We start from the raw sequence: 57,420 nt of genomic DNA, 5'->3' as shown, positions 1-57,420 counted from the left end.
ATACCGGCTGCACATGAACGCCACCGGTGGCGGGGCCCTCGAGGAGTGCCTCCCGGAGAACCTGTACGAGCTGTACATGCAGACCTCGCGGATCAAACCGCGCCGCGAGGTGTTCGTCATGCTGGACAGCCGGTGCGAGGAGCTGGGCGCGCGCCCGCACATCGGACCGCCGAACGACCCCGACCGCCCGCACACCGCGGTCAACCGGCGCACGCTGCGCCAGATCATGCACACGGGCCTGGAGGACATCGTCCACTTCGGCCACACGGTCACCGGCTACGAGGAGGACGGCGACAAGGTCCGCCTGCTCTTCGCCGACGACACCTCCGCCACCGGTGACGTGCTGATCGCCGCGGACGGACTCCACTCCCCGGTACGCCGTCAACGGCTGCCGCAGATCCCCACGTTCGACACCGGCATGCGCTCCATCGCGGCCTGCGTCCCGCTCACCGACGACCTGGTCGCCACCCTGCCCGAGGCCCTGTTCGACGGCTTCGTGCTGGCCAGTTCCGCGGACGGGGTGAACTTCTCCTTCGGTGCCTGGCAGCCCCGCCGGCCCGTCGCCGAAGCCGTCGCGGAACTCGCCCCGGACGCGGACATCGACCACGTCGAGCCGTACATGATGGTCCACTGCGGCTTCCAGGAGGGCAGCCCCTACCTCGCCGGCATCCCCGACCTGTGGAGCGCAGGCCCCGAGGAACTGCACCCCGTGATGCGCGAGGCCGTCCGCGACTGGCACCCCGCCGTGGCCGAACTGGTCGAGCGCGCCGACCCCTCCACCCTCGCGCCCATGTCGGTACGCCGCCTGGAGCCCGTCGACACCTGGGAGACCGGCCGCGTCACCTTCCTCGGCGACGCCATCCACGCGATGCCGCCCTCCTTCGGCTCCGGCGCCAACACCGCCCTGCGCGACGCGGCCTCCCTGGCCGGAGCCCTGGACCGCGCGGCCAACGGCGGCGGTGACCTGCTGAGGGAGATCGCCGCCTACGAGGAGGGCATGCGCGCCGAGGTCTGGCCGGTCTTCCGCGCCTCGGCCGACCCGCGCTCCTTCGACCAGGCCGACTTCCTGCCGGACGACGTTCCCGTCGCAGGCCGCTGACCCTTCCGCAACCCCCGCACACACGTACTCTTGGAGAGCACCATGCCCGTGGTCGAGGACATCGAGTTCACCGTTGACGGCATCACCCTGCGCGGCTGGCTGACCCGCCCCGACGACGCCGAGGGCCCGCTGCCCGTCGTCATCCTCCAGGGTGGCCTCGGCGGACCGGCCGAGTCGATGAAGTTCCAGGCTCGGGGCTTCGCCGAGCAGGGCCTGGCCTGTCTGGCGTACGACCACCGCTGCACCGGATACAGCGGCGGCGAGCCCCGCCAGATGTTCGACCCCTGGCAGCAGTGCCGCGACCTGCGGCACGTGATCACCCACCTGACCCTGCGCGAGGACATCGACGGCGACCGCATCGGTCTGTGGGGCGTGAGCATCGGCGGCGCCAACTCGATGTTCGTCGCCGCCACCGACACCCGCGTCAAGGCCGTCTCCGCGATCATCCCGCCGGTCAGCGGCTGGAGCGCCCGGGGGCTCCAGCCCGCCGACACCCTCGCGGAGCTGGAGGCGCTGATCCCCGTCGACCGTCGGGCCCGGGCGAAGGGCGAGCCGGCCAGGACCATCCGGCTGCACGGGGAGCCCGCGCCCGGCGACCCGGTCATGTTCAGCGACGAGGAGGGCCTGGAGTTCGTCGAGAACATGATCCACAACCTGCCGAGCTTCAAGAACGCCATCACCGTCTCGACCCTGGACCACCTCTTCGAGATGGAGGTCCGCGCCTACGCCGAGCGCATCACCCAGCCCACGCTGATGATCCTCGCCAGCGAGGACACCGTGGCTCCGGTGGAGGAGGCGAGGGAGATGTTCGAGCGCATCCCCGAGCCGAAGGAGCTCATCGAGTACCCCGGCCAGCACTACGAGATCCTCTCGAACCACTTCGGCGAGATCATCACCCGCTGCGCGAAGTGGATGGCCGAGACTCTCGCCGAGTAGGACCGCACCGGAATCCCCACCGCCGCACGCCCGGTCCGTACCCGGCCGGGCGTGCGGTCCCGCCCGTGTGTCCATCGGCCGCCGGGCGATCGACCCGCCGAGAGGACCCCCAGGACGTGTCCCACCCCGCCCAGCCGGCTCCCACGCCGGCGGAGCTGAGGAAGGTGCTGCTGCCGCTGGTCGGCGGTGCGTTCCTCGTCGTGCTCAACGAGACGATCCTCAACGTCGCCGTCCCGTCGATCATGCGCGACCTGGACGTCAGCGCCAACACCGCCCAGTGGGCCACCAGCGCTTACATGCTGACCATGGCGACCGCCATCCCCGCCAGCGGTTTCCTGCTGCGCCGCATGGGCGCCCGGCGGCTGTTCGTCATCGCCATGGTCCTGTTCAGTGTCGGTGCCCTGATGGCCGCGCTGTCGCACACCTTCGCCCTGCTGGTCACCGCCCGCGTCGTCCAGGCGTGCGGCGCCGCGGTCATGATGCCGGTACTGATGGCCACCGTCGCCTCCATGGTGCCGCCCGAGCGACGGGGCACCGTCATGGGCACCGCCACCGTCGTCGTCGGCGCCGCCCCGGCCCTCGGTCCCGCCACCTCCGGCTTCGGCCTCAGCCTGGTCGGCTGGCACGGCGTGTTCTGGATCGCGCTCGGCGTCGCCCTGCTCATCCTCCTGCTCGGCCTGCGCTCCCTGCCCCCGCAAGCGGAACACGAGCCCGTCCCGATCGACTGGTGGTCCGTCGCCCTGTCAGTGCCCGCCTTCGGCGGCATCGTCCTCGGCCTCAGCCTCATCGAGACCGACGTGACGGCCGCGATCCCCTGCCTGGCCGCCGGCCTCCTCGTCCTGGCCGCCTTCGTACTGCGGCAACTGCGAACCGCCCGCACCGGCCGCGCCTACCTCGACCTGCGCACCTTCCGCTCCACCGGCTTCACCACGGCCATCGCCGCGATCGCGGCCACCAGCGTCATCCTGTTCGCCACCGTCAGCATCGTCCCCCTGCTCATGCAGAACGTCCTCGGCGTCAGCACAGCTGCCACCGGACTCGCCATGCTCCCCGGCGGTGCCATGATCGCGATCCTGTCGCCGGTGACCGGCCGACTCCACGACCGCTACGGCGCACCGAGGGTCATCCTGCCCGCTTCCTGCGTCGTGCTCGCCGCCACCGTCGCCTTCACCCGGATCCCCGAATCCGCGGGCCTGGTCGCCTTCTCCGCCGCGTTCATCGCCCTGCACATCGGATTCGCGGGCCTGTTCACCCCGCTGATGGCCCTCGCCCTCGGCTCCGTCTCCCGGGAGCACCAGCCCGACGCCGGCGCGACCTTCAGCACCACCCAGCAGCTCTTCGGCGCCGCCGGCGCGGCCGGGCTCATCGCGGTCATGCAGAGTATGTCGACCCACGGCGACGAGGTGACCGTCCGCGGCGTCCACGGTGCCTTCGCCGTCGCCGCGTGCAGTGCGGCGGCACTGCTGGCGATCACCGTCTGGATCACCCTCCACGCCCGCCGGAACCCCGCCTCCGACGAGCCCGACTCCCGTGCCGAGCCCGTCGAGTCGGCAGCCGGCGCCTGACGGGCCGTCTCCTTCCGGACACGTGCCGGCCCGCCCGTTCGAACGGTCGTATCCGTGTAGGTGAAGACCACCGGGAGGACGGGCGAGTCCGGCATCGTTCGCTGCCTCCACCGGGCCCACGACGAGTGGCCCGGCGACGGCGCCCACCTGCTCGACCTCGGTGACGGACGCGCCCTGGCCGTGGAGGCCGGCCGAGACCCGAGTGCCCTGCGCGTGGCGGCCGAGCGGAGGGGCCTGCCCGTCGCGTTCGCCGCGGACGCGTATCCGCACGCCGACTTCCTCCCCGGCGCCGTCCAGCTCAGCCGCGACACCGGGGCCCCGCTCCTGGTCTCGGCGGCCGGGCGTCGTTCCTTCGCCCACCGCGGGCCGGCACCGACCTGGGCGGACCGTTCCCGCGGGGGCCGGCCACCCCGGGACACGCCGGCGAGCGCCTGTCCTTCCTGCTGCCGGACGGCTCGCGGCGGCCCGTCGGCGGAGGTCAGTCCAGCCCGCGGCCGTCCGTCGTCAGGGACCGGGCGAGCCGGTCGAGGTAGGCGCGGTAGTCGGCGACGAAGTCGAGGCGGCCCTGGGAGAGGGCCCACTGCACCTGGAGGCCGTCGGAGACGGCGAGGACCTCACGGGCCACCTGGTCGGGATCGGTCCCGGGCCTGAGCCGGCCGGCGGCGAGCGCCCCGCGCAGGCCCGTGGCCAGGGCGCGGGCGGCCCCCTCGTAGCGGGTGGTGAAGAAGGCGTGGGCCGGGTGGGCGGGGTCCGTCGCCTCGACGGAGAGCTTCGCGAAGAGTTCGATGAGGCCCGGTTCGGTGAGGTTGTGCGTGGCCAGCGCCAGGACGGCACGGAACTGCTCGCGGACGTCGTCGTGCGGCACGGACCCGTGCACCTTGAGGTAGTTGCGTTCCTCGCGGGCTTCGAGCACCGCCATCAACAGCTTCTCCTTGCTGCCGAAGTGGTGCAGGACCACGGTCGCCGACGTCCCGGCGTCGGCGGCGATCCTGGCGAGGGACGAGTTGAGGTAGCCCCCTCGGGCGAAGCCGGCGGTGGCCGCGTCGAGGATCGCCGTCCGTCGGGCGTCGGCCGCCGCATACGTTCCCGTGGACCGCCGCCGCCGTTTCGGCCGGTCGGTCGGTTCCTGCGCCACGGCCGCTTCCGATCTGGTCTTCATCCGCACCAGCGTAACGATCCGTCGAGTGTGACCTGGGACGCTCCATAAAAGTATTGGACGCATTCAGTTTTTATTCTACTGTTCACGCACCCGCCCGCCGTCGTGCTGGGCCAGAGCCGCTGGAGCGTGCCATGAACGACCAGGACACCGTCGGCAGACCGGCTGCCACCGCAGCCGGGACCGACGCCTTCCGCCCCCCTGTTCCGTCCCGAGGGTTCATCGCCGGACTGATCACCGCCCAGTGCCTGTCCTTCGCGGCGGTCTTCACTCCGATCCTCGTCTCGCTGTCCCTGCGGGTGAGCGAGCTGGACCCGCAGCACAAGACGGCCTCCCTGAGCCGCGTCCTGGCCGTCGGCGCGGTCCTCGCGCTGATCGCCAACCCGCTGTTCGGCGCGCTGTCGGACCGCACCACCTCCCGCTTCGGGCGCCGCCGCCCGTGGCTGCTGGCCGGCGCCCTGGTCACCGCCCTCGGCACCCTCCTGTGCGGCACGGCCACGGGCCTGGGCACGCTGACGGTGGGCTGGGCCGTCACCCAGCTCGGCGCCAACGCCGTCTACGCCGCCCTGCTCGCCACCATCCCCGACCGCGTCCCCGACCACCTCCAGGGCCGCGTCTCGGGCGCGGTGGGGATGACGCTGTACGTCGCCATGGTCCTCGGCACAGTCCTCGCCCAGCCGCTGCTGCACCACACCGTGCTGCTGTTCCTGGTGCCCGGCCTGCTCGGCCTGGCAGGTGTGTCGGCGCTGGTGTGGCTCATGCGGGACGACGCCCCGGCCGACCGGGCTGCCCTGCCGCCCTTCCGCCCGGGCGAGTTCCTGCGGTCCTTCTGGGTCTCGCCCCGCCGGCACCCCGACTTCGCGTGGAACTTCTGCGGACGCTTCCTGATGTTCTGCGGCATCTCGACGATGACGGGCTACCAGTTCTACTTCGCCCTGGACCGGCTGGGCCAGAGCGTCTCCGAGGCCTCGTCGACCGTCGCCGTCGCCGCGGTGGTCACCATGGCGGGCACCGTCGTCGGCTCGCTGGCCGGCGGCTGGCTGTCCGACCGCACCGGCCGCCGCAAGGTCTTCGTCTTCGCCGCGGCGCTGATCTCGGTCGTCGGGCTGGCGCTCACCGCGTACGCGGACACCACCGCCTCCTTCTGCGTCGCGGTCGCCGTCTTCAGCCTCGGCCTCGGCTCCTACATGGCCGTGGACACGGCCCTCGCCATCGGTGTGCTGCCCGACCGCGCCCAGGCGGCCAAGGACCTCGGGGTGCTCAACATCGGCAACACCCTGCCGCAGTCGCTGATCCCCGCCGTCGCCCCCGTCTTCCTCGGCATCGGCAGCGCCGCCGGGACCAACTACGGCGCGCTGTACCTGTTCGGCTCCGCCTGCGCCCTGGCGGGCGCCTTCGCCATCCACTTCGTCCGCGCGGTCCGCTGAGACGCCCGCCCCCCACACACGGAGGAACGAACCCCACATGCGCTACCGCGACAGTCAACTGCCCGTACGGGAGCGGGTCGAGGACCTGCTGGCCCGGATGACCCTTCAGGAGAAGGCCGGCCTGCTCTTCCAGACCATGGTCACCCTGCACCCCGACGGCTCGCTCGTCGACGACCCGGCCGAGGCCCCGGCGGCCCCGGCCCGGGCGATGATCGGCGAACTCGCCATGAACCACTTCAACGTGCTCGGCGCGGCCGGGCCCCGCGAGATGGCCCAGTGGCACAACCGCCTCCAGGAACTCGCCGAGGACACCCGGCTCGGCATCCCGGTGACGCTCTCCACCGACCCGCGTCACTCCTTCACCGACAACCCGGGCACCGCGATGCGCTCCGGCCCCTTCTCCCAGTGGCCCGAGACCCTGGGCCTGGCGGCCGTCGGCGACCCCGACCTCGTCCGCCGCCACGCGGACACCGTGCGCCGCGAGTACCTCGCCGTCGGCCTGCGCGTAGCCCTCCACCCCCAGCTCGACCTGGCCACCGAGCCGCGCTGGTCCCGGATCTCCGGCACGTTCGGCGAGGACGCCGACCTCACCGCACGCCTGGGCGCCGCCTACATCGAGGGCCTGCGCGGGCCGGGCGACACCCTGGGCCCCGACAGCGTCGCGGCCATGGTCAAGCACTTCCCCGGCGGCGGACCGCAGAAGGACGGCGAGGACCCGCACTTCCCCTACGGGCAGGAGCAGGTCTATCCGGGCGGACGCTTCGACTACCACCTGCGGCCGTTCGAGGCGGCCGTCGCCGCGGGCGCCACCCAGATGATGCCGTACTACGGCAAGCCGGTCGGCACCCCGTACGAGGAGGTCGCCTTCGGCTTCAACCGCGACGTCGTCACCGGCCTGCTGCGGGAACGGCTCGGCTTCGACGGTATCGTCTGCACCGACTGGGCGATCGTCAACGACCATCCGATCATGGGCGAACCGCACCCCGCGCGGGCCTGGGGCGTGGAGCACCTCAGCCCGTCGGAACGCGTCCTGAAGGCACTGCACGCCGGCGTCGACCAGTTCGGCGGCGAACACTGCCCCGGACTGGTCGTCGACCTCGTACGTTCCGGGCGGCTCGCGGAGTCCCGCGTCGACGCCTCCGTCCGCCGGCTGCTCACCGAGAAGTTCCGCCTCGGCCTGTTCGACGAACGCCGGTACGTCGATCCCGATCTCGCGGAGGAGACCGTCGGCCGCGCCGACTTCCGCGCCGCCGGCGCCGCCGCCCAGCGCCGCTCGGTCACCGTCCTCAAGCCGGGCCCGACGCCGTTGGCCGGCCGTCCCCGTCTGTACGTCGAGGGAGTGGACCCGGCGGCCTGCGCACCGTACGGCGAGGTCGTCACGGATCCGGCCGACGCCGACCTGGCCCTGCTGCGCCTGGGCACCCCCTACGAGCCCCGGCCGGGCCTCTTCGAGTCCTTCTTCCACGCCGGCCGGCTGGACTTCCCCGACGAACGGCTCAAGGAGATCCTCACCCTGCTCGACACCGTCCCCACCGTCGTCGCCATCCACCTGGAACGGCCCGCCGTCATCCCGGAGATCGCCGACCGCAGCGCCGCGCTGCTCGCCGTCTACGGCGCGGCGGACACCGCCCTCCTCGACGTGGTCTTCGGCCGGGCCCGCCCCGAGGGACGGCTCCCCTTCCAGCTCCCGCGCTCGATGCGGGAGGTGGAGTCCGGCCGGCCCGACGTCCCACAGGAGAGCGCCGATCCCCTGTTCCCCTTCGGACACGGGGAATTCGGGCCGGAGCACCGGCAACACTGAGTTCCCCGCTCCCACCCACCCACCGACCGGCGGACCGCGTCCGCCGGCAGTACAGGAAGAAGCACACATGTCACCGGTCAACCCCCCGACCAGCCCCGCCGAACAGCTCCAGTGGCTGGTCGACCGCGCCGCGATCAGCGATCTGCTGATCGACTTCGCCCGCGCCCTGGACGACAAGGACTGGGAGGGATACGCCGCCAACTACGCCGAGGACGGCGTCCTCGCCATCGCCCCGGGGATCTCCCACACCGGACGGGCGGGCATGGCCGAGTTCGTCGCCGGCAGCCTCGGCCGGTACGCGGGCACCCACCACCTCAGCACCAACCACGCCGTCACCGTCGACGGGGACACCGCCACCACCCGCTCCTACCTGGTGGCCGCACACGTCCTGGACGCCGACGACCCCTACCGCCACGCCGACGGAGCCGGCTGGTACCGCTGCCGGCTCCGCCGCACCCCGGAGGGCTGGCGGTTCGCCCACGTCACCCTGGAGATCCGCTACCTGTCGGGCGAGCCCCTCATCCACTGACCGCGGCGTCCGTGACGGCGGTCCACGCGGCGGCGGTCCCCGTCGTTCAGAGTCGCTGGGTGGACCAGCCGATCAGGGCGCCGCGCAGGGCCGCCAGAAGACGGGTGGCCGCCTCCTCCTCGCCGCGCCCGCTGTTGATGAGGTCGAGGATGTCGCGCGGGTCGAACAGCGCGTTCCACAGGTACAGGGCCTCGTCGCCGAGGTCGCCCAGGCCGAGTTCCTCGGTGGTCTGCCGCAGCGGTTCGGCGAGCGCCTCGGCCTGCGGGACGAGATAGCCGGTGTTCTCCCTCAGCCGTTCGAGGTAGCCGCGGTGCGACCGCATCTGGGCCATCGCGCCACCGTGCTCCAGCACCAGGGACACCCAGTACCGGGACACGGCTTCGAGCCTGGCCATGCCCCGTACGGTCTGCCGGGCACTGAACTCCCTCAGTTCCTCGCCCACTTGGGCGCGGAACGCGTGCAGCACCTCCTCGACGGAGGAGAAGTGGCGGTAGGCGGTCGCGGTGGACACCTCGGCGTGCTTGGCGATCTCCGCCAGGCTGACCGGCTCCGGGGAGTTCTCGAACAGGAGCGCGGCGGCCTTGATGAGGTGCCTGCGGTTGCGCTCGGTGTCACTGCGCATGGGGCGACTTCTCCTCGCGTCGGGGGCGGCGGTCATCGCAAGGCGGCGAAGCCCAGGGCGAGTCGGCGGACGCCCTCGGTGATGGACTGCGGGCTGGCAGCGTACGACAGGCGCAGGTGCCCCTCGCCACAGGCGCCGAACTCGCTGCCGGGCCGGACGGCCACGCCGTGTTCGCGCAGGGCGGCGACGACCTCCACGGACGGCAGGTCCAGGTCGTAGCGCGGGAACTGGTAGAACGCACCCTCCGGCGAACTGAGCGTCAGACCGGGGATCTCCGCCAGCGCGTCGCGCATGATGTCGCGCCGCTGGAGGTACGCCGCGCGCATCCGCTCCACGTCCGCCTCACAGCGCTCCACCGCGACCAGCGCCGCGTCCTGGATGAAGGTGTTGACGGAGCCGTTGAACGTGTTGTGGACGCGTGCCGAGGCCCGGATGAGCTCCGTCGGACCCCAGAGGTACCCCACGCGCCAGCCGGTCATCGCGTAGCTCTTGGAGAAGGTCTGGCAGTACACGGTGCGCTCGCGCAGACCGTTGAGCGAGACCGCGGAGGTGAAGGGGCGGCCGGTGAAGTCCAGGGCGGAGTAGGCCTCGTCGGAGATGACGATCGTCGAGGTGCCGTCGAGCAACTCGGCGAGCGCCTCGAGTTCCTCCCGGCTGTGCACGATGCCGGTGGGGTTGCTGGGGTTGCAGAAGACGAAGAGCCGGGCGTCCACGAGGGCGTCGGCCAGCCGGTCCAGGTCCCAGTGCAGGTCCGGCGCGAGCGGTACGGGCACGACGACGCCGCCGGCCATGCTGACCAGGTCGGCGTAGAGGGAGTAGGTGGGGTCCGGGACGACGACCCGGTCACCGGGGTTGACGACGGCGAGGATCGAGGCTGCGAGACCGGCGGTGCCGCCCTGGGTGATCAGGATGTCCCCGGCGCTCGCCGGCGTCCCGGCCAGCGCGGTCAGCCGCTCGGCGAGCGCCTCGCGCAGGGCGGCCTCGCCGAGCAGCGGCGAGTAGTGCGTGCGGCCGGCGTGCAGCGCGCGCAGGGCGGCCTCGGTCACCGCCTCGGGGGTGTCGAAGTCGGGCTCGCCCATGGCGAGGGAGACGAGGTCGCCGCGGGACTGCGGCTGCTGGGTGCGGCGGGAGGCGGCGGCGATCCGGGCGACCGCGTCGGCCGGGGTGAACACGGGGGACGGGGCGGCGAGGGCGGGGGACATCGGGAGTCTCCTGGTGGTGGTCGCGGTGACGGGACTTCAGAGCTGGGACCGGGCGTCGGCGGGAGCGCCGGCCCAGCGGCTGACCTCCAGGTCGCCGGAGGTGTCGCGCTGCCGGGTGGGGGCGACGACCATCTCCTGGAGCACGACCCGCTGAGGGAGGGTGACGGCGAGGCGGATCGCCTCGGCCACGTCCACCGGCTGCACCATGTTCAGGCGCTCCTCGGGGGCCGGCGGGCGGGCCCGGTTGTCGAGGATCGGGGTGTCCGCCTCGCCGGGCAGCACGGTGATCGCGCGCAGCCCCTGGTTGCGGAAGGTGTTGTGCAGGAACGTCATGAAGTTGCGGGCGCCGGCCTTGGCCGCGCCGTAGGCCGCTCCGCCGAGCAGGTTGGGGTTGACGGCGGCGAGCGAGGAGACGGTCACGATGGTTCCGGCGCCGCGTCCGAGCATGTCCGGCAGGACGGCCTGGGTGAGCTGGAAGACGGCCGTGAGGTTGACGTCGAGCACCTGGCGCCACTCCTCGTGCGGCAGCCACTGCGGGTTGAGTACCGAGGAGGAGCTGCCCGCGTTGTTCACCAGGATGTCGACGGGGCCGAACTCGGCGCGGATCCGCTCCAGTACGCGCGTGACGTCCTCGGCACGGGTGATGTCGGCGGCGAGGGCCAGAGCCGTGCCGCCCTCGGCGCGGATGGTTTCCGCGACCTCGTCGAGGGCCTGCTGCCGGCGGCCGAGCAGGACGACGCGGATGCCGTCCCGGGCCAGCAGTCGTGCGGTCTCCAGGCCCATTCCGCTGCCTGCGCCCGTGATGAGCGCGGTCTTGGCCGTCGTCGTCACCGGGCCACCTCCTTGATCGGTCTGAGCATGATGAAGTGAGACGATATTTTCAATTGAGAATATCTTCTCGATTTGTGCGCGACAAGGGCGCTGAGAAGCCGAGAGCGGCGAACGCCCCGGCGGCCGCGTGCGCCAGTGTCCGCACCTCGGCCGCACGCTGCGCGGACCGGTGCACCGAGGTCTCCCGGTCGGTCCACCGGAAACGCAGTCGGCGTCCCGGTCCCGCCTGTCCGAGCAGGGGCAGGCAGGCTCGCGAGGCGACACCGACGATCGGGTAGCCCGCCGTCAGGCTCCGGTAGCGGCCGAGGACGATGAGTTCGTCCGCGTGCGGGATCTGCAGCGCCCCCACGGGCACCCCGTGCGACACGATCTCGGCGTCGCCGTCCGGGTGCAGCACCGGTCCGTCGAGCCGGAGCCCCACGTGGTCGGAGCGGGGGGTGACGGTGTACACCGAGTCCTCGATCAGCTCCCGGACGCCGGGGATGTCGTGGATGCCGTGGCTCGCGACGACGTCGACGGTCCAGATGTCCTCGTCGAAGCGCGGCACGGGCACGGGGAGCCGGAACAGCGACGGCTCGAACGGCCGGCGGGAAAAGCCCCGGAACTCCGTCTCCAGCAGCAACCGGTCACCCCGTGACACGGTCTGCTTGAAGCCCATCCGGGCGTCCGGCGCGGCGCTGCCCAGCAGCCGTTTCGCGGCGAGCGTGCCGTTGACCGCCAGGTAGGTGCGCATCCCGCGGCCGGTGTCCGGGCGGACGCGGATCTCCTGCCCGGCCGGCACCACCAGGGGCGTCCAGGTGTCCGCGGGCATCCCGGTCACCGTCACCTCGGCCGGGGCACCGGTCACCGCCAGGAGCACGTCGGCGTCCGGCACCAGGGCCAGTTCGCCGCCGAGGCTCTCCAGGAGCGTCGCGTGCGCGGGGTTGCCCGCGAGCAGGTTGGCGACGACCGCCGCGTGCTGGTCGGCCGCGCCGCCCGTGGGCACGCCGAGCTGCTCGGAACCGAGCCGCCCGAGGTCCTGGAACGTCGTGACCCAGCCGGTGTGCGTGATGTCGAGTCCCACGGTCGTCATGCGCGGTCCTCCACCGGCAGCAGGAAACCGGCGTCCAGCCCGTCCGCCTCGGCCCGGGACACCGGGAGGAAGCGCACGACGTCACCGGGGGCGAACGAGACGGGTTCCGGGCGGGTGATGTCGACGATGGTGTGCGGGGTGCGGCCGACGACCCGCCACCCGGTGGGTCCGGGGAACGGCTGGATGATGGCGTTGGTGCCCGCGATCATCACCGATCCGGGGACGACGTCGGTACGCGGTTCGGCGCGCCGGCGGACCGGCCGGGGCACTTTCAGCCCATCCATCATGGGCGCCATCGCCGCGCCCAGCAGCGAGATGGTGAACGTGGAGTCCGCGATGGCCTCGACGACCCCGGCGGGGGAGCGGTCCAGTTCCCGTGCCACCGACGCCAGGTCGGGACCGGCCTCGTCGTCGAAGACGACCGGGATCTCGAAGGTGCGCGCCTCCCGCGCGCCGCCCGCGCCCGTGGTGGGCGCGGGCGCCCACTCCGCGACCAGACGGGCGGCGTACTCCACGTGCGGCAGGGCCGTCCGCAACGGGTCGAACTCGACGAGCAGTGACTCCAGGCCGGAGACGACGTCGAGGACGCCGGGCGGCCGGTGGGCCAGGAACCGGTCCCGGAAGGCGACGATCGCGGCCCTGCGGATCGTCTGCTCGGGGTGGGGGATGGTCACCATGACCGCCGAGTCCCCGAAGGGCTCGACGGTGACGGCGCCGTACGGTGCTGTGGTCATCGCCTGGTGCGCCCGGCCTCAGTGGGCCGGTGCGGACTCCGCCTTCCGTGCCTTCTCCGCCAGGACGTCCCGCAGACCGGTGACGCGGATGCCCTCGGCGTCCAGTGCGGCGCGCAGCGCGGTGCCGTTCTCCAGCACGGTGGGGTGGTCGCCGTGCAGCAGCAGGATGTCGGCGTCGTGCCCGAGCGGGACCACGTTGCCGTTGACGGAACGGACCGTGCCCTCGCGCACGACCTGCCTGGCACGCTCACCGATGAGCTGCGGGTCGTGGATGAGGCCGCCCTCGTGCGAGCGCGGCACCGGCATGCCGTCGTCGCCGTAGCCGCGGTCGGCCAGGAAGACGTAGCCGACCTCCAGGCCGCGCTTGCGCGACTCCTCGGCGAGCAGGCCGCGCTGGCAGATGACGATGTAGTCCTTGTTGTACGCGGCGATGGCGTCGGTGATGGCGCGGGCGTGCTTGGCGTCGGTCTGCGCGATCGAACCCATGCGTCCGTGCGGCGCGACGTGGCTGATGGTGCCGCCGTGCACCCGGGCGAAACCGTCGAGCGCGCCGAGCTGGTAGAGCACGTCGGTGCGGATCTCCTCCTCGGTCGCCTCGATCAGGCGGCGGCCGAAGCCCACGAGGTCGGGGTAGCCCGGGTGGGCGCCCAGCTCGATGCCGCGCTCGACGCACTGGGCGACGGTCCGGTCCATGATGCGCGGGTCGCCGGCGTGGAAACCGCAGGCGATGTTGGAGGAGGTGACGAGGCCGAGCAGGGCCTCGTCGTCCCCGATGGTGTAGTTGCCGAAGCTCTCGCCGAGGTCGGCGACGACGGCTACGGAGTTGATGCCCATGTGGTTCTCCTGGTGCGGGTTCTACGGTTCGGCGTGTTCGGTGTGTGATCGGGTGGCGGAGGGCGCCCTCCGGAGGGAGGCCGCGGGCGGGACGAGGGTGACGGGATGCTCGCCCCGTTCCAGGCCGCGCTCGACGTACTCGGCGACGGCCCGGTTCCTGCGGACCGCGTCCGCGGCCCGCGGGCGGTGCGGATCGTGGGCGTCGCCGCCGGGCGCGCGGACGGGTCTCATGACGGCTCCCTTCGGGGGTGGTGTTCCGGCCGCTGACAGCCGGTGGGCGGTGGCTCAGCGGGCGGCGAGCGGCCGGCCCTTGGTCTCGCGGACGAAGACCAGGCTCACCAGGGTGATCAGTGCGGTGACGATGGCGGCGAACGCGGGCACCAGCTGGGACCCGGTCGACTCGATCAGCTCGGTCATCACCAGCGGGGCGCTGCCGCCGAAGATGATGGTCGAGAGACTGAACCCGATGCTGTAGGCGGAGTAGCGCACCGTGGTCGGGAACATCTCGGCGAGGACCGTGTGGATGACCGCGGCGTGGCCGGAGAAGGCGACGGCCAGGACGACGGTGCCGACGCAGGCGAGCTCGATCCGGCCCGTGGTGATGAGCTCGAACATCGGGTAGGAGACGGCGGCCATGGCGATCGCGGAGCCGGCGAGGACGGGCTTGCGTCCGATCCGGTCCGACAGACGGGCCATCAGCGGGATGCAGAGGGCGATGGCGACCAGGCTGACCGCGGTGACCAGGAGCGCCCGCAGCATCGAGAAGTTGTTCTCGCCGAGCGAGGTCTTGAGGTAGGTCGGCATGTAGACGAACAGCAGGTAGTAGCCGGGGCCGTTGAGCGCGGGCAGGAAGATGGTCAGCACGATCGCCCTGAGGTGCCGGGGCGAGCCGAGCGCCTCGCGCAGCGGGTTGCGCGCGACGGTGTTCTGCTCGCGCAGCGCCTCGAAGTGGGGGGTCTCCTCCAGCCGGCGGCGGATGTAGAAGCCCACGTAGCCGAGCGGGACGGCGAGCAGGAAAGGCACCCGCCAGGCCCAGGAGGTCATCGCGTCGTCACCGAGCACCGTGATGAGCAGGGCGGACAGGACGCTGCCGACCATGAGGGCGACGAACGATCCGACCGCGATGAAGCTCATCATGTAGTTGCGGCGGTGGTCCGGCGCGTACTCGCCGACGAAGGACATCGCCCCGGCCACCTCGCCGCCCGCGGAGAAGCCCTGAAGCACCCTCAGCAGGACCAGCAGAATGGGCGCGGCGATGCCGATGACGTTGGATGACGGGATCAGGCCGATGGCCGCGGTCGAGGCCGAGATGAGTATCAGCAGGGCGGCGAGCAGGCTCTTGCGGCCGATCCGGTCCCCGATGTAGCCGCAGATGACGCTGCCGAACGGCCGCGCGACGAAGCTGACGAGGAAGCCGACGTTGGTGAGGAAGAGGCTGCCCGCGTCTCCCTCGCCCATGATGGTGAGGGCGAGGTAGGTGACCAGCAGGCCGTAGATGCCGTAGTCGTACCACTCGACGAAGGAACCGATCGCGCCGGCGACCGTGGCCTTGCGGACGACCTTGTCATGGGGGGAGACGACGTCGACGGCTGCGGCGTCGGTGGTGTCCGACGCTGCTTCGTGACGATCTGAGGTGGTGCCGAGCCGATCTGACGTTGTCATACGCGTTCACTTTCGGTGTCGCGGACCCCTGCGCGGTGTCCTGACGGCGTCGGGGTACGCCTGTTCGCCCCGGTGCGGGCGGGGAGCGAAGAGGGGAACCCCGGGAGAGGGAGTGACGTGTTCCGGGGCTGCCGGCATGCGGATCACAGCGCCGCGCCCAAGATGCGACTTCAATCGCGAATGAGAATAGGTTCGCATTCTCGCGGCGGTCAAGGACTCGTGTTGCCTCGAAGTTAACCTTCGGCTTCCGTTGTGATTCCCGGCCTGAAACAGGAGCCGGAAGGCGGTCCGAGCGCGGCTCACCCTTGTGCTGTGCCACGGATGTATGCAGACTGACCCAAGCGAAACGCGAAAGTTTTCGCACTTCTGGGTGGCGGCGGTACCTCCCCCTGTCTTCTGCCCCGTGGCGCCGGCGCGACCACGGCGACCACGGCCACCCACGTCGCCACCGCGATCAGTTCCTCGCAAGGAGATGCCGATGACCCAGGACAACGTGCGCGTCCACACCGAGTGGAACCGCGTCGAAGAGAAACTGCTGGACCGGTTCCGGGCCCACTCGGTGGCCAACCTCGGTGACGCCCTGGACCGGTTGAACATCGTCGACGGCGGCATCGTGCCTGTCTGGAACGGCGCCAAGGCCGTCGGCACGGCGCTGCCGGTCCTCTCCGTGGCGGGCGACAACAAGGCCGTGATCGCCGCGCTGGAGCACATCCGCCCCGGCGACATGCTGGTCATCAACGCGTTCGGCTACGACGGCCGGGCCATCATGGGCGACAACCTCGCCCAGCGCTTCGCCGTCCACGGCGCGGCCGGCGCGGTCGTGGACGGTTATGTCCGCGACGCCGCCATCATCGAGGACCTCGCCTTCCCGGTCTTCGCCCGCGGACTCACACCCGCCGGTCCTTTCAAGAACGGCCCCGGCACCATCGGCGAGGCGGTCGCCATCGGCGGTGTCGTCGTTCACCCCGGCGACATCATCGCCGCCGACGGTGACGGGGTCATCGTCATCCCGCCGCATCGTGCCGAGGAAGCACTCGAAGCGGTCGAGGCCGTCGTCGCCCGGGAGGCCGCCCTGGACGCCGAGGTCGAAACGCTGCGCGCCGAGGCCGCCAGGTGACCGCCGCGCCGACGTCACCGGAACGCCTGCGCGTCGCGGTGGCCGCCCCGCTGTCCGAGGAGAACCGCGCCCGCGTCCAGGAGCTGGAGCCGCGCGTCGACCTCGTCGTCGACCCCGCGCTGTTGCCCCCGATGCGCTGGCCCGCCGACTTCGCCGGCGACCCCGACTGGCACCGCACCCCCGAACAGCAGCGCGCCTACGAGGCGGCGATCGACTCCGCCGACGCGCTGTACGGCATACCCGACGTCGACCCCGCCGCCCTGGCGCGCGCCGTACGGGCCAACCCGCGGCTGCGCTGGGTGCACACGATGGCCGCGGGCGGCGGCGGACAGGTCAAGGCCGCCGGACTCGACGTCGGCGAGCTGGACCGGGTCGCCTTCACCACGTCCGCCGGTGTGCACGGCCGTCCGCTGGCCGAGTTCGCCGTCTTCGGCGTGCTCGCGGGCGCCAAGCACCTGCCCCGGCTCCAGCGCCAGCAGCGGGCGCGGGAATGGAGCGGCCGCTGGACGATGGGCCAGGTGCACCGGCAGACCGTCCTCGTGCTGGGCCTCGGCGGGATCGGCCGCCGTGTCGCGGCGTCACTGGACGCACTGGGCGCGACGGTCGTCGGCACCAGCCGCCGGGACGTCACCGTCCCCGGCGTCTCCCGCGTCGTCCACCCCGACCGGATCACGGAACTGGCCCAGGACGTGGACGCCGTCGTCAACACGCTGCCCGGCACCGACGCCACCCACCACCTGCTCGGCAAGCGGTTCCTCGACGCCCTCAAGCCGGGCGCCACGGTCGTCAACGTCGGCCGGGGAACCGTGGTCGACGAGGCCGCGCTGGTCGCCGCGCTCGACTCCGGGCGGGTGGGCTTCGCCGCGCTGGACGTCTTCGAGACCGAACCGCTGCCCGCGCACAGCCCGCTCTGGGACGACGGCCGGGTGCTGGTGAGCCCGCACACCGCGGCGCTCGACGCGGCGGAGGACCGGCTCATCGCCGAACTCTTCGCGGCCAACGCGACCCGCCTCCTCGACGGGCAGTCACTCCTCAACCGCGTCAACACGGTCGAGTTCTACTGAGCTCCACCGAACCCCACCGCACCCGACCTGACGACCGAACGACCAGGAAGACCACCACGCATGACCTCCTCCTTCGATCTCACCGGCAGAACAGCCCTGGTCACCGGATCGAGCCGCGGCATCGGACTGGGCATCGCCACCGGCCTCGCGGAAGCCGGAGCCACCCTCGTCCTCAACGGGGTCGACTCCACCCGCCTCGAAGCCGCCCGCGCCGCGCTCGCCGAACGGTTCGGCGAGGACCGCGTCGCGGCCCGCGCCTTCGACATCGTCGACGAGGACGCCGTCGCGGCGGCCCTCGCGTCGGTCGAGTCCGAGGTGGGCCCGGTCGACGTCCTGGTCAACAACGCCGGGGTCCAGCACCGCGAACCCCTCCTCGAGGTGAGCCGGGAGAACTGGCAGCGAGTGCTCGACACCAACCTCACCGGCGCCTTCGTCACGGGCCGGCAGGTCGCCCGCCGGATGCTGCCGCGCCGCGCCGGCAAGATCATCAACATCTGCTCGGTACAGACCGACCTCGCCCGCCCCACCATCGGCCCCTACACCGCGGCCAAGGGCGCCCTGCGCAACCTGACCCGGGCCATGACGGCGGAATGGGCCGGCGAGGGACTTCAGATCAACGGCATAGCCCCCGGCTACATCCACACCGAGATGACCCAGAACCTCGTCGACGACGAGGAGTTCAACTCCTGGATCCTCGGCCGTACCCCCGCCCGGCGCTGGGGCACGGTGGCCGACATCGTCGGACCCGCCGTCTTCCTCGCCTCCAGCGCCTCCGACTACGTCAACGGCCAGGTCGTCTTCGTCGACGGCGGCATGACGGTCGTCGTCTGAGAAGGGAACCCTCCGTGTCCACCCGGTTCACCCACACCACCACCGCGGTCGTCGCCCACGGTGCCGGCGACGTCAGGGTCGAGGAGACCGGCCTGCGCGCCCCGGAACCGCACGAGGCGGTCGTCACCGTGGCCTTCGGCGGGATCTGCGGTTCCGACCTGCACTACTGGAAGCACGGCGCCGTCGGCGAGTCCGTGCTGCGGGCCCCGATGGTCCTCGGGCACGAGGTCGTCGGCACCGTCCTGCGGGCGGCGTCCGACGGCAGCGGCCCGGCCGCCGGCACCCGCGTCGCGGTCCACCCCTCGCGGCACGAACCCACCGACGTCCGCTTCCCCCACGACCGGCCCAACCTCTCGCCGGGCGTGCGCTACCTCGGCTCCGCCGCACGCTTCCCGCACACCGAGGGAGCCTTCGCCCGCGAGGTCGTCCTGCCCGCGGCCATGCTCCGCGAACTGCCCGGGAACCTCGACCTGCGCGTCGCCGCCCTGGCCGAACCGGCCGCCGTCGCCTGGCACGCCGTCTCGCGGGCGGGCGACGTGCGCGGCAAGCGCGTCCTCGTCGTCGGCAGCGGCCCCATCGGCGCCCTCGCCGTAGCGGTCGCCAAGCGGGCCGGCGCCGGCGAGATCGTGGCCGTCGACCTGCACGACACGCCCCGCCGGATCGCCGCCGAGGTGGGGGCGGCCAGGACCCTGGACGCGGCGGACGCCGATGCGATCGCCGCCGTCGACGCCGACGTGGTGATCGAGTCCTCCGGCAACCACCGGGGCCTCGCCTCCGCCCTCAAGGGCGCCACCCGGGGCGGCACGGTGGTCATGGTGGGCCTGCTTCCCCAGGGAGACCAGCCGGTGCAGATCGCCCACGCCATCACCCGGGAGCTGAACCTGGTCGGCTCCTTCCGCTTCAACGACGAGATCGACGACGTCATCGCGGCCCTCGGCGACGGCTCCCTCGCCGTCGCACCGGTCGTCACCCACTGCTTCCCCGCCGCCGACGCCCTGGAGGCGCTCGCCGTCGCCGCCGACGCCTCGGTCTCCGGCAAGGTCCTCCTCGCGTTCTGACGCGACCGTCCCCACCGAACGGAAGAACCACACATGACCACCCGCGCAACGGCCAACATCGGTGTCGTCGGACTGGCGGTGATGGGCGCGAACCTGGCCCGCAACCTCGCCTCCCGCGAGGGCAACACCGTGGCCGTCCACAACCGCACCCCCGCCCGCACCGCCGAACTCGTCGCGGCCCACCCCGAGGCCGGGTTCGTCGCCGCCGAGTCCATCGACGACTTCGTCGCCTCGCTGGCCCGGCCGCGCACCGCGATCATCATGGTGCAGGCCGGCGCGGGCACGGACGCGGTGATCGACCAGCTCGTCGAGCGGTTCGAGCCCGGTGACATCATCGTGGACGGAGGCAACGCCAACTTCCAGGACACCATCGCCCGCGAGCGGCGCATCGCCCCGACCGGCATCCACTTCGCCGGCGTGGGCATCTCCGGCGGTGAGGAAGGCGCCCTCAAGGGCCCCTCGATCATGCCCGGCGGGTCCGCCGAGTCCTACGAGACCCTCGGCCCGATCCTCTCCTCGATCGCCGCGGTCGCCGACGGTGAACCCTGCGTCACGCACGTCGGCACCGACGGCGCCGGCCACTTCGTCAAGATGATCCACAACGGCATCGAGTACGCCGACATGCAGCTCATCGGCGAGGCGTACGACCTGCTGCGGACGGTGGGCGGCCTCGAACCGCACGCCATCGCCGACGTCTTCACCCAGTGGAACAAGGGCCCGCTGGAGTCCTACCTGATCGAGATCACCGCCGAGATCCTGAGGCAGGTCGACCCCGGCACCGGCAAGCCCTTCGTCGACGTCGTCCTGGACCAGGCCGGCTCCAAGGGCACCGGCGTGTGGACCGTGCAGAACGCCCTCGACCTCGGCGTCCCCGTCGGCGGCATCGCGGAGGCCGTCTTCGCCCGCGCCGTCTCCTCCAAGCCGGACCAACGCGCGGCCGTACGCCGGCTCGGCATCGCCCGCCCCGCGCTCCAGGAAGCCGGCCCCGGCTTCGCCGAGGACGTCGCCAAGGCGCTCTACGCGTCGAAGGTCGTCGCCTACGCGCAGGGGTTCGACGCCATCATCGCCGGCGCCGAGAGGTACGGCTGGGACATCCACAAGGACCGCGTCGCGCGCATCTGGCGCGGCGGCTGCATCATCCGCGCCCGCTTCCTCGACCGCATCGCCGAGGCGTACACCGAAGACCCGGACATCGCCACGCTGCTGGAGGCGCCGTACTTCGCGAGGGCCGTCACCGAGGGCCAGGACGCCTGGCGCCGCATCGTCGCCACCGCCGCCCGCTCCGGCATCCCGGTACCGGGGTTCGGCTCCGCGCTGAGCTACTACGACTCGCTCGCCGCGGACCGCCTCCCCGCCGCGCTCGTCCAGGGCCAGCGCGACTTCTTCGGTGCCCACACCTACCGGCGCACCGACCGGGAGGGCACGTTCCACACCCTCTGGTCCGGTGACCGCGGTGAGGTCCGGACGGACACCGCCTCACACTGACCACCGTCGGCCGTCCATGTCCGGCCCGACATGGACGGCCGACGCCGTCGCGACGCCGACGGCCGGGAGGACAGCCGTCACCCCGTTCCCCGGGACCATCGCGGGTCCCGCCCGGACCGTCGTGCGCCGTTGTAGCGGATGCCTCCGAGACCTCGGGCCCTGTCGCCTCGGCCGCCCGCCCGGTGCCCGTCCGCCTTCCGGTCGTCCCGGCGCCGACGAGCCGTCCCTCCCGGCCGCCTCCTCCTCAGCCGGGCGCCGGCCGCCCGGTGGTGTCCCGCACCACCAGTTTCGGCTCGATGACCGCCTCCCTCGGTTCCCGGTTCTCCTCGTCCAGCCGGTCCACCACGAAGCCGACGGCCCGCTCGGCCATGAGGACGGCGTCCTGGCGGACCGTCGTCAGGCCGACGGGCATGAGGTGCGAGAGGTGGCTGTCGTCGTAACCGACGACCGACACCTCGCCCGGCACCTCGACACCCGCCCGCGCGAACGCCATCAACAGGCCCAGTGCGCACCGGTCGTTGGCGGCGAGCACCGCGGTCGGCAACGGCGTGCCGCGCTCGCGTTCCGCCACCAGCAGGCGCCCCGCCTCGATGCCCGACTCCTCCGTGTGGCTGCCGGCCAGGACCCGCGTCTCCGCCTGGAGCCCGTAGCGCCGCATCGCCGCTCCGTAGGCGCGCCGCCGCTCGGCCGACCCGGGGCCCCGGCCGCCGTCGATGTGGACGATACGGCGGTGTCCGAGGTCGAAGAGGTGGTCCATGGCCTGCCGCACGCCTTTGTTCTCGGCCGTGTGGACACTGTCGATCCGGGCGTCGCGCACCCGCCGGCCGACCGACACCGCGACGGTGCGCCGGCCCAGCTCGTCGAGCCGCGCGGCCCCGGCGTCCGGCCCGAGCAGGATGACCGCCTCGCAGCGGTGGGCGAGCAGCGCCTCGACCGCCTGTATCTCGTCCCGGCCGGGGGCGGTCGCGGACAACAGCACGTCGTAGCCGCGCCGTTCGGCCTCCGGGTAGATGCCCTCGACGAGGTCGGCGTGGAAGGTGTGGTGCACGGTGAACATCACGCCCAGGGTGCGGCTGCGTCCGCGGGCCAGCAGGCGGGCGGCGTTGTCGGGCCGGTACCCGATCTCCTCGGCCACCCGCAACACCCGGTCACGGGTCTCCTGACCGGCGCCCGGCTGGTTGCGGAAGACGATCGAGACCAACGCTCGTGAGACGCCCGCCCTGGCGGCGACGTCCGCCATCGTGGGGCGCTGCTTGCCCGTTGCACTCAACTGTGACTCCACGCCCTCTCGTGACCCGGCCACGAAATTTCGCGGCAACGAGCTATTGACATGACATTTGAACAGGGGCCATCGTACTCGCACTAGAGCGCGCTAGTAGAGCGCGCCAGTACCTCTTCCTCACCTGTTTCCTGTGTGCAACTCCGGTATCCCGGAACGAAGGGACCCCAGCCTGATGTCGTTCGAAGTGCTGACCATGGGCCGTGTCGGAGTGGACGTGTATCCGCTCCAGACCGGGGTGGGACTCGCCGAAGTCACCTCGTTCGGCAAGTACCTGGGCGGCAGCCCGACCAACGTCGCCGTGGCCGCCGCCCGCCACGGACGCCGCGCCGCCGTCGTCACCAAGACCGGACGCGACCCGTTCGGCGACTTTGTCCGCACCGCGCTCACCGGGTACGGCGTCGACACCCGTTTCGTCGGCACCTCGGACATCGCGCCGACCCCGGTCACCTTCTGCGAGATCTTCCCGCCGGACGACTTCCCGCTGTACTTCTACCGCCTCCCCAAGGCTCCCGACCTGGACATCCGGCCGGACGACCTGGACCTGGACGCGGTGGCCGCCGCCCGCATCCTGTGGTTCACCGGCACCGGCCTGAGCGAGGACCCCAGTCGTTCGGCGACGCTGCACGCGCTGGCGCACCGCGCGAAGTCGGGCACCACCGTCTTCGACCTCGACTGGCGTCCCATGTTCTGGCCCGACGCGGCGCAGGCGCGTACGCACTACGCCGAGGCGCTGCGCCACGCCACCGTGGCGGTCGGGAACCTCGCCGAGTGCGCGGTGGCGACCGGCGAACACGAGCCGTACGCCGCCGCGAAGGCGCTGCTCGCCGCGGGCGTGGAACTGGCCGTCGTGAAACAGGGCCCGCGCGGCGTCCTGGCCATGGACCGGGACGGGACGGCGACCGAGATACCTCCGGTGCCGGTGGACGTCGTCAACGGGCTCGGGGCCGGCGACGCGTTCGGCGGCGCGCTCTGCCACGGGCTGCTCTCGGGCTGGGACACCCGCCGTACGGTGACGTTCGCCAACGCCGCCGGGGCCGTCGTCGCGAGCCGGCTGGCCTGCTCGGACGCCATGCCCACCGAGTCCGAGGTGGAAGCCGCGCTGCGGGGGGCGAGCCGTGAGGCCTGAGCACGTGAACCGCATCGTGAGCCGGGTCGTGGACACCCGGGCGAAGGACCCCGGTGCCGTCGCGGCCGCCGCCGCCCGCCGGGTCAGGGCCACCTCGCCCTTCGGGCAGCACGGCAAGGTGATGATCATCGCCGCCGACCATCCGGCGCGCGGGGCCAACGCCGTGGGCGGCGACCCGTCCGCCATGGCCGACCGCTTCGAACTCCTGGACCGCATGTGCGTGGCCCTGGAGCGCCCCGGCGTCACGGGGGTCCTGGCCACCGCCGACATCCTGGAGGACCTGCTGCTCCTCGGTGTCCTGGACGGCAAGAGCGTCTTCGGGTCCATGAACAGGGCCGGGCTCGCCGGTTCCGTCTTCGAGATCGACGACCGGTTCACCGGGTACGACGCCGAGACCATCGCGGCGATGGGCTTCGACGGCGGCAAGATGCTCACCCGTATCGCCCTGGACGACCCGGCGACGCCGTCCGCCCTGGAGAACACCGCCCACGCCGTGGACGAGCTGAACGACCGCCGGCTGATCGCCATGGTCGAGCCCTTCCTGTCCGGGTGGCACGACGGGCGCGTCCGCAACGACCTCTCTCCCGACGCCGTCATCAAGTCGGTCACGATCGCCTCGGGTCTCGGCCGCCGTACCGCCTACACCTGGCTGAAGCTGCCGGTCGTCGAGGACATGGAGCGGGTGCTGGCCTCCTCGACGCTGCCCGCGGTGCTGCTGGGCGGTGAGGTGAAGGACCCCGGTGCGGCGTTCGCCTCCTGGGGCAGGGCGCTGAAGTGTCCGACCGCGCAGGGCCTGACCGTGGGCCGTTCGCTGCTCTACCCCTCGGACGGCGACGTCGCCGGCGCCGTGGACCGGGCGGTGAGCCTGCTGTGAGCACGACGAGCGAGTACCACCTGCCCGCGGGCACCGCGGCCGAGGGCCCCTACGACCTCCTGGTCACACCGGAGTCGGCCGGCTGGGGACACTCCGGGCTCAGGGTGCTCACCCTGGCGCCGGGGGAGGCGCACGCCCTGTCCACCGGGGAGTCCGAGTTCCTGGTCCTGCCGCTGTCCGGCGGCTGCACCGTCACCGTCGCCGGCCGGGCCTTCGAACTCGACGGCCGCACGGACGTGTTCACCTCGGCCACCGACTTCGCGTACCTGCCCCGGGCGTCGGAGGCCGTCGTCAGCAGCGCGCACGGGGGACGTTTCGCGCTGCCCTCCGCCCGTACCGGGCGGAGCGGCCTCCCGGCCCGGTACGGGCGCAAGGAGGACGTGCCCGTCGAGCTGCGCGGCGCCGGCGCCTGCTCCCGCCAGGTCAACAACTACTGCCTGCCGGGCACCTTCGACGCCGACCATCTGCTGGTCTGCGAGGTCCTCACCCCCGGCGGCAACTGGTCCTCCTACCCGCCGCACAAGCACGACGAGGCCCGCACCGACGAGCACGGCATCGCCGTGGAGTCGGAGCTGGAGGAGATCTACTACTTCGAGGTCGCGGGCGGAGCCGACGCCTTCGGCTACCAGCGGGTGTACGGCACCGAGGACCGGCCGATCGACGTGCTCGCCGAGGTCCGCTCCGGCGACACCGTCCTGATCCCGCACGGCTGGCACGGCCCCTCCGTCGCCGCCCCCGGATACGACCTCTACTACCTCAACGTCATGGCCGGCCCCGGTCAGGACCGGGCCTGGCTGATCTGCGACGACCCCGCCCACGGCTGGGTGCGCTCCACCTGGGAGCAGCAGGACGTCGACGACCGGCTGCCCTTCGGAGGGAACAGGACGCGATGAACACCGTACGACTCACCACCGCGCAGGCGCTGGTGCGCTTCCTCGCCCAGCAGTACAGCGAGCGCGACGGCCGGGAACAGCGGCTGATCCCCGGCGCCTGGGGCATCTTCGGGCACGGCAACGTGGCCGGGATCGGACAGGCGCTGCTGCAGGCCGCCACCACCGGCGAGGCCGACCTGCCCTACTACCTGGCCCGCAACGAGCAGGGCATGGTGCACGCCGCGGTCGCCTACGCCAAGATGCGCGACCGGCTGTCCGCCTTCGCCTGCACCGCGTCCACCGGACCCGGCTCCACCAACATGATCACCGGTGCGGCGCTGGCCACCACCAACCGCATCCCGGTGCTGCTGCTGCCCTCGGACATGTTCGCCACCCGGGCCGCCGACCCGGTGCTCCAGCAGCTGGAGGACACGCGGGGCGGCGACGTCACCGTCAACGACGCCTTCCGCTCCGTCTCGAAGTACTTCGACCGGATCACCCGGCCCGAACAGCTCGTCCCGGCGGCGCTCGCGGCGATGCGGGTGCTGACCGACCCGGCGGAGACCGGCGCGGTCACCCTCGCGCTGCCGCAGGACGTGCAGGCGGAGGCGTACGACTGGCCCGTCTCCTTCTTCCGCCGCCGGGTGTGGCACGTCGGCCGCCCGGTGCCGGAACCGGCCGCCGTGGAGCGGGCCGCCGCCCTGCTGCGCAACGCGCAGAAGCCGCTGATCGTTGCCGGCGGCGGCGCCGTGTACTCGGGGGCGGAGACGGCGCTGCGGGCCTTCGCCGAGGCCACCGGCATCCCGGTCGCCGACACCCACGCCGGCAAGGGCGCGGTGGCCTGGGACCACCCGTGCGCGGTCGGCGGCATCGGCTCCACCGGCGCGTACGCCGCCAACGAGCTGGCGAAGGACGCCGACGTCGTCCTCGGCATCGGCACCCGCTACTCGGACTTCACCACCGCCAGCCACACCGTCTTCGGCAACCCCGACGTCGCCTTCGTCAACCTCAACGTGGCCCGCCTCGACGCCGTCAAGCACTCCGCCGAGCCCCTGGTGGCCGACGCCCGTCTCGGCGTCGAGGCGCTCGCGGCGGCGCTCGGCGACTGGGAGGTGACGCCGGAGTACCGGGCCGCCACCCGCCGGCTCATCGCCCGCAACCGGGAGATCGAGGAGGGCTGCTTCACCGTCGGCCACGGCCCGCTGCCCGCCCAGACCGAGATCCTCGGCGCTCTCAACGACGTCCTGGACGACCGGGCGGTGGTCATCAACGCGGCCGGCTCGATGCCCGGCGACCTCCAGCAGCTCTGGCGGGCCCGCGACCCCAAGGCGTACCACGTCGAGTACGCGTACTCCTGCATGGGGTACGAGGTCGCCGCCGGCGTCGGCGCGAAGATGGCCGACCCGAGCCGTGAGGTCGTCGTCCTGGTCGGGGACGGCTCCTACCTGATGATGGCCCAGGAGATCGTCACCATGGTCTCCGAAGGGCTGAAGGTCGTCGTCGTCCTCGTCCAGAACCACGGCTTCGCCTCCATCGGCTCGCTGTCGGAGTCCCTCGGCTCGCAGCGGTTCGGCACCAAGTACCGCTACCGCAGCGGCGACTCCGGGCTGCTCGACGGCGACGTCCTCCCCGTCGACCTGGCCGCCAACGCCGCCTCGCTCGGCGCGGACGTCCTGCACGCGACCACCGTCGACGGGTTCCGCGCCGCGATGGAGAAGGCGAAGGCCGCCGACCGCACCACCGTCGTACACGTCGAGACCGACCTGTACGGCCCCAACCCGCCCGGCCACGGCTGGTGGGACGTGCCCGTCAGCGAGGTCTCCGCCCTCGACTCCACCCGCGCCGCCCACGAGACGTACGCCGCGCACAAGCAGAACCAGCGCCACTACCTGTAACGGAATCGGAGAACCACTCACGTGAAGCTCATCCCGCACTGGATCGACGGCTCGTCGGTCCCCGGCGGCCAGTCCGCCCCCGTGTTCGACCCGGCCACCGGACAGGAGCAGGCCCGGGTGGCCCTGGGCGGCGCCCCCGAGGTCGACGCCGCGGTCACGGCCGCCGCCCGCGCCTTCGACACCTGGTCGGAGTCGTCCCTCACCCAGCGCACCCAGGTCATGTTCGCCTTCCGGCAGCTCCTGGCCGAACACGAGGAGGAGCTGGCCCGGATCATCTCCGCCGAGCACGGCAAGACGGTCGACGACGCGCGCGGCGAGATCGTCCGCGGCCGGGAGGTCGTCGAGTTCGCCTGCGGACTCGGCGACGTGCTCAAGGGCGGCTTCTCCGACCAGGTCTCGCGCGGCGTGGACGTGCGCGACTTCCGCCGGCCGCTCGGCGTGGTCGCGGGCATCACCCCCTTCAACTTCCCGGCGATGGTGCCGCTGTGGATGCACCCCATCGCCATCGCCACCGGCAACACCTTCATCCTCAAGCCCAGCGAACGCGACCCCTCCGCCGCGAACTTCGTCGCCGGCCTCTACCGCGAGGCCGGACTGCCCGACGGTGTGTTCAACGTCGTGCACGGCGGCAAGGACGCCGTCGACGCCCTCCTCGACCACCCCGGTGTCAGGGCCGTGTCCTTCGTCGGCTCCACCCCGATCGCCAAGTACGTGCACGAGCGGGCCACCGCCGCCGGCAAGCGCGTCCAGGCCCTGGGCGGCGCGAAGAACCACGCGGTCGTCCTGCCCGACGCCGACCTGGAGTTCGCCGCCAACCACATCACGGCGGGCGCGTACGGCTCCGCGGGCGAGCGGTGCATGGCCATCTCCGTCGCCGTCGCCGTGGGAGACGCGGCCGACCGGCTCGTCGAGATCCTCGAACGCAAGGCGAACGAGGTGAAGGTCGGCCCCGGGGACGCCGCCGGCACCGAGATGGGCCCCCTCGTCACCGAGGCGGCCCGGGAGCGGGTCGAGAACGCGGTCGGCACCGCCGCCGCCCAGGGCGCCACCGTCGTCGTCGACGGCCGCGGCCTCAAGGTCGACGGGTACGAGGGCGGCTTCTTCACCGGCCCGTCGCTGCTCGACCACGTCACGGCCGAGATGGACGCGTACCAGGAGGAGTTGTTCGGGCCCGTCCTCGCCGTCGTCCGCGTCGACACCCTCGACGAGGCGATCGCGCTGATCAACGCCAACCCGTACGGGAACGGCACCGCCCTGTTCACCGACTCGGGCGAGGCCGCCCGCCGCTTCGAGCGCGGCGTCGACGTCGGCATGATCGGCATCAACGTGCCGGTGCCCGTCCCCATGTCGTACTACTCGTTCGGCGGCTGGAAGGACTCGCTCATCGGCGACTCCCCGATCCACGGTCCCGAGGGCGTGCGCTTCTACACCCGCCCGAAGGTCGTCACCAGCCGCTGGCCCCGGCCGGCCCAGCAGGTCGCCGCGGGATTCACCTTCCCCACCTCCAGCTGAAACGCCCACTCCAGAGGAGACACCATGGCAACGGCGCCATCCTCCCCGCGCATCGTCGCGGGCAACCTGTGCCTCGGCTCCGCCCCCGACTCCTGGGGCGTCTGGTTCCCCGAGGACGCACACCAGGTCCCGTACACCCTGTTCCTCGACGAGCTGGCCCGGGCCGGCTACGAGTGGCTGGAACTCGGCCCCTACGGCTACCTCCCCACCGAACCCGCCGTCCTCGCCGAGGAGCTGGCCGTGCGCGGCCTGAAGGTCTCCGGCGGCACCGCGTTCGGCGCGCTGCACCGCCCCGAGGCGTGGGACGACATGCTCGCCCACGTCCGGCAGGTCGCCGCGCTGACCGCCGCGGCCGGCGCCCACCACCTGGTCCTCATCCCGCCCATGTACCGGGACGAGAGGACCGGCGCGTACACCGAACCGCCCGAGCTGACCGCCGAGCAGTGGGCGGGCTTCGGCCGGGCCGCCGACCGGCTGGGCAGGCTGCTGCTCGACGAGTACGACGTGCGGCTCGTGCTGCACCCGCACGCCGACAGCCACATCCAGACCCAGCCCGAGATCGAGCGGCTGCTGAACGAGTCCGACAGCCGGTACACGAACCTCTGCCTGGACACCGGGCACGTCGCCTACGGGGGCGGTGACAACCTCGACCTGATCCGCCGTTTCGGCGAGCGCGTCGGCTACGTCCACATCAAGCAGATGGACCCGGAGGTGCTCGCGCAGGTCGCCGCCGAGGACCTGTCGTTCGGCGAGGCCGTGAAGCGCGGCGTCTGTGTCTCACCGCCCGCGGGGGTACCGGACCCGGGCGACGTCATCGCCGAACTGTCCCTGCTGGACGCCGAGTTGTTCGTCATCGTCGAGCAGGACCTGTACCCGTGCGCGCCCGAGGTGCCGCTGCCCATCGCGGTGGCCACCCGGGAGCACCTGGCCGGCTGCGGCCTCACCGGAACCCGACGCCCGAACCACTCCCGGTAGGAGGCCGCCATGGACGTCAAGGACGACGCGACCACGGCACCACCCACGACCACCGACGCCCCGTCCGGGCCGGTCAACCGCCGACTGCGGGTCATCACCCTCATCGCCACCTTCGGCGGACTCCTCTTCGGCTACGACACCGGCGTCATCAACGGCGCCCTGCCGTACATGACCGACGACCTCGGTCTCACCCCCGTCACCGAGGGCATGGTCACCAGCTCGCTGCTGCTCGGAGCGGCCCTCGGCGCCGTCGCCGGCGGCCGGCTGTCCGACGCCCGCGGGCGCCGGCGCACCATCCTCCTGCTCGCCGTGCTCTTCTTCGTCGGGGCGCTCGGCTGCACCCTGGCCCCCACCACCGAGGCCATGATCGCGGCGCGGTTCCTGCTCGGGCTCGCGGTCGGCGGGGCGTCGGTGACCGTGCCCGTCTACCTGGCGGAGGTGTCACCCGCCGAACGCAGGGGCGCCCTGGTCACCCGTAACGAACTCATGATCGTCAGCGGTCAGCTGCTCGCCTTCACCTGCAACGCGGTCATCGCCCGGGTGGGCGGCGAGTCCGACGGTGTCTGGCGCTACATGCTGGTCATCGCGACGCTCCCGGCCGTCGTCCTGTGGTTCGGGATGCTGGTGATGCCGGAGAGCCCCCGCTGGCTGGCCTCCCGGGGCCGCTCCGGCGAGGCGCTCGCCGTGCTCCGGCAGGTCAGGGCCGAGGCACGGGCCCGGGCCGAACTCGACGAGGTCTCCGCCCAGGCCGTCGAGGACGAGCGGCAGAGGCTGGGCGGCTGGCGGGACATGCGCGCCACGCCGTGGCTGCGCAGACTGATGTTCGTCGGCTTCGGCATCGCGATCGTGCAGCAGCTCACCGGCGTCAACACGATCATGTACTACGGCACGCAGATCCTCACCGACGCGGGTCTCGCCTCGGACAGCGCCCTGACGGCGAACGTCGCCAACGGCGTCATCTCGGTCGTCGCCACCTTCGTCGGCATCTGGCTGCTGGGCCGCGTACCGCGCCGCCCGATGCTGATGACGGGTCTCCTGGGCACCACCGGCGCCCTGCTGCTGATCGGGGTCTTCTCACTGACGCTCCCGGAGGGGGCCGGCCGGGCGTTCGCCGTGCTCGCCATGACCGTCACCTTCCTCGCCTTCCAGCAGGGCGCGATCTCCCCGGTGACCTGGCTGATGCTGTCGGAGATCTTCCCGACCCGGATGCGCGCCTTCGGCATGGGCATCGCGGCGGTGGTGCTCTGGCTGACGAACTTCGCCATCGGCCTGGTCTTCCCGTCCCTGGTCTCCGGCGTCGGCGTCTCCGCCACCTTCTTCCTGTTCGCGGTGGCCGGCCTGTTCTCCCTCGCGTTCGTGAAGCGGTACGTGCCCGAGACCAAGGGCCGCACGCTCGAGACCCTCGAAGCGGAACTGCGCGCCCGATTCTCCTGAACTCCCCACCACCGATGGCCCGACCACGGGCCACGAAGGGTCAACCCATGACTGTACGCGTAGGCGTCATCGGCGCCGGAATGATCGGCCAGGACCACATCCGGCGGCTCACCGACGTCGTCACCGGCGCCCGGGTCAGCGCCGTCACCGACATCGACGCGGCCCGCGCCGCCGAGGTCGCGGCCCGCTGCGGTGCCACCGCGCTGCCCACCGGGGCCGAGCTGATCGGCTCACCCGACGTGGACGCCGTCCTCGTCACCTCCTGGGGCCCCACCCACGCCGAACACGTCCTCGGCGCCGTCGCGGCCGGCAAGCCTGTCTTCTGCGAGAAACCGCTGGCCACCACCGCCGCGGACTGTCTGCGCATCGTCGAAGCCGAACGCGCCCACGGACGCCGCCTGGTCCAGGTCGGCTTCATGCGCCGCTTCGACGCCGGATACCGGCAGATGAAGGAGGTCGTCACCGCCGGCGGCATCGGCGCCCCCCTGCTCGTGCACTGCGCGCACCGCAACCCGACCGTCCCCGAGTCGTACACCTCGGCCATGGCGGCCCAGGACACGGCCGTGCACGAGATCGACGTCCTGCGCTGGCTCCTGGACGACGAGATCGTCTCGGCGCAGGTGATCACACCGCGCTCCACGGCGAAGCGGTTCGCGCACCTGAAGGACCCGCAGCTCATGCTCTTCGAGACCGCGAGCGGCGTCCGCATCGACCTGGAGGTCTTCGTCAACTGCCAGTACGGCTACGACATCCAGTGCGAGACCGTCGGCGAGTCGGGCCTGGTGCGGCTGCCCGACCCGGCCGGTGTCGGGGTCCGCGCCGCGGGCCGGCACGGCACCGTGGTGCTCCAGGACTGGAAGGACCGTTTCAAGGACGCCTTCGACACCGAGTTCCGCGAGTGGACCGCCTCGGTGGCGGACGGGACGGAGCCCACCGGCCCGTCCGCCTGGGACGGCTACGCCGCCACGGTGATCACCGACGCCGCGGTCCGCTCGCTCGAGTCCCACTCCGCCGTCGTCACCGTGGACATGAAGCCCCGCCCCGCCCTTTACGGAGGCACCGCGTGAAGATCGCCATCGACCCGTACATGTTCCGCGCCCTGCCCGTCGACGAGATGGTGCGCACCGTGGCCGAACTCGGCTACGAGTACATCGAACTGTCCCCGCGCGACGACTTCATGCCCTTCTTCCTGCACCCGCGGGCCGACGACGAACGCGTCGCCGAGCTGAAGAAGTCGCTGCGCGCCCACGGTGTCCAGCTGTCCTCCGTGCTGCCGCTGTACAAGTGGTCCTCGCCCGACGAGACCGAACGGCAGACGGCCGTGCGCTACTGGAAGCGCATGATCGAGATCACCGCTCAGCTCGGATGCCCGCTGATGAACTCGGAGTTCAACGGCCGTCCCGAGCGGGCCGCCGAGAGCGAGGCCGCCTTCTGGCGCTCCATGGAGGAGCTGCTGCCGCTGTTCGAACGCGAGGGCATCGCGCTCAACCTGGAGGCGCACCCGGACGACTTCTGCGAGGAGAACACCCCCGCCGTCGACCTCGTCCGCGCCGTCAACAAGCCCTGGGTGAACTACCTGTACTGCGCCCCGCACACCTTCCACCTCTCGGGCGCCGACCCGAACGCGGACGTCGCGGCGATGATGCGCTACGCCGGTGACAAGCTGAAGCACGTCCACATCGCCGACACCTTCAACCACAAGGCCTCCTCCGGCCTGCGCTACATACTCAACCCCCCGGGGACCGCCGCCCGTATCCACCAGCACCTGGACATCGACCAGGGGGAGGTCGACTGGGACGCCTTCTTCGGCACGCTGCGCGAGCTGGACTTCGACGGCGTCGCCACGGCCTGCGTGTTCGCCTGGGAGGAACGGGCCCGGGAGTCGGCGGCCTTCATGCGTGAGCGCATAGGGAAGGAGCTTGGTCCCCCTTCCACGAGGTGAACGACCCGTCCCGTCGTGTGAGCGGTGGATGTGCGGTCACCGGTGATCGGCTGTGGCGGAGGAAGTTCAGCGGGCCGCGGTCGTGCGGGCACGCGCCTGGCCCCCGGCCCCTGCCGAAGCAGCCCGTACGAGTGTGGGCAGGCCGCGCCAGGGGATCGCGGTGCGGTACGCGTGAGGGGCGGCGTTCGTGATGAGCCGCAGGCCGTGCACGGGCGGGCGGCCGATGCCCAGTGGTCCCGGCGGGCCGGGACCACTGAGTGGACAGCACGGGTTCGATCAGCTTCCAGCGGTCGTTGGACAGATCGTCGGGATGACCGTCGCGCGGGCTCGTGCTTCGGCTCCTCCCTCGGGCATGCGGTGACTGTGCCGGCCGTCCGTTCAGTTCTCGAGGCGGCTCGCCTCGCCCGCGTCAGGTGCGTTGCCGTGCCGTGAGTACACGGCGCGCCGGGCGTGTTCTGTCAGCAGCACGCTGGAGGAGGTGAGCAGGTAGACGGCCCGTTGGGCGGTGCTGAGGGCGACGGTGTCGAAGACGTCTTGGGCGAACGGGGCCTGGACGGCGGTGATCCGGAGGACGAGCACTGCCGCCAGGCAGGCCCAGAGGGTGCGGTTGTGCAGATGGTGGCGCCCCATGGAGCACGAACGGCTCTCGCGGACCGGCCCACGTTCCTGGATGCCCGTACGTGGCGGGGTCTTCGTACGCGTCGAGTCCGGGCCGGTCACCGGAGGCGAGATCACGGGCGCGCACCATGCGATGAGCCGCCCCCGGTGTGGCGTGCGCGGCCGCGCGCGGCGTGCGGCCGCCCTCGGGGCCGTAGCCGGACCGGATCAGGACCTGCGGGCAGCGGCGCTGCCGTGATCCGCTCGTAGCCGCCCGCGGATCCGTCCGTTCCCTCGCCTGACGCGACATCGAGGTGCGCACCCCGTACGAGGTCGCCGTGAGCAGCACGTGCTGCAGCGCCTGGCCCGCCGACGACCAGTCCTCCCGCCGGTCCCACGCCGTCCACAACAGCGCTGCCTGCGCGTGGCGTTCGAGGTGCGGGGCAGGAAGGTGCGGTACGGGCAGCCGGCCGGTGAATCCCGTGTCGGTATCCGTCCGGACGCGTCCAGGGCCCCTGCGGCGGTCACGGGGATGCCGTAGCCGGTGTCCCGTCCCGAGGCGGTGAGCCGAGGTGCGCATCTCGGCCGTGCGACCCGGGTGGGGTGCGTTGCGGACCTCACCCACCCGGGTCAACTGCAGCAGACGCCGGGTTCCCATGATGTCGGGAACCTCGAGGTACGCGCCCTCCGCACGGGCCGCGCCGATCATTTCCGTCACGACCGGTTCCGGCACCGGGCGACCGGCGAACGGACCGTGTCCGGAGCAAGCCGTCGTACGGTGGCGCAGCCAGCCCTCCAGCGCCGCCCGCTGGGCATCAGTGACCGACAACGGCGGAATCTTCGGACCCGTACGACTCGTACCCGACCAACGGTGAATCTCTGACTCAGGTCACTGGACGGTGACTCCGCCCAGTACGCGCACGGGGACGTCCGCTCGGACGAAGGAGTGGTACCCACTCCGCTGACGCACGGGACGGCCGCACACATCGCGGTGGAAGGACCGGCCCTGAGCACCCGCCTGGTCGGGTGCGTAGGCACAGCCCACTTGAAGGTGCCGGGGACACGGAAACAGAACGGTCCCGTCCCCTCATCGACCGACTGCGCACCCTCCCCGGCGCGCTGTCCACTCGCACCGTCCAGGCCAACGGGTTCCGTCGGATTGGTGCTCTGACCCCGTACGGCGTCACCGAGATCGGCTGACTCCGGCACGGCCGGGGGTGCACACGTCGGTGTGCACCCCAGCACGGCTGCCACGAGTCCCTCAGGTGCGGCGTTACGCCGCGGAGAGCGCGGGCCGGACGTGAGGCGGTGGGAGCCGTGCGTCAGTGGTCGGTCTCCAGGTGGAGCTTGAGCAGGTCCACTCCGTAGTCGCCGCCGTTGGGCGTGCGGATGATGGTGTGGATGTGCTGCTGGGTGGGGGTGCCGCCCATGCCACCCATGCCGCCTCCCGGACCGCCGTTGGGCATACCGGTGGGCTGGCCGCTCGGCATGCCGGACGGCTGGCCACTGGGGGCGCCGCCGCCCATCTGGGCGTTCTCGCCGTAGGCCAGCGGGGACTGGGCGTCGTACTCGATGAGCACGACGGGGCTGTGCACCCGGTAGTAGAACGCGGAGGAGTCCTCGCTCTCGCCGATCCAGTAGAAGTACGTGTCGTCGAGGTGCTCCTCCACCTCCTTCAGCTTCACCGCGGCGTGACCGTCGTCCATGTAGCCGACGTAGACGCCGACCAGGTCGAGCAGCTTCTGACGCTGGGCGGAGGTGAACTCCTTGGCGGGGAGGCCCTGGTAGGCCAGCTCCAGGTTGTCCTGGCCGGCGCCGGCCACCATGTCGGTGCCGCCCTTCTCGTCGGTGGAGATCACCTTCTTGCGCTGCGCGGAGGTCAGGGACCGCAGCAGTGCCAGACCGGCCTTGGTCTCCGGCTTGAAAAGGGTGATCTTCTCGCCGTTGTAGGTGGCCGAGGTCGGCTCCGAGCCCATGAAGGTGGGGGACATGACGACCTGGTCGCCGAGCACGAAGTAGTTGATGGCCACGTGGTGGCCCTCGTACTGGAAGCCCCAGGGCTTGGTCGTGGAGGGGGTTCCCATGAAGGTGAAGTAGTAGTGCCCCTCGGTCAGCGTCTCCTTCCCGCCGCCGTTGTAGTCGCCCAGGAACGCGTTGAGCTTCATGATGTTGCGGGTCTGGGCCAGCCCGTCGGCGGACAGCGCCGCGCCGAGCAGCGCGTAACCGAGGCTCTGCTGCTTCTCGGTCAGGTCGCCCATGCGGGCGCCCTCGCGTGCGTAGCCGTCGACGTTGCTCCAGGCCAGCCACTCGTCGTCGTCCACGTCGAACACGGACGCCCGGCGCACCTTGGCGCTGAGTCCGTCCAGGAACGCCTGCGCGGCTTTCACCACGGCGTCCGTCGAGACACCGGTGGAGTGGATCGAGAACAGGTCGTCGACGACCTTCCCGTCGGTGGTGACGCCCTTGAAGTCGGCGTACTTCACCTCGGTGGCACCGGGGCCCATGCCTCCGGCGCCACCGGGCCCACCGGACGGCATCCCGCTCTGGGCGGCACCGGAAGCGGAGCCGGCCGTGTCCGAAGACCCGGCGGAGCAGCCGGTCATGGTCGCCACGGCGGCGGCGCCGCCGAGCAGCAGCGACCGGTTCATGAACCAGCGGCGGGTGCGTTCGGCGGCGGGGGTACGGGGATGGTGTGCGTTCATGAACCTGACACTCGCCCATGATCCTTATTTTTCCGTAAGATCTTTCTGTGAACCAGCGATGAGACCGCGAGGCCGCGTCCGGAGGCACATCGGCGTGAACCGTTCGGCTGCCACCGCTCGCCGGCTCATGTCGTCGTCCGGTGTCAGGACAGTGGCACGTTGTCGTTGCGGGCGAGTCTGAGCCAGGTGACCAGGTGCCAGTCCTGGTCGTTGGCGAGTGGGTCGTCCTTGTGGGCCTGCCGTCCGTCGACGGTGCTGGGCATGACGAAGGCGCAGGTCGCCGAGCCGTCGGGACGGTAGTTGGCGAGGTTGGCCAGCAGGGACGAGCGGGCGACGTGCTGTGTGTGCGGGGTGCGCAGGCGCGGGGGGAGCCGGTACAGGGCGCTCGCGGTCAGCACGCTCCAGTAGTGCGGGAAGACATCGCCGAAGAGCCGGTCCTGGCCGAACCAGTAGCCGTCCCAGTGCCGGATGCTGACGCCGTGCAGGCGGATGTGGGGCTGGCGTCCGCTGAAGGCCAGCAGCCAGGGCAGTCGCTCGGCGATCTCCTTCTCCAGGAGGGGGTCGGCGGTGATGCGCCAGGCGTCGATGAGCAGGTTCAACAAGGGGGCGATGATGGCGTGTTCGTAGGCGACCTCATGTTCGGGAAGCTGGTCTCCGAGGCCGATGAAGTAGTGCGCCGACCGTACGGTTTCCTCGCGTAGTCGCGTTGCTCGTTCTTTCTGGCCGTCCCTGTCCAGAGCGCCCGCGGCCTCCGCGACGGTCTCGGACAGGCCGATCGCCAGGTGGCGTCCGGCGCCCAGGTCGTAGGCGCGTTCGAGGATGCGGGCGGCTGTGTCCAGTTGCTCGGGTCGACGGTGGACTCGATGGTGTTCCAGGAAGAACGTGGCCAGCCAGGGGGCGTCGTAGAGGCGGGTTCCGACGTGGTGGGCCTGGGAGCCGCGACGGGGCGCCAGGGTGTCGTCGAGCAGGTGGCCGCGTGCGAACGCGGCCCACCCTTCCACGAGCGGGTCGGCGGTCCGCGGGGCGATCCAGCCCTGTTGCCTGGCCAGCAGCAGGAGGATCGGCATGGCGATGCGTTCGGAGCCGTCGGTCCAGTCGGACCACCCGTTGGTCAGGGTGGTCAGGCCGGTGCTCGTGTCCACGGGGACGAATGCGTGGCGCAGCAGACCCGGGCGTTCGGGTGAGCGCTGGTGGGCCAAGATGTAGGCGACGCGCCGCCGTACGAGTTCGGGCACCGGCAGGTGGAAGAGGATCTCGGTGAAGGCGTCGCCGATGCGCACGGTGACGGGTTCGTGGACGGCGGAGGTGAGCACGGTGGCGTCGCCGTCACGGCGGACGCGGACGTGGTCGGACAGGGCGGTGACGCCGGTGGCCGGGATCGTCAGGTCGTGGCCGACTTCGGTGGCCAGGGAGGTGAACTCGACCGGTGCGGGGTTGCGTCGTTCGAAGTCCTCGGCGGATTCGTACCAGACCAGGGCCCATTCGAGGGTGTAGGACCGGCCGGGGGCGAGTTCGATGAGGGGTTGTCCGCCGAAGGCGGTCGGATGAGCGGCGTGATCGGTCACGTTCAGGACGAGGTGGCCGCGGACGTTCGACAGGGTCGTGGTGTTGCGGCTTTCGATCGAGTAGCCGGAGAGCCGGCCGGAGCGGACCACCAGCCCGAGGCAGCGTCCGGTTCCGGAGACCGGCTGGGCGAGGACCCAGGACCAGCTGCCGCCGGTGAAGACGTGGGCGTGCACGGCGGTGCGCAGGGCGGCTGCGGCGTTCTCGTACAGGTCGGCGAAGGGCGTCTGGATTCCCAGGCCGCGAATCGTCCGCCGGGTCGGCCCGGTGTTGGTGAAGGTGTACCGCTCCAGGTACTGGTCGTTCTCCACCCATCGGGTCGTGTCCACGACTATGTCGGTGATCGGAGCGTGCCGCAGACGGATGCGGTCCGGACCGCTCTCCATGCTGTCGGGGGCGTTCCAGCGGCCGGCGCCGGCGTCGGTCACCAGGTGTCCGGAGCCCCAGGTGTGCTCGACGGAATGCCAGGGCGTGCGGTCGTCCAGGAGGAAGCGGCGGTCCGGCTGGGCGGGGTCGGTGAACTGCCCCGGTGCGCCGGAGTGCAGTTGGACGCTGCCTGGGCCGAACGTCCAGGTGGCGATGTCATCCTTTGAGGGCACCGGAGGAGAATCCCTTCACGTGGTGACGCTGGAGGAGGGGCAGGCCGCAGAGGATGGCGGCGATGACCAAACAGCAGTCGGAGACGACAACGGTTTCGGTACCATGAGTGCATGTGAAATGACCTCTCTCAGGCGCTTGCGGCGGTCGACCGAAATCGTTATCGGTCGCCATTAGCCAGGAGTACCGGCTGTTGTGTCAAGTACCTTGGGTGACACCGCTCACCCGGACAGGAGGCTTCATGGAGCGCGCGGTGACCATTTCCGACGTGGCGCGGCGTGCGCAGGTGTCTCCCTCGACCGCCTCCAAGGCGCTCAACGGAAGGGCTCAGGTCAACGAGGCGACCCGGCAGCGCGTTCTGGCAGCGGCCCGCGAACTCGGCTACGCCCCCAACGCCTTCGCACAGAACCTCCGCAACGGAACGAGCCGGACGGTCGGCATCATCGCCTCCGACGGCGTCGGGCGGTTCACCCTGCCCGTCCTCATGGGAGCCTCCCATGCGTTCGGCTCCGAACAGATGGCGGTGCTCCTGTGCGACTCGCACGGCGACCCCGAACTGGAACGCCGCAACCTTGACATGCTCGTCAAGCACCAGGCCGACGGCGTGATCATGCTGGGCCGGCACACCGACGCGCGACCTCCGGTCGCCACTGCCGTACGGATGCCCATCGTGTACGCCTACGCCCCCTCCTCCGACCCGCGGGACCGCTCCGTGGTCCCGGACGAAGCCGGCGGCGCACGACAGGCCATCGAGCATCTGATCGAAAAAGGCTACCGGCGTATCGCCCACATCACCGGGCCGAGCGCGTTCCACGCCACACAGGTCCGCCTGGAGAGCGTCAAGAAGACGCTCGCGGACCACGGTCTGACGCTTGCCGGCTCCCGCCCCTACATCGGCGAGTGGAGCGAACAGTGGGGCCTGTCCGCGACAATCATGCTTCTCACCGAGGACCCGACCATCGACGCGATCTTCTGCGGGAACGACCAGCTCGCCCGCGGTGCCGTCGAAGCGGCCCGGGAACTGGGCCGCAGGATCCCCGACGACCTCGGCGTCGTCGGCTTCGACGACTGGGACGCTCTCACTCTGGGCTCCCGCCCACCCCTCAGCAGCGTCAATATGCGCCTTGAGGAACTGGGCAGGCAAGCCGCTCACCGGCTGTTCGACAGCCATGCGGGTGAGGACCACGGGAGTGTGACCGTCGCGTGCGAACTCGTCGCACGCGACTCGTCTCAGCGGCTTGCCGTCCTCTGAGGCCGAGCTCGGACCGATGGTCCAGGACCCGTGACGTCCTCGCTTCGCCCGCGCGACCGCCCGGATACCACCGTGCCCAGGGTCCGGGCTTCGGCCCCCGTCATCAAGCCGCCTCTGCCGCTTGTCCAGACGAAGCGCCTGGAGCAACGGCGGGTGACAACATGCGTCTTAGTACTCCAGCAGCGGTTCGTGTCCTGAGCTGGTGATTGTCGTTGTCCTGGTATGGAGGGCATGACTGAAGTCGGTTGCTGGGCTGCGGAGTTGGAGTCGGTGTTCGCCCGGGTGGCGGGCCGGTTCGCTCGGGCGGATCTGCGGTGGCGGATGCGGGACTACGTCCGCGGTCTGCTGGGACGGGCGACACGGAAGAACGGCTGGCAGCTCGCGGAATGGGCAGGCCACCGCACACCGGACGGCTTCCAGCGGCTGCTGAACAGCAGCGTCTGGGACGCGGACGCCCTGCGTGACGACGTCCGTGCCTACGTCGGTGAGTCCCTTGGCCCCCATGGAGTGTTGATCATTGACGACACCGGGTTCATCAAGAAGGGCACCACCTCGGCCGGGGCCGGCCGGCAGTACACCGGCACCTCAGGAAAGATCGACAACTGCCAGATCGGCGTATTCGCTGCCTATGCCACCCGTTCGGGCCGGGCCCTGGTGGACCGGGAGCTCTACCTGCCCAAGGCCTGGACGTCCGACCGCGACCGCTGCCGGGCGGCGAAGATCCCCGACGAACGCGGCTTCGCGACCAAGGGAGAGCTGGCCCGGGACATCGTCCGCCGCTGCCTGGCCGCCGGCCTGCCCGCCCCGTGGGTCACCGCGGACGAGGCCTACGGGCAGGACTGGCACTTCCGCCGCCTGCTCGAGCAACTCGACGTCGGCTATGTGGTGGCGGTGCCCAAGTCGCAGCAGACCAAGTCCCTGGCCGGCATCTGGCGCATCGACCAGCTCATCGAGGACGCCCCTGCCGATGCCTGGCAGAGACTCTCCTGCGGCGACGGCGCCAAGGGCCCGCGTGTCTACGGCTGGGCCGCAGCCAAGCTGCCCGCCAACCTCGTCTTCGACCCCGACCCGCCGACCCATCACCGCTGGGTGATGGCCCGCCGCAGCCTGTCCGATCCCGAAGAGGTGGCCTACTACCTGGCCTACGCCCCCGTCGGCGTCGAGATCGCCGAGCTGGCCCAGATGGCCGGCTCCCGCTGGGCGATCGAGGAGTGCTTCCAGGCCGCGAAGAACGAATGCGGCCTGGACGAGTACGAGGTCCGCCGCTATCCCGGCTGGTATCGGCACATCACCCTGGCCATGCTCGCCCACGCGGTCCTGACGGCACTCGCCGCCCAGGCCAGCGAGGCCGCAAAGGGGGCTGCAGAAACGGATCAGCCCTCGTCCCGCTCACCGTGGCAGAGATCCGGCGGCTCCTGGACGCTCTCCTGCCCCACCCACGAGCCGACCGCGACCCCGTCACCCACGCACTGAAGTGGTCGGCCTGGAGAAGACACCGCCAGGCCGTCGCCCGCCGCTGCCACTACCGAAAACGCAGCTCAGAACACGATCCGCTGCTGGAGTAGAAGAGACAGTCGCGGCCGTGGATCATCTCCGATGAACTGTGGTCGCTCATCGAACCGTTGCTGCCCGAGCCGGGGCCGAAGCTGGTGGCGGGCCGGCCACGGGTGCCGGACCGGCAGGCCCTGTGCGGGATCCTGTTCGTGCTGCACACCGGCATCCAGTGGGAGTGCCTGCCCCAGGAGCTGGGCTTCGGCTCAGGCATGACCTGCTGGCGGCGCCTGGCCGCCTGGAACGAGGCCGGCGTCTGGGACCAACTGCACCTCGTGCTGCTGAAGAAGCTGCGGTCGGCAAAGCAGCTGGACTGGTCGAGGGCGGTGATCGACTCCTCCCACGTCAGGGCGGCCCGCAGAGGCCCAAAAGCGGTCCCAGCCCGGTCGACCGCGCACGGCGGGCAGCAAGCACCACGTCCTCACCGACGGCCAGGGCATCCCGCTCGCGGTGTCGCTGACCGGCGGAAACCGCGGGCGACGTCACCCAGCTCCTGCCCCTGCTGGACAAGGTCCCACCGGTCGCCGGCGTCGTCGGCAGACCACGCAGACGGCCGGACATGCTTTTCGCCGACCGCGGCTACGACCACGACAAGTACCGGCGACTGCTGCGGGAACGCGGCATCCGGCCCGTGATCGCCGAACGCGGCCAGCCGCACGGCTCCGGCCTGGGTATCTTCCGCTGGGTCGTCGAGCGAACGATCTCCTGGCTCCACGGCTTCCGCCGCCTGCGCACCCGCTGGGAACGGCGCGACGACATCCATGAGGCCTTCCTCGGCCTCGCCACCTGCCTCATCACCCACCGACACGTCCAACGGCTTTGTTAGGACCTCTTGCGGCCGATGCACAACACGCGCCTCGGGAAGCTACGCGACCAACCAGCTCGCATCCATTGCTTCTGCAAGGCCAGCGCCCTTGGGATGCCCGTGACTCTGCCTGTCCACTCGAGGCTGCGCGGACCGAGTGGACGCGGCTGCCCAGGCGCTTTGGCCCGGGGAGGGTCAACGGAGATCCAGTGCGGGGCCGGTTCCCGGTGCAATCGGCGCGGTGAGTGCCCACCCAAGCGCACCCGCCTCACGCCTCTCTTGAGACGCGAGTTTATGATCGCAATCCGCACCGGCCCGCGGGAGGTGGTCGGGGCGACAAGAGCCTGCTGCGCCGCAGAAGTCTGGTGCCCCGCCGTCGAATGCCGTGGTGCCCGGCTCCGGCGCACACCCCGGGAGGGGCGACACCACGATGACTCAGGACACTTCGGCACTCGACGACCCGGTGGGCCGGTCACTCCGTGGCCCTCACGCACGTTTCGCCCGGCGACTCGGCCGGGCTGTCACCTACCTGCCGGAGGTGACGACCTTCTCCGTGGTGCCCGCCGACGCGGACGTGTCGGACTGGGACGACCTGGCCAAGTTGCTCGCTCCGGGCGAACTCGCCGACATGTTCAGCTGCCCGGCCACTCCGCCGTCCGGCTGGGAGCCGGTCTTCCGTCTCGAGGGCCGTCAGATGGTCTGGCGCGGTGAGGGCCGGCTCGATCACCCTCCTGTCCGGCCCGGCGCCGGAGTGGTCGAGCTCACCGCGGACGACGTGCCCGAGATGCTCGGCCTGGTGGCGCGGACACGGCCGGGACCGTTCTGGCCGCGCACCCGCGAACTCGGCACCTACCTCGGCATCCGTGACAGCGGCACGCTGGTGGCGATGGCGGGGGAGCGGCTGCGGCCTCCGGGCTGGACCGAGATCAGCGCCGTCTGTACCGCTCCCGAGGCGCGCGGGCGAGGTAATGCGGCGCGTCTCGTCCGTGAGCTCGTCGTGCGGATCACGGCCCGCGACGAACGTCCCTTCCTGCACGTGGCCGAGACGAACACCGGCGCGATCGGCCTGTATACGCGGCTCGGCTTCGAAACCCGCAAGCAGGTGACCTTTCGGGGATTCCGCGCGCCTTGAGGGTCCCTGCGGCTCGTGGGCCGTGGGCACCGCCCGCCGCGGTGCCCACGGACCCTGCCGGACGTTCCGGTCGGGTGCTGTCGCTCTCGTCACGGACCCGGTCGTTCACCGCCCCTTTCCGACTCAGGCCGTGATGCCTGCCTTCTCGCTCTCACGGTCGTCGGCGTTTCCCTCGGCTTCCGCGAGCCGCTTGTTGCGGCGTACGGAGGACAAGAAGGACCAGCCGATCAGGATGACGCCGATGGAGCCGGTGATGAGCTCGTGGATCTCGTACTGGATGGTGACGAGCAGGATCAGCGCCAGGGCGCCGATGGCGTAGTGCGCGCCGTGCTCCAGGTAGACGTACTCGTCCAGGGTGCCCTGGCGGACCAGGTACACGGTCAGGGACCGCACGTACATGGCGCCGATGCCCAGGCCGAGGGCCATCAGGACGATGTCGTTGGTGATGGCGAAGGCGCCGATCACGCCGTCGAAGGAGAACGACGCGTCCAGGACCTCCAGGTAGAGGAACATGAAGAACGCGGCCTTGCCGGCCATGGCCACCACCGTGCGGGGCTTGCCCTCCCGCGCGGCCTTCTCCTCCTCCTCGTGCTCGTGCTCCTCCTCCTCTTCGAGCTTGTCCTCGAAGAAGCCGGACAGCCCGCCCACGATCATGTAGGTGATCAGGCCCGCGATGCCGGACAGCAGGACCGTCTCGGCCTTGTCCACGTGGGCGCCGCCGTGCTGGTGGGCGTGGGTGGCGAAGGTCATGGCGGAGATCAGCAGGATGACCAGCGCGATGCAGACCGACAGCATGTCGACCTTGCCCAGCTTGGCCAGCGGGCGCTCCAGCCAGCCCAGCCACTTGATGTCCCGGTCCTCGAAGATGAAGTCCAGGAAGATCATCAGCAGGAACATGCCACCGAACGCGGCGATCGCCGGGTGGGCGTCGGTGACGAGTTCCTGGTAACGGTCCTTGTCGCTGAGCGCGAGATCGACCGCCTCGATCGGGCCGAGCTGCGCGCTGACGGCGACGATGACGACGGGGAAGACCAGCCGCATGCCGAAAACGGCGATCAGAATGCCGATGGTGAGGAAGATCTTCTGCCAGAAGGCATTCATCTTCTTCAGGATGCCGGCGTTGACCACCGCGTTGTCGAAGGACAGCGAGATCTCGAGGATCGAGAGGATCGCCACGATTCCGAAGGCGGTCCACCCCCCGAAGAGGATCGCTGCGACCAGACCGAGCGCGGTGACCGCGAACGACCAGCCGAAGGTTTTCAGAACCACTGGCTACCCAATCGTGTGGTCGGGGAGGAGGACGATGCCGTCGTCGTCGGCGTGCAGGACGTCGCCGGGGCGGAAGGTGAGGCCGCCGAAGGTGACGGGGACGTCGACGGCTCCGGCGGAGTCCTTGGCGCTCTTGCGCGGGACGGTGCCCAGCGCCTTGACGCCGAGGCGGAGACCGGCGAGGGCGGCGCTGTCGCGGACGGCGCCGTGCAGGACCAGGCCGGCCCAGCCGTTGTCCTGGGCGGCGCCGGCGATGAGGTCGCCGACCAGGGCGGTGCGCAGGGAGCCGCCGCCGTCGACGACGAGGACGGCGCCGTCACCCGGGGTGCGGAGCAGGTCGCGCAGCAGGCCGTTGTCCTCGTGGCAGGAGACGGTGCGTACGGGGCCGGCGAAGCTTCGGTGGGCGCCGAACTGGCGGAACTGCAGGTCGCAGACGCGCAGTTCGGTGCCGTACTGGTCGACGAGGTCGGCGGTGGGGACGGGGATGACTGTCATGGGGGCTCCTTCGCTGGGGAGACTGCCGCGCTCGCGGCTCATCCGGCCGTCAGGGGGATGTGGGTGCGAGCGCGGCAGCCTGTTCGGGGGTGAGGGGACGGGTGGGGAGTCCACGCAGGAGGAGGTGGAGCTTGGCGGTCTCCTCCAGTTCCTCGATCGCGTCGGCGGCCTGCTCCAGGGAGGCGCCGGCGATGACCGGGCCGTGGTTGGCGAGCAGGACGGCGTGGTGGGTGCGGGCCGTCTCCTCGGCGAGCGGTTCCAGCGTGCTGTCACCGGGGGCGTGGTAGGGGAGAAGGGGCAGGGTGCCGACGCGCATGGCGTAGTAAGCGGTGAGGGGCGGCAGGGCGTTGGAGGGGTCCACGTCGCCCAGGCAGGAGACGGCGGCGGCGTACGTCGAGTGCAGGTGGACGACCGCGTGGGCGTCCGGCCGGGCCCGGTAGAAGGCGGCGTGCAGGAACGCCTCCTTCGTCGGACGGGGACCCTCCAGGTGCTTGCCGTGCAGGTCGGTGCGGGAGAGTTCGGCTTCCTCGACGGTGCCGAGGCTGGATCCGGTGGGTGTGAGCAGCAGGCTGCCGTCGGCCAGGCGGACGGACAGGTTGCCCGTCGAGCCGTGCGTCAGACCGCGTGTGAAGAGGGAGCGCGCGGTGCGGACGATGAGTGCGCGGGCGGCCGACTCGTCGGCGTAGGCGGTCACTTGGCCTCCGTGAGGGCACGGGTGAACAGGTCGGGGGCGCCGAAGTTGCCGGACTTCAGCATGAGGGCGAGGTCGCCGTGCTCGGTGCTGGCGTACGTCCACGGCACGCCGGGGTCGGCTTCCTCCCCGACGAGAACGGCGCGGACGCCGAGGGCGGTGGTGACGGCGCCCGAGGTCTCCCCGCCCGCGACGAGCAGTCGGCGCACGCCGCGGTCCACGAGGTGGGAGGCGAGGGTGCCGAGCAGTTCCTCGACCTGGGCGGCTGCTTCGGCGACACCCAACTGAGCCTGCACGGCGGCTAGTTCCTCCGGTGAGGCGGAGGCGTAAACCAGGACGGGCGAGGCCGGGTCCTGTTCGTCGTACCAGGCCAGTGCCTCTCCGGTGACGTCGCGGCCGGTGGCTGCGGCGAGGACGTCGAGGTGGAGGGAGGGCAGGCTGGCGGCGTAGAACTGGGCGATCTGCTCGAGCGTGCGGGCCGAGCAGCTGCCCGCCAGGACGGCGGCTCGGCCTTCGCCGGGCCAGGGTTCGGCGGTGGCCGGACCGGCGGTGGGGTGGGCGTGTCCGACGCCCTCGGCCAGTCCGGCGGCACCGGCGACGACCGGCAGTTCGAGGGCGGCGGCGCCCAGGACGGCGAGGTCCTCGTCGGTCAGGGCGTCGGCGATCACGTGCCGGACCCCGGCCTGCTCATGGGCGAGCAGGGCCTCGCGTACGGCGTCGACGCCGCGGCGCACGGTGGACCAGTCGATGACGGACACCTGGTGGCGGGTCTGCGCGGACAACAGACGCGGCAGAGAGGAGTCCGTCATCGGATTGAGGGGGTGGTGGCGCAGCGGCGAGTCGGAGAGCAGCTGGTCGTGGACGAAGAGGTGGCCCCGGTAGACGGTGCGGCCGTTGGGCGGGGAGGCCGGGCAGTGCAGGGTGACCGTGGCGCCGGCGGCGTCCATCAGGGCGTCGGTGACCGGGCCGATGTTGCCCTGCGGGGTGGAGTCGAAGGTGGAGCAGTACTTGAAGTAGACCTGGGCCGCGCCCTTGGTCCACAGCCAGCGCTGGGCGGCGAGCGAGTCGGCGACCGCCTCGTCGGCGGGCGTCGAACGCGACTTGAGGGCGACCACGGCGGCGTCGCAGTCCGCCGGGAGCACGGTGGTGTCGTCCGGGGTACCGAAGACCAGGGCGGTGCGCAGGCCCGCGCGCCGGAAGGCCGCGGCGACATCGGTGCCGCCGGTGAAGTCGTCGGCTATGCAGCCGATGCGCAGGGTCATGGTCGGGGGTCTCTCCTCGGGCGTGCGGGTGGTACGGGAGGCGGACCGGGGCGGGCGGCGGAGGCACCCGCCCCGGAGCAGGCGGGTCAGTTCTGGCCGGCGCCGATGGCCTTGATGACGGCGGCGGTGAACTCCGTGGTGGACGCGGAGCCGCCGAGGTCGCGGGTGGAGGTGCCGGCGGCGATCGCGTCGGCCACGCCCTTCTCGATGATCTTCGCGACGGTGGCGAGCTTCTCGTCGCCGTGCTTGGCGCCGAGCCACTCGAACAGCATGGAGCCGGAGAGGATCATGGCGACCGGGTTGGCGACGTTCTGCCCGGCGATGTCGGGGGCGGAGCCGTGGGAGGCCTGGGCCATGGCGGTGGTGGCGGAGGAGTTGATGGACGGGGCGGTGCCCAGCGAGCCGGAGATCTCGCCGGCCAGGTCGGAGAGGATGTCGCCGAACATGTTCTCGGTGACGATGACGTCGAAGTCCTGGGCACGGCGCACCAGGTGGACGGTCATGGCGTCGATGTGGAAGTCGTCCACCGCCACGTCCGGGTAGTCCTTCGCCACTTCCTGGCACACGGTGCGGAACAGGCCGGTGGTGAGCTTGAGGACGTTGGCCTTGTGGACGATGGTGAGCTTCTTGCGGCGCGAACGGGCCAGGTCGAAGGCGACGCGGGCGACGCGCTCGGTGGCCTCACGGGTGATGATGCCCAGCATGATCGCGGTGTCCGAGGTCGGCATGAACTCACCGGTGCCCGCGAAGGTGTTGCGGTCGGCGTAGAAGCCCTCGGTGTTCTCGCGGACGATGACGAGGTCGGCGTTGTCGCAGACGGCCTTGGCGCCGGGGAAGGACTTGGCGGGGCGGATGTTGGCGAAGAGCTGGAAGTGCTTGCGCAGGGTGCCCGACGGGTTGAGGGCGGACTTGTGCGGCTCGGGGTAGGACACGGAGTCGTGCGGGCCCAGGTACCAGCCGTCCAGTCCGGCCAGGGCGTCCTTGGTCTCCTCGGGGACCGGGGTGCCGTGGGTCTCGATGGCGGCGGCGCCGAGCGGCAGGGTCACCCAGTCGACGGAGACGTCGGCGGCCTGCGCGGCGGCGGTGGCGATCTCGACGGAGGAGGGGACGATCTCGGGGCCGATGCCGTCGCCATCGAGGACGCCGAGGCGGTAGGTCTTGCTGCTCATGGTGCGGGTTCCTCTCGAAGAAACAGGGGTGGTGGGGTCAGGGCAGGATGGCCGCGGCGTCGGTGAGCGCGGTCCAGGAGCGGGCGGCGGCCTTGGTGCTGTCGCCGTCCTGGGTGTGTTCCAGGGTCAGCCAGCCGGTGAAGCCGCCGGTGCGGAGAGCGGTGAGGAGGGCGGGGAGCCGGGGGTCACCGACGGTCAGGGGGCCTCGGGTCGAGGCGGCGGCGAGCTGGAGGCAGCCGGTGGCACGGGCGTGGTCGGTGACGGCCCGCACCGCGTCGACGCCCTCGGCGTCGAGGTGGTGGGTGTCCAGCACCAGCCCGGCCGGCGCGTCGAGCGAGCCGGTGAAGGCGAGGGCCTCGGCCGGGGTGTGCCACAGCGAGGTGTTGGCGCGTGACTGGGGTTCCAGCAGCAGGCGGCTGCCGCGCGTGGCGGCCTCCTCGGCCAGTCGCTCCACCGCGCGTTCGGCCCACACCTGCTGCATGTCCTCCAGACCGGGCAGGAAGGTGCCGCGGGTCTGACCGAGGGATACCGGCACACCCAGCTCGCCGGCGAGGCGGGCCGCGCCCAGCAGCCGGGACAGGGCATGCCGACGGACATCGGGCGAGGGGTCGGTCAGGGTCAGCCGGTCCTGGGCCGCGACCGGGCCGGTGCCGATGCCCAGGACCTTCAGACCGGCGGCCTCGACGGTCCGGGCCAGAGCGTCGGCGTCCCGGGCGCTGACCTCGCGGGCCTGTACCTCCACACCGTCGTAGCCGAGTTCGGCCAGGTCACGGACGGCCTCGGCGAGAGGCGCCGTGTGACCGAGCGGCATGGGGGAGACGCAGTCGTCACCGGAGACGGTGTAGGCCAGCGGCCAGGGCAGGCCCGCGGTCACGGCGCGACCACCGACGCCCCGGCCGGGGCGAGCAGGCCGCGCAGCTCACGGGCAGCCGCACCGGCGCCGTCCAGCACCGGCACACCCAGCAGGGCCGCCAGGGCGTCGCGGGCCGGCGTGAGCGAGTACTGCGCCAGCAGCACCGCGTCGGCGTCGGAGCCCCCGGCCGTGCGGAGGGCGTCCGCCAGGTGGCGGGCGGCCTCCTCGGGGCCGGCTCCGGCGGCCTCCTCGCTCAGGGCGGTCACGATGTCGACCGGACGGTCCGGGCGGGCGGCCGGGACGAGTGCTTCGAGCTGGGCGACGGCCGCCGGTACGGCCGGCGGGGTGGAGGCGACGACGGCGATCCGCCGGTGCGGGCCGGACAGGGCGGTCTTGAACATCGACTCGTCCGACTTCAGCACCGGCACGTCCCACAGCACGCGGGCGGTGTCCACCACCTCTCCGTAGGAGGAGCAGGTCAGCAGCAGGCCCTGGGCGCCGCCGTCCATGACGTGGGCGATCAGCCGGAGCATGCGGCGGCGCAGTGCGTCGGTGAGTCCGCCCGCCTCGCGGGCGTCGTCCAGCAGGCGGTCGTCCAGGACGTTCCAGACCGTGGCCTGCGGAAACTCCTGGGCGAACGCGTCCTGGGCGATGCGGTGGGCGGCCGGCACGGCGTGGATCATGGCGACCAGGGGAGGGGATTCGATCACCGGGTTCTTACCTCTTCCGGTAGGCGGGGACCGGCAAGGGTCCCGACCGGGGGCCTGCCTCCGGCCGATGCGGAAATGTTTCCCGACGGCGGAGGAGGTGGGCCCGAGATGGGGGCGGCAGCGTGGTGTCGCGGTGCCGCGCCGCCACTGTAGGCCGAACCGGTCAACCGGTCAACCGGTTGTTCGTGCGGGTGGGCCGCGAGGTACCGGAATCGGCCCGGCGCCTCGCGGTGGCCGCTATCCCTCGCGCTGTTCGAGCGCCTTCATCAGGCGTCGGGAGGCGCCGTCCATGTGCCGGGCCATCGCCGCGCGGGCGGCGTCCGCGTCACCGTGCGCGACCGCCTCGAAGATCGGGACGTGGTCGTCGTAGGCCACCTCGCGGGAGCGGACCGCCCCCGTGCGCTCCACCCAGCCACGCTGGATCATCGCGCGCATGCCCTTGAGCATGTCCCGCAGCACGGTGTTGCCGGCCAGTTCGCCGAGGGCCGCGTGGAAGGCGGTGTCCGCCTCGGGGAACTCCTCGTCCGGGCACTCCCGCATCGCCGTCAGGCGGGCCCGCAGCAGTTCGACGCCGGCCGCGTCGCGTGCCTGTGCGGCCAGGCCGGCCACTATGATCTCCAGCTCTGCGCGGGCCTGCACCATGTCGCGGGCACCCCGCTCACCGAGAACGAGCCCCAGCTCGAACAGTCGGTAGAGCACGTCCGAGTCGGTGCCGCGGAAGTACGTCCCGCTGGACTGGCGGATCTCCAGCAGGCCGAGGAAACCGAGCGACTTGATCGCCTCGCGCACGGTGGGCCGGTTCACCCCGAGCATCTCGGTCAGCTGTCGTTCCGACGGGATGCGGTCGCCGGGCTGCACCTCGCCGGACATCAGGTAGTCGATCAGGCGGCGGGAGACCTCGGCGGCCAGCGGCTCGCGCGGCTCGATCGTGATTCTGGCGAGTTCGGCCATCGATTTCCTCACTTCGGTATTGACGTGATGGCCGGATTCTAGTTACCTACCGGCAATCCGGTAAACCGGTTGTCCGGAAGTCGACAGGTGTCCTTCCCCGTGTCGGCCCCCCGGATGTCCCAGCCATGCCAGGCGCACTCCTGACGTCCCCACCGGGCCTTCGCCCGCCGCCACCGTGCGCCCTCCGAGCCGCCGTACAGGAGCCGCACGTACCATGACCGACCCGACGCACGAGCCGAGTACGGCCCCGTGTGCGCTGCCGGTCGTCACCCGAACCGACACGCACTGAACCTCACGCGCCGTCCCGTGCCGCCGGCCCGACCGGCGGCCACCGAGCCCTGCCCCAAGGAGCAACGATGCTCGCCGTCCTCGGTTTCGCCACACTGGGCAGCTTCATGCTGCTCGTGATGCGGAAACACCTCTCCGCCTTCACCGCCATCATGCTCACCCCGATCGCCGCCGCCGTCATCGCGGGCAAGGGCACCGAGCTCGGCGACATGATCATGAACGGCCTGGAAACCGTCGCGCCCACCGCGGCCCTGCTCCTCTTCGCCGTCCTCTACTTCGGCCTGATGATGGAGTGCAAGCTCTTCGAGCCGATCGTCCAGGCCATCGTCCGCGCCTCCAAGGGCGACCCGGTCCGCATCGTCGTCGGCACCGCCGTGCTCTCCCTCCTGGTCGCCCTGGACGGTGACGGCACCACCAGCTACATGATCGTCTGCTCGGCGTTCCTGCCCATCTACCGGCGCCTGGGCATCAACCCCCTCATCCTCGCCACCCTGGCGGCCATGGCGCTGGGCACCATCTCCGGCACCACCCCCTGGGGCGGCGCCGCCACCCGCGGCATCAGCGTCCTGCACCTGAGCGCCACCGAGTACTTCGTCCACATGATCGGCCCCATGGCCCTCACCAGCCTGGCCATCATCGCCGTCGCCTACTGGCTCGGCCTGCGCGAACGCCACAAGCTCGACCCCGAGAAGCTCGCCGCCTACAAGCTGGAGATCGCCTCCGGCGAGGCGTTCGAGCCGGTCGAGGCCGACTGGCGCATGTGGTTCAACGCCGCCCTCACCCTGCTCCTGATGGTTCTGCTCATCATGGAGGTCGCCGACCTCCTGGTGCTGTTCATGGTCGCGTTCGTCATCGCCCTGCTGGTCAACATCCGCTCCATCGGCGACCAGCAGGACCTCATCAAGCGCCAGGCCGCCAACGCCGTCCCCGTGATGATCCTCGTCCTGGCCGCCGGCGTCTTCACCGGCATCATGACCGACTCCGGCATGATCAAGGCCATGGCCGACGCCGCCCTCGCCATCGTCCCCGAGGGCTGGGGCAACGTCATCCCGCTGTTCACCGCGATCCTCGCCCTGCCGCTCGGCTTCTTCATGTCGAACGACGGCTACTGGTTCGGCGTCGTCCCCGTCCTCGCCGAATCCGCCGCCCACTACGGCATCCCCGCCAACGAGATCGCCCGCGCCGGCGCCATCGGCCAGATCCTGCACATGATGGGCCCCACCAGCGCGCCCCTGTGGGTCCTCCTCGGGCTGGTCAAGGCGGAACTCGGCGACTTCCAGAAGCACGCCCTGCGCTGGGGCATCCTCGTCTCCCTCGCCTACATCGCCTTCGCCGTCCTCACCGGAGCCATCAGCGTCACCTGAGCCGACGCACGCGACGTGCCGTAGGTCGCCTCGTGTCCGGCGGGCCGCGCCGTCGTCACCGGCGCGGCCGGCACCGTCCCGGAGACTCCCGCCACCCGCACCCGCACCCGCGACACCGGCGGCGCCCTCGGCGCCGCCGGTGTCGACGCCCGGATCCGCCGCACCGTCGAGCACACCGGAGAGACCGCCTGATGATCGTTTCCGCGAACCCGGCCACCGGCACCGAACTCGCCCGCTACTTCGCCCAGTCGCCCCAGGAGGTCGACGGCGTCCTCGACGCGGCGGCCTCGGCGCAGGCCGCCTGGCGCCGACGTGACATCACCAACCGCACATCCCTGCTGCGGGAGATGGCCCGCGTCCTGCACGAGGGCCGGGACGGCTACGCGGCGCTGATCACCGCCGAGATGGGCAAGCCGATCACCGAGGCGCGCGCGGAGATCGAGAAGTGCGCGGTGACCTGCGACTACTACGCCGACCACGCGCCGGCCCAGCTCGCGGACCGGCCCGTCGCCTCGAACGCCGCCGAGAGCGCCGTCGTCCACGACCCGCTGGGCGTGGTCCTCGCGGTGATGCCGTGGAACTACCCCTTCTGGCAGTTCTTCCGCTTCGCCGCCTCCGCTCTGGCCGCGGGTAACGGCACCCTGCTCAAGCACGCCAACAACGTGCCGCAGTGCGCCCTCGCCGTCGAGGAGGTCGTCCGCAGGGCCGGCGCACCCGAGGGCCTGTGCCGGACCCTGCTGATCGAGGTCGACCAGGTCGCCGGGATCATCGCCGACCCGCGCGTCGCGGCGGTCACCCTCACCGGGTCCACCGAGGTCGGCGCGATCGTCGCAGCCCAGGCCGCCGCCGTGCTGAAGAAGCAGGTCCTCGAACTCGGCGGCTCCGACCCGTTCGTCGTCCTCGCCGACGCCGACATCGCGCAGGCCGCCGCCACCGCGGTCAAGGCCCGCTACGTCAACGCCGGCCAGTCCTGCGTCAACGCCAAGCGGTTCATCGTGGAGGACGCCGTCGCCGACGCGTTCGTCACCGCCTTCACGGCCGCCGCGGCCGCCCTGAAGGTCGGCGACCCGACCGACCCCGACACCGCCGTCGGCCCCATGGCCCGCGCGAACCTCCGCGACACCCTGCACGACCAGGTCCGGCGCACCCTCGAGGCCGGCGCCCGCCTCGCCCTCGGCGGCGAGGTCCCCGACGGACCCGGCTGCTACTACCCGCCCACCGTCCTCGACCACGTGCGCCCCGGCATGGCCGCCTTCGACGAGGAGACCTTCGGCCCCGTCGCGGCCATCACCCGCGTCACCGACGCCGACGAGGCGATCACCCTGGCCAACCGGACCGAGTACGGCCTCGGCGCCGCCCTGTGGACGAGCGACCTCGACCGGGCCCGCCGCCTGGCCCGCGTCCTCGACGTCGGCGCCGTCTTCGTCAACGGCATGGTCGCCTCCGACCCCCGCCTACCCTTCGGCGGCATCAAGAAGTCCGGCTACGGCCGCGAGCTCGGCGCCGAGGGCGTCCGCGAGTTCACCAACACCAAGACCGTCTGGATCGGCCCGGCCGCCTGACCACCCCCACTTGGAGAAACACCGTGCACCACCACCCCACCGGCGAACCCTGCTTCGCCCCCTTCCCGCCCGTCGTCCTGCGCCCGGCCGAACTGACCGCCTTCAGCCGCGGCGGCGGCGCCCGCACCATCCCCCTGGTCACCAAGGCGGCCGGCGCCGAGGTCTTCCTCACCGGCCAGACCCTCTTCGACGGCGGCGCCGGCATCGCCCTGCACACCCACAACTGCCCCGAGAGCGTCACCATCCTCGAAGGCGACGCCCTCGTGGAGATCGACGGCACCGAACACCACGTGACCCGCTTCGACACCACCTACGTCCCGGCCGGCACGCCCCACCGGTTCCGCAACGCCTCCGCCACCGAGCCCATGCGCATCCTGTGGATCTACGCCTCCGTCGACGCCACCCGCACCCTCGTGGAGACGGGCGTCACCGCGCGCGTCGACGCCGAGCACGGCAAGGCCGCCGCCCACGACTGACACCACGGCCCCTGGGGGAGGACATCACCGTGATCACCGAAATCGCCCAGATCGAGATCCGTCCGGGCCAGGAGCAGGAATTCGAGCGGGCCGTCACCGAGGCCCTTCCCTACTTCCTCGCGGCCGACGGCTGCCACGGCGTCGACCTGCACCGCAGTATCGAGCATCCCTCGCGCTACCGGCTGATGGTCCGCTGGGAGACGGTCGAGCACCACACCGTCACCTTCCGCGCCTCCGAGGGCTTCGCCCGCTGGCGAGCACTGGCCGGACCACACTTCGAGGCCCCGCCAAGGGTCGAACACGTGGAGTCCGTCCTCGCACCGTGACGTCGACCTGCGTTCCCGGACGGGCGAGCTCGGCCCGGATCACCAGCGCCATCAGGCCGCCGACGCAGAGGAAGACGAATGAGGTGACCAGGTACAGCGTGCTGGTCGTCTTGTGATCGGTGGTGATGACCCACTTCACCACGGCACTACCCGGCGATCTGCGAGATGTTGCCGGTGGTTGGGCCAGGGTTGTCATGATTGTTCGTTCTCTCTTGCCGCCTGGGAGTCCATGAGCGTGGAGGCGGCTGTGTCGGTTGGGGTGCGCGCCGACCGGGGCGCTGCTCAGAGCGGGGGCGGACCTGGTGGCCGTCTACCTGGCGGGGTCAGGCCAGGTCGTCGACCAGTTCGGCGACGGCCTTGCGACGCCCGGTGCAGAAGGGGACTTCCCTTCGCGTACGTACAGCCTGGTGCGGGAGTTGCGCAGGTGCTGCATGAGGTCGACGATGCGGTGCAGTTCGTCGGCCTCGAGCAGGTACCGATCCGGCATTCTCGAACCTGCCGCGCAAGTTCAAGACGGTGATCAGTGGTTCACCGCTGCAGGACGTCGTTCATGAGAGCAATGACGTGTCCTTCGTCGGCGTGCACCACCCGGGCCTCGGTCTCGGCTTCGACGTTTGGGTCGGCGGCGGACTGTCGACCAACTTCATGCTCGCGCAGTGGCTGGGAGTCTTCGTCACGCTTGAGGAGATGCCGGAGATCTGGGCGGGTGTTGTCTCTGTCTTCCGTGATTACGGCTATCGCCGGTTGCGCAACCGGGCACGGTTGAAGTTCCTCGTCGCGGACTGGGGCGTCGTGCGGTTCTGCGAGGCGCTGGAGAGGGGGTACCTCCAGCGGACGCTGACCGACGGCCCCGCACCCGCCCCGCCGACGGGTCCTCGCGACCACGTCGGTGCCCACCCCCAGCGGGACGGTCGCTTCTACGTCGGTGCCACCCCCGCGGCAGGGCACGCTGCTGATGGTAACCATCCTCAGCCCATGTTGGGCATGCTGCGGTTACGCGGACGCGTCCGTATCTCCGTCCTCACCCAGCAGCAGATTTTCCGGTGCTGGTTCGGTGTTTGCTCCGGCCGGTCAATGGCGGGAAAACAGAAGGTCGTAGATCTGATCGGATGAGTCGTCGTACCACTTGATGGTGATGTCCATGAGGGATGCGGCGACAATCCGCTTGAGATTGCCGGGCGTTGCGGGAACGGATGCTACGTAGAGCATATTCGGGTAACCGATCGTTGTGGGTACAAGCGCGGCGTCGATGTTCTGATCATGGCTTCCTATGGAAATCCTCCAGGCTTCTGTACAGAGCTCATGCGGTGAGGTGGTGGTTGAGGATGGTGGCGGCGGTGCTGATGGTGCCGGGCATGAGGTGTCGGTAGATCTTGAAGGTGACGTCGATGTTCTTGTGGCCCATCCAATCGGCGACGTCGGTGATGGGAATGTTGTGGGTGAGGCAGTTGGAGGCGAAGAAGTGCCGGAAGCTGTAGAGCACCGTCCCTTCGGGGATGTCTGCCTCACGGGTCCTCTTGATGTGCTGCCATTGGTTGTTGAGGTAGTAGTGCGGGAACGGCCGGGTGGTGTCTTGGGGGTGGCGTAGTAGGTAGCCGTCGGTGGTGCCGTGTGTGTCGGCGTACCGCTCGATGGTCTGCTTGACGCGGGTGGGCAGGGGGACGTCGCGGTATTCACCGTTCTTGCGGTGTTTGAGGCGGGCGTACGTGCCGGTGGTCTGGTTGACCTGTTCGGTGATGCGGTAGACGTCGTCGGCGACGATGTTGCGCAGGTTGACGGCGGCGGCCTCGCCGTTGCGCATGCCGCAGCCGCTCATCAGGTCGGTGATCAGCCGGAAGCGGTCGTCGCCGGCCTCGCGTATCCGCCGCAGTTGCTGCGGTGAGGGGATGACGGCGCGCTTGGGGGCATACTGCGGGGGTTTCACGCCCGTCAGGGGGTGGTCGTCGAAGAGGCCGAGGCGGTGGGCGTCCAGCAGGATGGCCTTGAGTTTGTCGAAGGCGTTGACCCGGGTGGTCAAGCCCACGCCGACGCGTTCCATGGACCGGATGAAGCCATCGACGACCCCGGGATCGAAGGTGTTCATCCGCCGGCTGCCCAGCAGCGGCAGCATGTGATGCTCCAGCAGGGACTCCGGATGCCGCTCCGAGGCCGGGCCCAGGTCACGCTGGCCGGCCTTCCACTCCGCGGCATACTCACCGAACCGCATCGCCCTGTAGAGCGAGACCCGCTCCGCCTTCACCTGGTTGCGTGGCGCGGCCTTCTTGGCCTTGTAGACATCCGTCAACCGCCCGATGGCATCGTCCTGGGTGGTGAACCCCGGCTCCTCCACCTGCTTCCCGGATGCCGACCAGTAGCGGATCTTGTAGGAGTGCGGGCACTTCGACCACCGCGACCGCGGATGACCGCACTCCTTGAAGAACGACCCCATCCCACGAACCAGCGAATCCCGCCCCATGGCCGACCGACTCCCGCGACTGATGCTGACAGTTTGCTGACCGCCAGGCATCCGAAACGCCGTTGACGTGCGGAAACGCTGATGGAGTTCGCTGTGTGGTGGAACTTCATCGGACGGTCGCACGACGACATGTGCAGGCTCGCGAGGACTGGATGAAGGGGTCACGTTTCGGCGAGGTACAGGGGTACGACGGGGCTCCGCTGCCCGCGCCGGAACTGCCGAACGCACCCTTGAAGCCGCGAGGAAGGGTGCGCTGACCTGCGGAAACGCGGGTCCTGAACCAAGGGGGTCAGGATCGCTGCCGCGCCCGCCCGGCGAGGTGGCCATCCCCTGGCGCGGGTCTTCGTTCCTGCCTCCCAGGCATCTCTGAAGCTGTCCGCAGTTCTCAAGGCAGGTTGCGTCCTGGGAAGTGG

Annotated in this window: 50 protein-coding genes and 4 pseudogenes (1 of these 54 only partly in view); 30 read left to right on the top strand and 24 right to left on the bottom strand. The window is 71.1% G+C overall.

All coding sequences use genetic code 11. The features are described 5' to 3' along the window. The 3 genes from AMK33_RS35900 to AMK33_RS35890 form a co-directional block, all read left to right on the top strand. Positions 1-1,099 carry the 3' portion of an FAD-dependent oxidoreductase gene (locus AMK33_RS35900; protein ID WP_073937218.1) on the top strand. It extends 125 nt beyond the left edge of the window, so only the last 1,099 of its 1,224 coding nucleotides appear in the window; the start codon falls outside the window, past its left edge; its stop codon occupies positions 1,097-1,099. Positions 1,100-1,141: 42 nt separating this feature from the next. Continuing rightward, positions 1,142-2,035 carry an alpha/beta hydrolase gene (locus AMK33_RS35895; RefSeq protein ID WP_073937217.1) on the top strand — a complete coding sequence of 298 codons (894 nt, stop codon included), beginning with the start codon at positions 1,142-1,144 and terminating at the stop codon, positions 2,033-2,035. A gap of 116 nt (positions 2,036-2,151) precedes the next feature. Further along, entirely contained in the window at positions 2,152-3,600 is a 1,449-nt protein-coding gene (locus AMK33_RS35890) for a DHA2 family efflux MFS transporter permease subunit (RefSeq protein ID WP_073937216.1), read from the top strand. 478 nt (positions 3,601-4,078) lie between these two features. Here AMK33_RS35890 and AMK33_RS35885 read toward each other — a convergent pair whose 3' ends face one another. Further along, a complete protein-coding gene (locus AMK33_RS35885) occupies positions 4,079-4,759 on the bottom strand; it encodes a TetR/AcrR family transcriptional regulator (RefSeq protein ID WP_158075157.1) in 681 nt (226 codons plus the stop codon). A 131-nt stretch (positions 4,760-4,890) separates the two neighbouring features. Between AMK33_RS35885 and AMK33_RS35880 the strand changes: the two genes are divergently transcribed. The 3 genes from AMK33_RS35880 to AMK33_RS35870 all read left to right on the top strand — a co-directional run bounded on the left by AMK33_RS35880 (position 4,891) and on the right by AMK33_RS35870 (position 8,513). Beyond that, on the top strand, positions 4,891-6,183 hold the full coding sequence (locus AMK33_RS35880; RefSeq protein ID WP_107425321.1) for an MFS transporter: 1,293 nt from the start codon (positions 4,891-4,893) through the stop codon (positions 6,181-6,183). Between the two features lie 37 nt (positions 6,184-6,220). After that, on the top strand, positions 6,221-7,984 hold the full coding sequence (locus AMK33_RS35875; RefSeq protein WP_073937215.1) for a glycoside hydrolase family 3 protein: 1,764 nt from the start codon (positions 6,221-6,223) through the stop codon (positions 7,982-7,984). A 67-nt stretch (positions 7,985-8,051) separates the two neighbouring features. Then, on the top strand, positions 8,052-8,513 hold the full coding sequence (locus AMK33_RS35870; protein ID WP_079195091.1) for a nuclear transport factor 2 family protein: 462 nt from the start codon (positions 8,052-8,054) through the stop codon (positions 8,511-8,513). Between the two features lie 46 nt (positions 8,514-8,559). Here AMK33_RS35870 and AMK33_RS35865 read toward each other — a convergent pair whose 3' ends face one another. Genes AMK33_RS35865 through AMK33_RS35830 form a run of 8 tightly spaced genes read right to left on the bottom strand, consistent with a single transcriptional unit; the run spans position 8,560 to position 15,470 of the window. After that, a complete protein-coding gene (locus AMK33_RS35865) occupies positions 8,560-9,135 on the bottom strand; it encodes a TetR/AcrR family transcriptional regulator (RefSeq protein ID WP_073937214.1) in 576 nt (191 codons plus the stop codon). Positions 9,136-9,167: 32 nt separating this feature from the next. Further along, positions 9,168-10,337: a pyridoxal phosphate-dependent aminotransferase gene (locus AMK33_RS35860; RefSeq protein WP_073937213.1), complete on the bottom strand. Its 1,170-nt coding sequence runs from the start codon at positions 10,335-10,337 to the stop codon at positions 9,168-9,170. A 36-nt stretch (positions 10,338-10,373) separates the two neighbouring features. Further along, complete coding sequence (locus AMK33_RS35855; protein ID WP_073937212.1) at positions 10,374-11,168, bottom strand: SDR family oxidoreductase; 795 nt, start codon at positions 11,166-11,168, stop codon at positions 10,374-10,376. Positions 11,169-11,217: 49 nt separating this feature from the next. Then, the gene (locus tag AMK33_RS35850) at positions 11,218-12,240 is read right to left on the bottom strand and encodes a biotin-dependent carboxyltransferase family protein (RefSeq protein WP_073937211.1); all 1,023 of its coding nucleotides are present in this window, start codon (positions 12,238-12,240) and stop codon (positions 11,218-11,220) included. Beyond that, a complete protein-coding gene (locus AMK33_RS35845) occupies positions 12,237-12,974 on the bottom strand; it encodes a 5-oxoprolinase subunit B family protein (RefSeq protein WP_073937210.1) in 738 nt (245 codons plus the stop codon). Before AMK33_RS35845 ends, AMK33_RS35850 begins: the two co-directional genes overlap by 4 nt. An 18-nt stretch (positions 12,975-12,992) precedes the next feature. Then, entirely contained in the window at positions 12,993-13,808 is an 816-nt protein-coding gene (locus AMK33_RS35840) for a LamB/YcsF family protein (RefSeq protein WP_073937209.1), read from the bottom strand. A 21-nt stretch (positions 13,809-13,829) separates the two neighbouring features. After that, positions 13,830-14,039 carry a hypothetical protein gene (locus AMK33_RS35835; RefSeq protein WP_073937208.1) on the bottom strand — a complete coding sequence of 70 codons (210 nt, stop codon included), beginning with the start codon at positions 14,037-14,039 and terminating at the stop codon, positions 13,830-13,832. Positions 14,040-14,093: 54 nt separating this feature from the next. Continuing rightward, a complete protein-coding gene (locus tag AMK33_RS35830; RefSeq protein ID WP_073937207.1) occupies positions 14,094-15,470 on the bottom strand; it encodes an MFS transporter in 1,377 nt (458 codons plus the stop codon). A 478-nt stretch (positions 15,471-15,948) separates the two neighbouring features. On the opposite strand from AMK33_RS35830, the gene AMK33_RS35825 reads away from it, so the two are divergent. From AMK33_RS35825 to gndA, 5 genes are read left to right on the top strand one after another with little or no spacing between them, the layout of a single operon-like run. Continuing rightward, complete coding sequence (locus AMK33_RS35825; protein WP_079195090.1) at positions 15,949-16,587, top strand: RraA family protein; 639 nt, start codon at positions 15,949-15,951, stop codon at positions 16,585-16,587. After that, on the top strand, positions 16,584-17,651 hold the full coding sequence (locus tag AMK33_RS35820; RefSeq protein WP_073937205.1) for a D-2-hydroxyacid dehydrogenase: 1,068 nt from the start codon (positions 16,584-16,586) through the stop codon (positions 17,649-17,651). Before AMK33_RS35825 ends, AMK33_RS35820 begins: the two co-directional genes overlap by 4 nt. A gap of 60 nt (positions 17,652-17,711) precedes the next feature. Next, positions 17,712-18,482 (top strand): SDR family oxidoreductase, encoded by a 771-nt coding sequence (locus tag AMK33_RS35815; protein ID WP_073937204.1) that lies wholly within the window; start codon positions 17,712-17,714, stop codon positions 18,480-18,482. 14 nt (positions 18,483-18,496) lie between these two features. Next, positions 18,497-19,540 (top strand): zinc-binding dehydrogenase, encoded by a 1,044-nt coding sequence (locus tag AMK33_RS35810; RefSeq protein ID WP_073937203.1) that lies wholly within the window; start codon positions 18,497-18,499, stop codon positions 19,538-19,540. Positions 19,541-19,573: 33 nt separating this feature from the next. Then, complete coding sequence (gene gndA / locus AMK33_RS35805) at positions 19,574-21,025, top strand: NADP-dependent phosphogluconate dehydrogenase (RefSeq protein WP_073937202.1); 1,452 nt, start codon at positions 19,574-19,576, stop codon at positions 21,023-21,025. A 244-nt stretch (positions 21,026-21,269) separates the two neighbouring features. Here gndA and AMK33_RS35800 read toward each other — a convergent pair whose 3' ends face one another. Continuing rightward, complete coding sequence (locus AMK33_RS35800) at positions 21,270-22,265, bottom strand: LacI family DNA-binding transcriptional regulator (protein ID WP_073937201.1); 996 nt, start codon at positions 22,263-22,265, stop codon at positions 21,270-21,272. Between the two features lie 214 nt (positions 22,266-22,479). On the opposite strand from AMK33_RS35800, the gene iolC reads away from it, so the two are divergent. The 9 genes from iolC to AMK33_RS35755 are packed head-to-tail and all read left to right on the top strand — an operon-like array spanning position 22,480 to position 32,937. After that, positions 22,480-23,433, top strand: a complete 954-nt coding sequence (gene iolC / locus AMK33_RS35795) for a 5-dehydro-2-deoxygluconokinase (protein ID WP_073937200.1) — start codon at positions 22,480-22,482, stop codon at positions 23,431-23,433. A gap of 4 nt (positions 23,434-23,437) precedes the next feature. Next, positions 23,438-24,307 carry a Cgl0159 family (beta/alpha)8-fold protein gene (locus tag AMK33_RS35790; protein ID WP_073937199.1) on the top strand — a complete coding sequence of 290 codons (870 nt, stop codon included), beginning with the start codon at positions 23,438-23,440 and terminating at the stop codon, positions 24,305-24,307. After that, positions 24,304-25,200, top strand: a complete 897-nt coding sequence (gene iolB, locus AMK33_RS35785; protein WP_073937198.1) for a 5-deoxy-glucuronate isomerase — start codon at positions 24,304-24,306, stop codon at positions 25,198-25,200. Before AMK33_RS35790 ends, iolB begins: the two co-directional genes overlap by 4 nt. Then, positions 25,197-27,074, top strand: a complete 1,878-nt coding sequence (iolD, locus tag AMK33_RS35780; protein ID WP_073937197.1) for a 3D-(3,5/4)-trihydroxycyclohexane-1,2-dione acylhydrolase (decyclizing) — start codon at positions 25,197-25,199, stop codon at positions 27,072-27,074. The genes iolB and iolD overlap by 4 nt, the downstream gene beginning before the upstream one ends. 21 nt (positions 27,075-27,095) lie before the next feature. Next, complete coding sequence (locus tag AMK33_RS35775; RefSeq protein WP_073937196.1) at positions 27,096-28,586, top strand: CoA-acylating methylmalonate-semialdehyde dehydrogenase; 1,491 nt, start codon at positions 27,096-27,098, stop codon at positions 28,584-28,586. A gap of 24 nt (positions 28,587-28,610) precedes the next feature. Then, positions 28,611-29,561: a TIM barrel protein gene (locus tag AMK33_RS35770; RefSeq protein ID WP_073937195.1), complete on the top strand. Its 951-nt coding sequence runs from the start codon at positions 28,611-28,613 to the stop codon at positions 29,559-29,561. A 9-nt stretch (positions 29,562-29,570) separates the two neighbouring features. Continuing rightward, positions 29,571-30,995 (top strand): sugar porter family MFS transporter, encoded by a 1,425-nt coding sequence (locus AMK33_RS35765; RefSeq protein ID WP_073937194.1) that lies wholly within the window; start codon positions 29,571-29,573, stop codon positions 30,993-30,995. A 47-nt stretch (positions 30,996-31,042) separates the two neighbouring features. Next, a complete protein-coding gene (locus AMK33_RS35760) occupies positions 31,043-32,062 on the top strand; it encodes a Gfo/Idh/MocA family oxidoreductase (protein WP_073937193.1) in 1,020 nt (339 codons plus the stop codon). Then, positions 32,059-32,937 carry a sugar phosphate isomerase/epimerase family protein gene (locus AMK33_RS35755; RefSeq protein ID WP_073937192.1) on the top strand — a complete coding sequence of 293 codons (879 nt, stop codon included), beginning with the start codon at positions 32,059-32,061 and terminating at the stop codon, positions 32,935-32,937. The genes AMK33_RS35760 and AMK33_RS35755 overlap by 4 nt, the downstream gene beginning before the upstream one ends. A 378-nt stretch (positions 32,938-33,315) precedes the next feature. Here the strand turns inward: AMK33_RS35755 and AMK33_RS35750 are convergent, their stop codons facing one another. From AMK33_RS35750 to AMK33_RS35735, 3 genes are all read right to left on the bottom strand, one after another. Beyond that, positions 33,316-33,672, bottom strand: coding sequence for a cation transporting ATPase C-terminal domain-containing protein (locus tag AMK33_RS35750; protein WP_158075156.1), 357 nt, complete (start codon positions 33,670-33,672; stop codon positions 33,316-33,318). Positions 33,673-34,856: 1,184 nt separating this feature from the next. Continuing rightward, positions 34,857-36,236, bottom strand: a complete 1,380-nt coding sequence (locus tag AMK33_RS35740; RefSeq protein WP_073937190.1) for a DUF3500 domain-containing protein — start codon at positions 36,234-36,236, stop codon at positions 34,857-34,859. A gap of 143 nt (positions 36,237-36,379) precedes the next feature. Then, positions 36,380-38,398, bottom strand: coding sequence for a hypothetical protein (locus AMK33_RS35735; protein ID WP_079195089.1), 2,019 nt, complete (start codon positions 38,396-38,398; stop codon positions 36,380-36,382). 251 nt (positions 38,399-38,649) lie between these two features. Between AMK33_RS35735 and AMK33_RS35730 the strand changes: the two genes are divergently transcribed. The 4 genes and pseudogenes from AMK33_RS35730 to AMK33_RS35710 all read left to right on the top strand — a co-directional run bounded on the left by AMK33_RS35730 (position 38,650) and on the right by AMK33_RS35710 (position 43,136). Continuing rightward, on the top strand, positions 38,650-39,648 hold the full coding sequence (locus AMK33_RS35730) for a LacI family DNA-binding transcriptional regulator (protein WP_201263139.1): 999 nt from the start codon (positions 38,650-38,652) through the stop codon (positions 39,646-39,648). A gap of 222 nt (positions 39,649-39,870) precedes the next feature. Next, positions 39,871-41,121, top strand: coding sequence for an IS701 family transposase (locus AMK33_RS35725; RefSeq protein ID WP_073937188.1), 1,251 nt, complete (start codon positions 39,871-39,873; stop codon positions 41,119-41,121). A gap of 113 nt (positions 41,122-41,234) precedes the next feature. After that, a pseudogene (locus AMK33_RS40875) lies at positions 41,235-42,025 on the top strand (IS5 family transposase). A gap of 409 nt (positions 42,026-42,434) precedes the next feature. Continuing rightward, positions 42,435-43,136 carry a GNAT family N-acetyltransferase gene (locus AMK33_RS35710; RefSeq protein WP_073937186.1) on the top strand — a complete coding sequence of 234 codons (702 nt, stop codon included), beginning with the start codon at positions 42,435-42,437 and terminating at the stop codon, positions 43,134-43,136. A 123-nt stretch (positions 43,137-43,259) separates the two neighbouring features. Here AMK33_RS35710 and AMK33_RS35705 read toward each other — a convergent pair whose 3' ends face one another. From AMK33_RS35705 to AMK33_RS35670, 8 genes are all read right to left on the bottom strand, one after another. Beyond that, entirely contained in the window at positions 43,260-44,405 is a 1,146-nt protein-coding gene (locus AMK33_RS35705) for a DUF475 domain-containing protein (protein WP_073937185.1), read from the bottom strand. A gap of 3 nt (positions 44,406-44,408) precedes the next feature. Then, entirely contained in the window at positions 44,409-44,900 is a 492-nt protein-coding gene (gene rraA, locus AMK33_RS35700; RefSeq protein WP_073937184.1) for a ribonuclease E activity regulator RraA, read from the bottom strand. Between the two features lie 49 nt (positions 44,901-44,949). Next, positions 44,950-45,594, bottom strand: a complete 645-nt coding sequence (otnC, locus tag AMK33_RS35695; protein ID WP_073937183.1) for a 3-oxo-tetronate 4-phosphate decarboxylase — start codon at positions 45,592-45,594, stop codon at positions 44,950-44,952. After that, the gene (gene otnK / locus AMK33_RS35690) at positions 45,591-46,853 is read right to left on the bottom strand and encodes a 3-oxo-tetronate kinase (protein ID WP_073937182.1); all 1,263 of its coding nucleotides are present in this window, start codon (positions 46,851-46,853) and stop codon (positions 45,591-45,593) included. Before otnK ends, otnC begins: the two co-directional genes overlap by 4 nt. An 86-nt stretch (positions 46,854-46,939) precedes the next feature. Beyond that, the gene (locus AMK33_RS35685; RefSeq protein WP_073937181.1) at positions 46,940-48,022 is read right to left on the bottom strand and encodes an isocitrate/isopropylmalate dehydrogenase family protein; all 1,083 of its coding nucleotides are present in this window, start codon (positions 48,020-48,022) and stop codon (positions 46,940-46,942) included. 37 nt (positions 48,023-48,059) lie between these two features. After that, positions 48,060-48,896, bottom strand: coding sequence for a sugar phosphate isomerase/epimerase family protein (locus AMK33_RS35680; protein ID WP_073937180.1), 837 nt, complete (start codon positions 48,894-48,896; stop codon positions 48,060-48,062). Continuing rightward, positions 48,893-49,585, bottom strand: a complete 693-nt coding sequence (locus tag AMK33_RS35675; protein WP_079195086.1) for an aspartate/glutamate racemase family protein — start codon at positions 49,583-49,585, stop codon at positions 48,893-48,895. The genes AMK33_RS35680 and AMK33_RS35675 overlap by 4 nt, the downstream gene beginning before the upstream one ends. Before the next feature lie 237 nt (positions 49,586-49,822). After that, positions 49,823-50,536 (bottom strand): FadR/GntR family transcriptional regulator, encoded by a 714-nt coding sequence (locus tag AMK33_RS35670; RefSeq protein ID WP_073937179.1) that lies wholly within the window; start codon positions 50,534-50,536, stop codon positions 49,823-49,825. 356 nt (positions 50,537-50,892) lie between these two features. On the opposite strand from AMK33_RS35670, the gene AMK33_RS35665 reads away from it, so the two are divergent. The 4 genes from AMK33_RS35665 to AMK33_RS35650 all read left to right on the top strand — a co-directional run bounded on the left by AMK33_RS35665 (position 50,893) and on the right by AMK33_RS35650 (position 54,552). Then, the gene (locus tag AMK33_RS35665; RefSeq protein WP_073937178.1) at positions 50,893-52,188 is read left to right on the top strand and encodes a CitMHS family transporter; all 1,296 of its coding nucleotides are present in this window, start codon (positions 50,893-50,895) and stop codon (positions 52,186-52,188) included. A gap of 191 nt (positions 52,189-52,379) precedes the next feature. Next, a complete protein-coding gene (locus tag AMK33_RS35660; protein WP_073937177.1) occupies positions 52,380-53,750 on the top strand; it encodes an NAD-dependent succinate-semialdehyde dehydrogenase in 1,371 nt (456 codons plus the stop codon). A gap of 23 nt (positions 53,751-53,773) precedes the next feature. Then, on the top strand, positions 53,774-54,226 hold the full coding sequence (locus tag AMK33_RS35655; protein WP_073937176.1) for a cupin domain-containing protein: 453 nt from the start codon (positions 53,774-53,776) through the stop codon (positions 54,224-54,226). Positions 54,227-54,255: 29 nt separating this feature from the next. Beyond that, positions 54,256-54,552, top strand: a complete 297-nt coding sequence (locus tag AMK33_RS35650) for an antibiotic biosynthesis monooxygenase family protein (protein WP_073937175.1) — start codon at positions 54,256-54,258, stop codon at positions 54,550-54,552. A 4-nt stretch (positions 54,553-54,556) separates the two neighbouring features. On the opposite strand, the pseudogene AMK33_RS44290 reads toward AMK33_RS35650, so the two are convergent. Next, positions 54,557-54,748, bottom strand: a pseudogene (locus AMK33_RS44290) (cytochrome ubiquinol oxidase subunit I); the annotation flags it as partial. 127 nt (positions 54,749-54,875) lie between these two features. Next, positions 54,876-55,018, bottom strand: a pseudogene (locus AMK33_RS43135) (chlorite dismutase family protein); the annotation flags it as partial. A gap of 50 nt (positions 55,019-55,068) precedes the next feature. Between AMK33_RS43135 and AMK33_RS35640 the strand changes: the two are divergent. Continuing rightward, positions 55,069-55,665, top strand: a complete 597-nt coding sequence (locus AMK33_RS35640; RefSeq protein ID WP_443030948.1) for a hypothetical protein — start codon at positions 55,069-55,071, stop codon at positions 55,663-55,665. A 187-nt stretch (positions 55,666-55,852) separates the two neighbouring features. On the opposite strand, the gene AMK33_RS35635 is transcribed toward AMK33_RS35640, so the two are convergent. Continuing rightward, on the bottom strand, positions 55,853-56,980 hold the full coding sequence (locus AMK33_RS35635) for a tyrosine-type recombinase/integrase (protein WP_073937174.1): 1,128 nt from the start codon (positions 56,978-56,980) through the stop codon (positions 55,853-55,855). A 111-nt stretch (positions 56,981-57,091) separates the two neighbouring features. On the opposite strand from AMK33_RS35635, the pseudogene AMK33_RS44285 reads away from it, so the two are divergent. Continuing rightward, positions 57,092-57,264 (top strand): annotated as a pseudogene (locus AMK33_RS44285) (pirin family protein); the annotation flags it as partial. Between the last annotated feature and the right edge of the window lie 156 nt (positions 57,265-57,420).

Source organism: Streptomyces sp. CB02400 (genome assembly GCF_001905725.1).
Lineage (GTDB): Bacteria > Actinomycetota > Actinomycetes > Streptomycetales > Streptomycetaceae > Streptomyces > Streptomyces atrovirens.
Note: the sequence above shows the minus strand (reverse complement) of the source record. Positions and strands in the feature narration are given on the sequence as shown.

Excerpts from the sequence above, each read along its gene's own strand:
- AMK33_RS35830 (WP_073937207.1), bottom strand. The coding sequence starts at position 15,470 with ATGACAACGTCAGATCGGCTCGGCACCACCTCAGATCGTCACGAAGCA.
- AMK33_RS35710 (WP_073937186.1), top strand. The coding sequence starts at position 42,435 with ATGACTCAGGACACTTCGGCACTCGACGACCCGGTGGGCCGGTCACTC.
- AMK33_RS35770 (WP_073937195.1), top strand. The coding sequence starts at position 28,611 with ATGGCAACGGCGCCATCCTCCCCGCGCATCGTCGCGGGCAACCTGTGC.
- AMK33_RS35740 (WP_073937190.1), bottom strand. The coding sequence starts at position 36,236 with ATGAACGCACACCATCCCCGTACCCCCGCCGCCGAACGCACCCGCCGC.
- AMK33_RS35880 (WP_107425321.1), top strand. The coding sequence starts at position 4,891 with ATGAACGACCAGGACACCGTCGGCAGACCGGCTGCCACCGCAGCCGGG.
- AMK33_RS35860 (WP_073937213.1), bottom strand. The coding sequence starts at position 10,337 with ATGTCCCCCGCCCTCGCCGCCCCGTCCCCCGTGTTCACCCCGGCCGAC.
- AMK33_RS35895 (WP_073937217.1), top strand. The coding sequence starts at position 1,142 with ATGCCCGTGGTCGAGGACATCGAGTTCACCGTTGACGGCATCACCCTG.
- AMK33_RS35845 (WP_073937210.1), bottom strand. The coding sequence starts at position 12,974 with ATGACCACAGCACCGTACGGCGCCGTCACCGTCGAGCCCTTCGGGGAC.
- iolC (WP_073937200.1), top strand. The coding sequence starts at position 22,480 with ATGTCGTTCGAAGTGCTGACCATGGGCCGTGTCGGAGTGGACGTGTAT.
- AMK33_RS35870 (WP_079195091.1), top strand. The coding sequence starts at position 8,052 with ATGTCACCGGTCAACCCCCCGACCAGCCCCGCCGAACAGCTCCAGTGG.
- AMK33_RS35635 (WP_073937174.1), bottom strand. The coding sequence starts at position 56,980 with ATGGGGTCGTTCTTCAAGGAGTGCGGTCATCCGCGGTCGCGGTGGTCG.
- AMK33_RS35660 (WP_073937177.1), top strand. The coding sequence starts at position 52,380 with ATGATCGTTTCCGCGAACCCGGCCACCGGCACCGAACTCGCCCGCTAC.
- AMK33_RS35725 (WP_073937188.1), top strand. The coding sequence starts at position 39,871 with ATGGAGGGCATGACTGAAGTCGGTTGCTGGGCTGCGGAGTTGGAGTCG.
- AMK33_RS35825 (WP_079195090.1), top strand. The coding sequence starts at position 15,949 with ATGACCCAGGACAACGTGCGCGTCCACACCGAGTGGAACCGCGTCGAA.
- AMK33_RS35800 (WP_073937201.1), bottom strand. The coding sequence starts at position 22,265 with ATGGCGGACGTCGCCGCCAGGGCGGGCGTCTCACGAGCGTTGGTCTCG.
- AMK33_RS35760 (WP_073937193.1), top strand. The coding sequence starts at position 31,043 with ATGACTGTACGCGTAGGCGTCATCGGCGCCGGAATGATCGGCCAGGAC.
- AMK33_RS35875 (WP_073937215.1), top strand. The coding sequence starts at position 6,221 with ATGCGCTACCGCGACAGTCAACTGCCCGTACGGGAGCGGGTCGAGGAC.
- AMK33_RS35685 (WP_073937181.1), bottom strand. The coding sequence starts at position 48,022 with ATGAGCAGCAAGACCTACCGCCTCGGCGTCCTCGATGGCGACGGCATC.
- AMK33_RS35885 (WP_158075157.1), bottom strand. The coding sequence starts at position 4,759 with ATGAAGACCAGATCGGAAGCGGCCGTGGCGCAGGAACCGACCGACCGG.
- AMK33_RS35765 (WP_073937194.1), top strand. The coding sequence starts at position 29,571 with ATGGACGTCAAGGACGACGCGACCACGGCACCACCCACGACCACCGAC.
- otnK (WP_073937182.1), bottom strand. The coding sequence starts at position 46,853 with ATGACCCTGCGCATCGGCTGCATAGCCGACGACTTCACCGGCGGCACC.
- gndA (WP_073937202.1), top strand. The coding sequence starts at position 19,574 with ATGACCACCCGCGCAACGGCCAACATCGGTGTCGTCGGACTGGCGGTG.
- AMK33_RS35670 (WP_073937179.1), bottom strand. The coding sequence starts at position 50,536 with ATGGCCGAACTCGCCAGAATCACGATCGAGCCGCGCGAGCCGCTGGCC.
- AMK33_RS35815 (WP_073937204.1), top strand. The coding sequence starts at position 17,712 with ATGACCTCCTCCTTCGATCTCACCGGCAGAACAGCCCTGGTCACCGGA.
- AMK33_RS35850 (WP_073937211.1), bottom strand. The coding sequence starts at position 12,240 with ATGACGACCGTGGGACTCGACATCACGCACACCGGCTGGGTCACGACG.
- iolD (WP_073937197.1), top strand. The coding sequence starts at position 25,197 with ATGAACACCGTACGACTCACCACCGCGCAGGCGCTGGTGCGCTTCCTC.
- AMK33_RS35865 (WP_073937214.1), bottom strand. The coding sequence starts at position 9,135 with ATGCGCAGTGACACCGAGCGCAACCGCAGGCACCTCATCAAGGCCGCC.
- AMK33_RS35840 (WP_073937209.1), bottom strand. The coding sequence starts at position 13,808 with ATGGGCATCAACTCCGTAGCCGTCGTCGCCGACCTCGGCGAGAGCTTC.
- rraA (WP_073937184.1), bottom strand. The coding sequence starts at position 44,900 with ATGACAGTCATCCCCGTCCCCACCGCCGACCTCGTCGACCAGTACGGC.
- AMK33_RS35665 (WP_073937178.1), top strand. The coding sequence starts at position 50,893 with ATGCTCGCCGTCCTCGGTTTCGCCACACTGGGCAGCTTCATGCTGCTC.
- AMK33_RS35835 (WP_073937208.1), bottom strand. The coding sequence starts at position 14,039 with ATGAGACCCGTCCGCGCGCCCGGCGGCGACGCCCACGATCCGCACCGC.